The sequence below is a fragment of the Streptomyces sp. NPDC003635 genome, assembly GCF_053587635.1.
Window position 1 is genome coordinate 1 of sequence record NZ_JBSFOK010000036.1, and the last position, 57671, is coordinate 57671.

Genomic DNA, 57671 nt, shown 5'->3' on the forward strand with positions numbered 1-57671 from the left:
GGCCGGCCTACCAACACGCGCCCGTGAAAGCCGCACCCACCGCCCGGACCAGCCCACCGCGCGGCGGCCGTAAGAGCCGCAGCCACCACTCGGACCAGCCCACCGCGCGGCGGCCGTAAGAGCCGCAGCCACCGGCTCGGGCCGGCCTACCAACACACGCCCGTGAAAGCCTCAGCCACCGCCCGGACCGGCCCACCGCGCGGCGGTCGTGAAAGACGCACCCACCACTCGAACCGGCCCACCAACGCACGCCCGTGAAAGCCGCACCCACCTCTCGAACCGGCCTGCCAACACAGCGCCCGTGAAAGCCGCGGCCACCGCCCGGACCGGCCTGCCGCGCGGCGGTTGGCGGCGGCCTGTCAGACTGGGCCGTATGATCTCAATTCCAGCCGCGGGACCGGCAGTTGACGAGGTCGAGGAGTTGGCGGCGGACGCGCTGCGCTGGCTGCTCGCACAGGCGCGGGAGGTCGCGGACGGTGGACTCGGCTGGCCCGAGCGGCCGTCGGACCCGGAGCCCGAGGCGATGTTCTACAACGGCACCGCCGGGATCGTCCCGGCGCTGCTGGAGGCCTGGCGGCACTTCGGCGACGACCGCTACGCCGACACCGCGGTGCGCGCCGCCCGGGGCCTCGCCGCCGCCGTCGAGAACACCGAGGACAGCTCCCTGTACTTCGGCCTCACCGGCATGGCGCTCGCCCTGCGCGCGATCCACACCGACCTGGGCGACGAGGCCGCCGGCGCCGCCGCGGACCGGGCCATGGCGCTGGTGCGGGACCGCTTCGACGGGACGCGCTGGGGCGAGCTGTTCGAGCTGATGGGCGGCAACGCCGGGATCGGCCTCGGGGCGCTGGCGCTCGGGGACCCGGAGTTCGCCGTACGGGCCGTGGAGCCGTACCTCGACGCGGCGGAGCGGACCGGGGCCGGGGTGCGGTGGGCCCACAGGCCCGGTGTGTCGGGGCGGATGCACCACATCTCGCACGGCACCCTCGGGATCGTCCCGGCGCTGGCCGTGATCGGCTCCGCGGCCGGTCGCGCCGACCTGACCGAACTGGCGCTGGCGGGCGCCGCGGACGTCGTCTCCCGGGACGAGGCAGGCCCCGAGGGCTTCCTGGTCCCGCACTCCGACCCGCGGTACGGCGGCGAGCGCACCGCCCGCTACAACTACGGCTGGTGCCACGGCCCGGCCGGTGACGCGCAGGTCTTCCGGCTGCTGCGGGACGCCTGCGACGACTCCGCCTGGTCGGCACTGGCCGACCGCTGCTGGCACACCGTCACCGGTTCCGGGCTGCCCGCGCGGCTGGGCCCGGGGTTCTGGGACAACAACGGCCGCTGCTGCGGCACCGCGGGCGTCCTCGCGCTGGCCGGGGACCGGATGGCCGAACAGGAGGAGACCCCGGACTTCGCCGGGGTCCTGGTCGCCGACCTCGCCGCGCGCGCCGTCCGGGACGCGCGGGGCGCCCGCTGGTCGAACGTGGAGCACCGGGCCACGCCCGGCGACCTGGAGCCGGAGACCGGCTGGGCGATGGGCAACGCGGGCATCGCACGCGAACTGCTGCGTCACGTACGGCTGATCCGGGGCGGCGCCGTCGACTACGCCTTCGCCTGGCCGGACCAGCCCCCGGTGCGGCGGCCGGCCGGTCAGGCCACCGAGCCGATGCGCCCCGCCGGTGCCGAGGTGGCGTCGTGATGGATGGGCGTGTGGGCGCCGGTCAGTGAGACCCCGCTGCCGCCGCGCCGGTTCGCCACGATCTCGGAGGCGATCGACAGGGCCGTCTCCTCGGGCGTACGGGCGCCGAGGTCCAGGCCGATCGGGGAGCGCAGCCGGGCCAGTTCCAGCTCGGTGACGCCGACCTCGCGCAGCCGGTCGTTGCGCTCGAGGTGGGTGCGGCGCGAGCCCATCGCACCGATGTAGGCGACCGGAAGCCGCAGGGCGAGCCGCAGCAGGGGTACGTCGAACTTGGCGTCGTGGGTGAGGACGCAGAGGACCGTGCGCGCGTCGACCTGGGTGCGCTCCAGGTACTGGTGCGGCCACTCGACGACGATCTCGTCGGCCTCCGGGAAGCGGGCCTTGGTCGCGAAGACGGGGCGGGCGTCGCACACCGTCACCCGGTAGCCCAGGAACTTGCCGATCCGCACAAGTGCGGACGCGAAGTCGATGGCACCGAAGACGATCATCCGGGGCGGCGGCACCGAGGACTCCACCAGCACCGTGAGCGGTGCTCCGCAGCGAGAGCCCTGCTCTCCGATCTCCAGGGTGCCGGTGCGGCCGGCGTCGAGACAGGCACCGGCCTCGGCGGCGACCGTGCGGTCCAGCTCGGGATGGGCGCCGAAGCCCCCGTCGTGGGAACCGTCGGGCCGGACGAGCATGGCCCGGCCCAGCAGTTCCGCGGGCCCGGACACGATGCGTGCCACCGCCGCCGTCTCCCCGTTCGTGGCCGCCCGCAGCGCGGACGCGAGCAACGGGCGGACGGCGTCGGTGGACCGTACCGGCGTGACCAGGATGTCGATGATGCCGCCGCAGGTCAGTCCGACCGCGAAGGCGTCCTCGTCGCTGTAGCCGAAGCGCTCCAGGACGGTCTCGCCGTCCTCCAGCGCCTGCCGGCACAGGTCGTAGACCGCGCCCTCCACACAGCCGCCGGAGACCGAGCCGATCGCCGTGCCGTCGGCGTCCACCGCGAGCGCGGCGCCGGGCTGGCGAGGGGCGCTGCCGCCGACCGCGACCACGGTCGCCACGGCGAAGTCACGCCCCTGCTCGACCCACCGGTGCAGCTCTTCGGCGATGTCCAGCATCTCTCGGTCTCCTTACAGCGGTTGGGTGGAGGGCGCCCGGCGGGGTCCTAGTGGACGCCGAGCCAGCTCTCGATCGGGTTGAGGGCGAAGAACACCAGGAAGATCGCCGTCAGCGCCCACATGAACGCCCCGATCTCCCGGACCTTGCCCTGAGCGGTCTTGATGGCCACGTAGGAGATGACACCGGCGGCGACACCCGCGGTGATCTGGTACGTGAACGGCATGATCACGACGGTCAGGAAGACCGGGATCGCCGTGGCGCGGTCGGCCCAGTCCACGTGCCGGGCGTTCATCATCATCATGGCGCCGATGACCACCAGGGCCGCGGCCGCGACCTCGCCGGGCACGATCGCCGTGATCGGCGTGAAGAACAGACAGGCCGCGAAGAACAGGCCGGTGACGACGGAGGCGAGACCCGTACGGGCCCCCTCGCCGACGCCGGTGGCGGACTCGACGAAGACCGTCTGGCCCGAGGCGCCGGAGACGCCGCCGATCGCACCGCCCGCGCCGTCGATGAACAGCGCCTTGGACAGGCCCGGCATCCGGCCCTTGTCGTCGGCCAGTTTGGCCTCGGTGCCGACGCCGATGATGGTGGCCATCGCGTCGAAGAACCCGGCGAGCACCAGCGTGAACACGATCATGCCGACCGTCATCGCGCCGACCTCGCCCCAGCCGCCGAACTCGACGTTGCCGAAGATCGAGAAGTCGGGCATCGACACCGCGCTGCCGTGCAGCTCGGGGGCGCCGCTGGCCCACTGCTTGGGGTCGATGACCCCGGCGGCGTTGAGGATCACGGCGGCCAGCGTGCCGCCGACGATGCCGATCAGGATCGCGCCCGGGATGTTGCGCGCCTGGAGCATGAAGATCGCCAGCAGGGTCGCGGCGAACAACAGGACCGGCCAGCCGGCGAGTTCACCGGTGGGACCGAGGGTGAGCGGGGTGGCTTCGCCCTGCTGGACGAACCCGGCCTTGTTGAGGCCGATGATCGCGACGAACAGGCCGATGCCCATGGTGATCGCGTGCTTGAGCGCGAGCGGGATGGCGTTCATGATCATCTCGCGTAGGCCGGTGACGACCAGCAGCATGATGACGACGCCGTACATCACGCACATGCCCATGGCCTGCGGCCAGGTCATCTGCGGGGCGACCTGCGAGGCGAGGACGCCGGAGACGGAGAGGCCGGCGGCGAGGGCGAGCGGCACCTTGCCGAAGAAGCCCATCAGCAGCGTGGTGAAGGCCGCCGCGAACGCGGTCGCGGTGATCAGCGCCTTCTGGGCGAGCGCGTCCCCCGCCGCGTCCTTGCCGGACAGGATCAGGGGGTTGAGCAGAAGGATGTACGCCATCGCCATGAAGGTGGTGATGCCGCCGCGCACTTCGCGTGCGACGGTCGATCCTCTGTGGGATATGTGGAAGTAACGGTCGAGCCACGACCTGCCGGCGGGGAGGCGGGTGCCTTCGCCCGCGTCTTCGGCAGTGGTCGTCGGCTCCAGTGACTGCTGGGTCATGTGGGCCTGCTCCCAAGGTTCATAGGGACACCCGTATGGGGACCGCCGGTGCGGCTACGGGATTTGGGAAGGTGCTTCGGCCGCACGACCCGGGGGACGGCCCGAGACGAACGATCTGGGGTGATACTCCGGGCGGCGCGGCGAAGTGTGACGTTCCCGGCGCCGCCCGGAGGGACTTGCGGTTACTGACTCGCCGTACCGGTGAGGTGCTCCGGCCGTACCGGCGTCCTGTTGAGCTCCAGCCCGGTCGCGTTCCGGATCGCCGCGAGGACGGCCGGAGTCGAGGAGAGCGTCGGAGCCTCGCCGATGCCGCGCAGCCCGTACGGGGCGTGGTCGTCGGCGAGTTCGAGCACGTCGACCGGGATGATCGGCGTGTCGAGGATCGTGGGGAGGAGATAGTCCGTGAAGGACGGGTTGCGCACCTTCGCGGTCTTGGGATCGACGACGATCTCCTCCATGACCGCGATGCCCATGCCCTGCAGGGTGCCGCCCTGGATCTGCCCGAGGACGGACAGCGGGTTGAGCGCCTTGCCGACGTCCTGGGCGCAGGCCAGCTCGATGACCTTGACCAGGCCCAGCTCGGTGTCCACCTCGACGACCGCGCGGTGCGCGGCGAAGGAGTACTGGACATGGCCGTTGCCCTGGCCGGTGCGCAGGTCGAAGGCCTCGGTCGGCCGGTGCCGCCACTCGGCCTCGACCTCGACCGACTCGCCCTCCAGCACGTCCACCAGGTCACCGAGGACTTCGCCGCCGTCGGTGACGACCTTGCCGCCCTCCAGCAGGAGTTCGGCGGTCGCCCAGGCCGGGTGGTAGGAGCCGAACTTGCGGCGCCCGATCTCCAGGACCTTCTCGCGGACCAGCTCGCAGGAGTTCTTGACCGCGCCGCCGGTGACGTAGGTCTGCCGGGAGGCCGAGGTCGAACCCGCCGAGCCCACCTGGGTGTCGGCCGGGTGGATCGTCACCTGGGTGACGCCCAGCTCGGTGCGGGCGATCTGCGCGTGGACGGTGACACCGCCCTGGCCGACCTCCGCCATCGCGGTGTGCACGGTGGCGACGGGCTCGCCGTTGATGACCTCCATGCGCACCTTGGCGGTGGAGTAGTCGTCGAAGCCCTCGGAGAAGCCGACGTTCTTGATGCCGACCGCGTAGCCCACGCCCCGCACGACGCCTTCACCGTGCGTGGTGTTGGACAGACCGCCCGGCAGCTGCCGTACGTCGGCGCCCTCGCTGGACTCCCACTGCCGCTCCGGCGGCAGCGGCATCGCCTTGACGCGGCGCAGGAGTTCGGCGACCGGAGCCGGGGAGTCCACCGGCTGCCCGGTCGGCATGATGGTCCCCTGCTCCATGGCGTTCAGCTGCCGGAACTCCACCGGGTCCATGCCCAGCTTCTTCGCCAGCTTGTCCATCTGCGCCTCGTAGGCGAAGCACGCCTGGACCGCGCCGAAGCCGCGCATCGCGCCGCAGGGCGGGTTGTTGGTGTAGAGGGCGACGGCCTCGATGTCCACGTCGTCGATCACGTACGGACCGACCGACAGGGAGGAGGCGTTGCCGACGACCGCCGGGGAGGCCGACGCGTAGGCGCCGCCGTCGAGGACGATCCGGCACTTCATGTGGGTGAGCTTGCCGTCCTTGGTGGCGCCGTGCTCGTAGGAGAGCTTCGCCGGGTGGCGGTGGACGTGCCCGAAGAACGACTCGAAGCGGTTGTAGACGATCTTCACCGGCTTGCCGGTGCGCATCGCCAGCAGACAGGCGTGGATCTGCATCGACAGGTCCTCGCGACCGCCGAACGCGCCGCCGACACCGGCCAGCGTCATCCGCACCTTCTCCTCGGGCAGGCCGAGGACGGGCGCGATCTGACGGAGGTCGGAGTGGAGCCACTGGGTGGCGATGTACAGGTGGACGCCGCCGTCCTCCTCCGGCACGGCGAGGCCGGACTCCGGGCCGAGGAAGGCCTGGTCCTGCATGCCGAAGGTGTACTCGCCCTTGACGATGACGTCGGCGCGCTTCGCGGCCTCGTCGGCGTTGCCGCGGATGATCGGCTGGCGGTGCACGATGTTGGGGTGCGGGACGTGACCGGAGTGGTGGTCGTCGCGGCCCTCGTGGATCAGGAGCGCGCCCGGCGCGGTCGCGGAGGCCTCGTCGGTGATGACGGGCAGCTCGCGGTACTCGACCTTGATCTTGGCGGCGGCGCGGCGCGCGGTCTCCGGGTGGTCGGCGGCGACGATGGCCACCGGCTCACCGTGGTGCCGTACCTTGCCGTGCGCGAGGACCGGGGTGTCCTGGATCTCCAGACCGTAGTTCTTCACCTCGGTCGGCAGGTCGTCGTACGTCATGACCGCGTAGACGCCGGCCGTGGCGAGCGCCTCGCTCGTGTCGATGGACACGATCTCCGCGTGCGCGAGCGGGGAGCGGAGGATCTGGCCCCAGAGCATGTCCTCGTGCCACATGTCGGACGAGTACGCGAACTCGCCGGTGACCTTGAGGGTGCCGTCCGGGCGCAGGGTGGACTCACCGATGCCGCCCTTGGTCTGGGAACCCTGGGTGATCTTCGTGGGAGCGCCGTTGGTGGGCATCGTCAGACCGCCTCTCCCTGCCGGGCGGCCGCCAGGCGGACCGCGTCCATGATCTTCTCGTAGCCGGTGCAGCGGCACAGGTTGCCCGAGAGCGCCTCGCGGATGTCCGCGTCGCTCGGGTTGGGGTTGCGCTCCAGCATCTCGTCGGCGGCGACCAGCAGACCCGGGGTGCAGAAGCCGCACTGGACGGCGCCGGCGTCGATGAACGCCTGCTGGATCGGGGAGAGTTCGGTGCCCTCGCCGGTCTGCGAGTCCTGGCCCTTGGCCGTCCACGACTTGGCCTCGTCGACCGAGCCGCCGCCGCAGGCCCCGGTGGCGCAGCCGCCCTCGGCACGCTGCTTGGCGTAGTCGGCGAGCCCTTCGACGGTCACGACCTCGCGGCCCTCGACCTGGCCCGCGGCGACCAGACAGGAACACACCGGCACCCCGTCGAGCCGCACGGTGCAGGAGCCGCACTCGCCCTGCTCGCAGGCGTTCTTGGAGCCGGGCAGGCCCATCCGCTCACGCAGCACGTACAGAAGGCTCTCGCCCTCCCAGACGTCGTCGGCTTCCTGCGGACGTCCGTTGACAGTGAAGTTGACGCGCATCAGGCGACTCCCTCCGTGTGGGCGGCGGTGCCGCGGTAGGACTCCCAGGTCCAGGTCAGCGTGCGGCGGGCCATGATGCCGACCGCGTGTCGGCGGTAGCTCGCCGTGCCCCGGACGTCGTCGATCGGGTTGCAGGCGGCGGAGCACAGGTCCGCGAACTGCTTGGCGACCGACGGGGTGATGATCTTGCCGTTGTCCCAGAAGCCGCCCTCCTCGAGCGCCGCGTTCAGGAACTCCTCGGCGGCCTTGGCCCGCACGGGGGTGGGGGCGGCCGAGCCGATGCCGGTGCGCACGGTCCGCGTCTCGGGGTGCAGCGCGAGCCCGAAGGCGCACACCGCGATGACCATGGCGTTGCGGGTTCCCACCTTCGAGTACTGCTGGGGCCCGTCCGCCTTGGCGATGTGCACGGCGCGGATCAGCTCGTCGGGCGCCAGCGCGTTGCGCTTCACGCCGGTGTAGAACTCGTCGATGGGGATACGGCGGGACCCGCGCACCGACTCGACCTCGACCTCCGCGCCTGCCGCGAGGAGGGCGGGGTGGGCGTCGCCGGCCGGGGAGGCGGTGCCGAGGTTGCCGCCGACGCCGCCGCGGTTACGGATCTGCGGGGAGGCGACCGTGTGCGAGGCGAGGGCGAGACCCGGCAGCTCGGCGCGGAGGTTCTCCATGATGCTCGTGTAGGGGACGGAGGCGCCGAGCCGTACGCTCTCCTCGCCGACCTCCCACTCGTAGAGATCGCCGATGCGGTTGAGGTCGAGGAGGTACTCGGGCCGGCGGTGGTCGAAGTTGATCTCGACCATCACATCGGTGCCACCCGCAATCGGCACAGCGGTGGGGTGCTCTGCCTTCGCGGCGAGCGCCTCCTCCCAGCTGGCGGGGCGAAGGAAGTCCATGACCGGCTCTCTTCTTCGTCTCGTGAGTCGTACGGATTGAGCCAGGTCGTGTGCGGCGGGTCCGGCTCGTTCATGTGCTGTTAACGCGGAGTGAGGTCAGTACACAGCGCCGTACTCCACCGGGGTCAGTCACGGAAACCATGAAGGAGTTGGCTGGCCAGCCCGGTCATCTTGTAGATTCGTATGAACGGAGGTCATCAGTAACCTCTTGGTTTTCCTGTGGAAACGTGCGACGCACGCCACGTGACCTGGGACACAGCCGAAACGTGACCCCCACGGGCGGCGAGCGTCGCCCACCGGCCCGCCGGACGGGCCCGAGACCTCAACTTCCACCCGGATCCATCGTAGATTTCGAGACAAAGAACGGCGGCGACGAGAATGCGGCTGCGCGCACTGCTGGACACGGACGCGCTGGGCCTCAAGCTGCTCGGCGGCGAAGAGGAACTGGACCGCACGGTCCGTGGCGTCATGACCACGGACCTGAGGGACCCCAGCCGCTACCTGTCGGGCGGTGAGCTCGTCCTCACGGGCCTCGCCTGGCGCCGCGACTCCGCGGACGCCGAACCGTTCGTACGGATCCTGGCGCAGGCCGGGGTGGCCGCCCTCGCCGCCGGCGAGGCGGAGCTGGGCGACGTCCCCGAGGACCTGGTCACGGCCTGCGCCCGGCACCGTCTCCCGCTGTTCGCCGTGCACGAGTCGGTGGCCTTCGCGACGATCACCGAGCACGTGGTACGGCAGGTCTCGGGCGAGCGCGCCGGGGACCTCGCGGCGGTCGTGGACCGCCACCGCCGGATGATGACCTCAGGGCCGGCCGGGGGCGGCCCGGACGTCGTCCTGGACCTCCTGGGCACCGACCTGGACCTGCGGGCGTGGGTGCTCTCCCCCACCGGCCGGCTGATCGCCGGTTCGAAGGCCGACAAGCCGCTGCTGCCGGCCGACATGTGCGCCAAGCTCGCCGCCGAGCACCTGGCCGCCGCCCGCACCGGCCGACGCGGTCCGCACCGGATCACGCTCGGCTCGACGCCGTACTCGCTCTTCCCGATCCGCAGCACCGGCCGCTCCCCGCAGGCCTCCCGGGACGTCCGCGAGACGGTCCTGTCGGACTGGCTGCTCGCCGTGGAGGCGGACGCCGGGGACTGGCCGGAGGAGCGCCTCGACCTGCTCCAGGGCGTCACCCAGCTGATCGCGGTGGAACGGGACCGCAGGGACGCGGCCCGCACGGTCCGCCGCCGGCTCGCGCAGGAGGTGCTGGAGCTCGTCCAGACCGGAGCCGCGCCCGCCGAGATCGCCGCCCGACTGCGGGTGGCCGCCCCGGTCCTGCTCCCCGGCCTCGGCGCGGCCCCGCACTGGCAGGTCGTGGTGGCCCGCGTCGAGTGGGACGGCGGCGAGGTGGAAGGCGGCCCGGTGGCCCAGTCGCTGCTGGAGGAGATCCTGGTCGACCCGCTGGCCACCGGCCCGGAGCCCTCGGACCGGATCGCGGTGGCCCACACCGGCGACGAGGCGATCGCGCTGGTGCCGCTCCCCGCGGTCTCCGCCGAGCACGACGGCTCCGAGACGGGGATCATGGCGGACGCGCTGCTGGAGTCGGTCCGGGACCCGCTGTCAGCGGGCCTGGACGACGACGGCCGGGTCACGCTCGGCGTCAGCGCGGCGGTGCACTCGGCGGAGGGGTTGCGCGGGGCGCTGGAGGAGGCCCGGCACGCCCGGCGCGTGGCGGGGGCGCGCACCGGCCGCGTGTGCGCGGCGGGCCACCAGGAACTGGCCTCGCACGTACTGCTGCTCCCCTTCGTCCCGGACGACGTACGACGGGCCTTCACCGCCCGTCTGTTGGACCCGCTGCGTGACTACGACCGCCGCCACCGGGCCGAGTTGATCCCGACCCTGGAGGCGTTCCTGGACTGCGACGGCTCCTGGACGCGCTGTGCGACCCGGCTGCACCTGCACGTCAACACCCTGCGCTACCGGGTGGGGCGAATCGAGCAGTTGACGAGCAGGGACCTGTCCCGGCTCGAGGACAAGCTCGACTTCTTCCTCGCGTTGCGGATGAGCTGAGGCCGGACGGGCGGCTCGAGTCCGGCTCCGCTGTCCCACGACTTTGTGAAATCCTTCACCTACCCCCTTGGCCTGCGTGGGCCGCAGATGCTGAAATGCGCCCACCACTCAAAGCTCAAAGGCGTGCTCGGGGAGGGCAACGTGGCGCATACCGCCATGTCTGGTAACGGAACGACCGCCGGTGACGATCCACTCCAGACCGCGGTATGGCGGCTGCGCTCACGCGCGTGCTGGGCCGACGCGGCGGCCCTCCTACGCCCCGACACACCGGCCGCCTCGCTCCAGCGGGCAGCGCTGCTGGTGGAACGGTGTCTGTACACCGAGCAGGGCTGGCAGGACGCGGAGGACGCGCTGCGAACGGCGGAGGCGGCGGCGCACACCGACGAGGAGCGGGGGGCGGCCGCTTGTGAACGCGGGCAACTTGCCTACGCGGCCACGCTCCACGCGGTCCGGGACCGCGCGGACGAGGCGAGGGCGGCGCTGGGCAGGGCGGCGGCCCTGATCCCGCCGGGCGCGCCGGGCCGGGCTCTGCTGGACTTCCGGCGGGGCCTGCTGGCGGAGAACCTGGCGCGCTCCCCGCAGGCGGCGCGGGCGGCCTACCGCAGGGCCCACGCGGCGGCCACGGCGCACACGGACCCGCTGCTGCTGTCCTTCACCTGGCGCCACCTCGCGGGACTGGCCCTGCGGGACGGCGAGTTGGCGGAGGCCCGGCACGGCTTCGCGGAATCCCTGCGGATCCGGGAGGAGTTGGGCTACCTGGTGGGCACGGCACCCGCGCTGGCCTCCCTGGCGGACACGGAGACAGAACCCGAGGCCTCCCGGCTCCGAGAGGAGGCCCGCCGTCTGTTCCGCCTCCTGGGCGGCGTCCCGACCTGGCTCGCCACCCACCTTGCCCAAGGGCCGCCGACCCCGGGAGCGGCGACCGCGTGAGGCGGCCGCGTCGGACGAAGGGCGGCCGCGTCGGGCGTAGGGCGGCCGCCTTGGATCCAGGGCGGCTGTCCTACGACGCCCCCGCGAAGTGCTCCCCGACCAGGGCGCGCACCACATCCAGGTCCCGGGCGATCAGGGCGTCCAGGAGCGCCGTGTGCTCGGCCGCGTCGGCGAGCAGCTCGGCGCGACCCCGGGTGGGGTGCGGGCCCACCAGGGGCCACTGGGAGCGGCGGTGCAGGTCCTCGGCGATGTGGACCAGTTGCCCGTTGCCGGAGAGGGCGAGGATCGCGGTGTGGAAGGCCCGGTCCGATTCGGCGTACGTCGCCCGGCAGCCGCTCGCGGCCGCCCGTACCGTCGCCTCCGCGAGCGGGCGCAGGTCGGCCCAGCGCTCCGACGGGACCGTGCGCGCCAGGCGCAGCATCACCGGGACCTCGATCAGCGCCCGCACCTCGGCCAGTTCCGCCAGCTCGCGGACGCCGCGCTCGACCACCCGGAAGCCCCGGTTGGGCACGACCTCCACCGCGCCCTCGAGGGCCAGCTGCTGCATGGCCTCGCGGACCGGGGTCGCGGAGACACCGAAGCGCTCGCCGAGGGCGGGGGCCGAGTACACCTCGCCGGGCGTCAACTCACCGGCCACCAGCGCGGTGCGCAGCGCGGCCAGGATCTGGCCGCGCACCGAGGACCTCTGAACCGCCGCCCGGGGACGCGGAATCGGCGGCTCGCTGTGGGTGTGCTCGCCCCGGACCTCGTCCCGGTCCGCCGCCCCGGGCTGCACCGGCACCCTGGCCTCGCCCCGGACCTGCGGAACTCCCGCCCGCTCGGTGGCCCGCGCCTCGCTGGAGCCCTGCGCGCCCTGGTTCACGGGCTCCTCCTCCGGACGTATCGGTACTTGGGGTCATTACGGCGGGTTGTCACCCGCCCGTCAAGCACGATAAGCGCACCGGCCGTCAGTTCACATCTCCGCGATCTTGGGTAAGGTAAGCCTTACCTGAAATCGAACTCCATCGGGAGCCCCGGATGCCTGCACCCCGTTCGGCCACGACGGACGCGTACGCACGGCTCACCGAAGTCCTCCCGTCACTCGCGGTGACCGAACTGATCGCCGCGGACCCCACCCCCTCCACCCCCGGCTGGGTCAGCGCCGCCGAGCTCGCCGCGGGCGGCGCCGCCCTGGACGCCTTCCTGGCCTGGGACGACGCCCAGATCCTGCGTGACTACGAGCAGCCGGCCCGCCCGGACGTCACCGCCAGCTTCGGCCTGCACCGCTACGCCTGGCCCGCCGTCCTCCTGGTCACCGTTCCCTGGTTCCTGCACCGCCGCGTCCCGCGCCTGCCCGTGACGCATGTCTCCTACGACCGGCACGCCGAAGGCCTCCCCCTGGGTCGCATGGCGGTCCGCCCGACCGCAGGCTTCGCCTGCCTCCCCGGCGACCCGGCGGCGGACCTCCCCGGCGCCCGGGTGGTCCCCGACGAGGAGGCCCTGCGCGCCGCGGTCCGCGAGGCGGTCGCCGAGCACCTGGAGCCGGTGCTCGCCGCCTTCGGCCCCCGGATGCGCCGCCGTGGTCGCGCCCTGTGGGGCATGGCGACCGACGAGACCGTCGAGAGCCTGTGGTACATCGGCCAGCTCCTCGACGAGGAGGAGCGCGCGATGCGCGAGCTGGAGCTGCTGCTGCCGGGCTCCACCAAGCCCTACGCCGGCTCAGCGGCCTTCCGTGTACTGACCGGCCCGAACGGCGAGGCGCTGACCACCCGGGACCGGGTGAGCTGCTGCATGTACTACACCCTGCGCCCCGAGGACACCTGCGGCACCTGTCCGCGCACCCAGGACGCCGACCGCGTCACCAAGCTTCTGGCGGCGGCCGGTTGACGCCCTGTCGGGCACGAGTCCCCCGCGGACTCCCTTAAGATCAACTCCCGAGGACCGCCCGCATGGTTACCGGCGTTTCACAACTTCCTCACTCGTCGCAGGAACTTTCCGTGGAACCACCCGTACGGGTAGTCTTATTCGAACTCAACTCCCGCCCCTCACGCGGCAGTTCGAGCAGAACGCCGCCCTGGGCATCCCCTTGCACTTCCTTGGCGGCCTCTTGCCCCGAAACCCCCTGAGGGCCGGTGGGATTGGGCCACTATGGCGGGCGTTACGCCCTATCCCAATGCAAGGGACCCCAGATGAGACTGACCGACATATCGCTGAACTGGCTGCTTCCGGGCGCCGTACTGCTCCTGGGCACGCTGGCGGCGGTGGCGGTGCTCGCGCGCGGAAAGCGCTCCTCGGGGAAGGACACGGGTGCCGAGGACTCGTGGGAGCGCAGCGAGGAGCGCCGCAGGCGCAAGGAGGCCATATACGGCACCGTCTCCTATGTGCTCCTGTTCTGCTGTGCCGCGGTGGCGGCGGCGCTCTCCTTCCACGGACTGGTCGGATTCGGCGAGCAGAACCTCGGCCTCACCAACGGCTGGCAGTACCTGGTCCCGTTCGGCCTGGACGGGGCCGCGATGTTCTGCTCCGTCCTCGCGGTGCGCGAGGCGAGCCACGGTGACGCGGCTCTCGGCTCCCGGATACTCGTGTGGACGTTCGCCTTCGCCGCGGCCTGGTTCAACTGGGTGCACGCCCCGAGGGGCATGGGTCACGACGGTGCCCCCCACTTCTTCGCCGGCATGTCCCTGTCCGCGGCGGTGCTCTTCGACCGGGCGCTGAAGCAGACCCGCCGGGCCGCCCTGCGCGAGCAGGGTCTGGTGCCGAGGCCGCTGCCGCAGATCCGCATCGTCCGCTGGCTGCGGGCGCCCCGGGAGACCTACCGGGCCTGGTCCCTGATGCTCCTGGAGAACGTGCGCAGCCTGGACGAGGCCGTCGAGGAGGTGCGCGAGGACAAGCTCAAGAAGGACGAGCAGCGCATGCGGCGCCGCGAGGCGCAGCGCGTGGAGCGTGCCCAGCTGAAGGCCATCAGTCGCGGCCACCGCGGCTTCGTCGGCCGCGGCGGCGGTCGGCAGGTGGAGGTGCAGGCCGTGGAGCGGGGCTCCGAGCTGGTCACCGCGGAGCCTGCCATATCCGCGCCGGAACAGCTGCCCGTCCGTACGCGGCCCTCACTTCAGCCCGCCCGCAAAGGTTCTGAGGGGATGACCGTCGACCTCACCGCGGAGGACGACACCATGGCCCTGCCGCGCCTGGACTCGCTGGAGCGCAAACTCAAGGACCTGGAGCAGCAGTTCGGCTGAAAATCGCTCACCTCAGGTGAACCACGGGGAGGGGGTACGGTGAATTCGCCGTACCCCCTCCCCGTGCTTTTGCCTGCTTCCGGCCCGTCGCTCACGCGGCCTCCGCGCCGAGCTCGAACCACACCGCCTTGCCCACCCCGTGCGGCTGTACGCCCCACGCGTCCGCGAGGGACTGCACCAGCACCAGGCCCCTGCCGTGCGTACCGTCGTCGGCGTCCGGTACGCGCACCGTGGGCCTGCGGGCCACGAAGTCCCGCACCTCCACCCGGAGTCCCTCCGGCCCCACGGTGGCGGTCAGCACCGCGTCGTGGTCGGTGTGGACGATCGCGTTGGTGACGAGTTCGCTGGTCAGAAGCTCCGCTATCTCCGATCGTCCGGGCCGACCCCAGTGCCGCAGGAGCGCCCTCAGTTCCCGGCGTGCCTCGGGCACCGCCCTGAGATCCGCGCGTCCGAGTCTGCGCCTGAGCCGGCACGGCGGCGCCGGTTGTGCGCCCCCGTCCGCCGTGTCCTCCGCCGTGTCCGTCGAGAAGGCCCCGATCGCGATGGGACCGCCCCCTCGTGCCTGCCTCTTCATGACCCCCGCCCGCGTGCCGATGACGTTCCCCTCCTGCTCGAACACGTTCACGGGATCCATGCCCGTCAGAGCACGTGGCAGTCATGTCGAATCGTCAACGACCAGGCGTTCGGCCACGAGGAGACCGCGCCGGGGTCGACCCCAAGACGTCGGAAGGGGACGGCGGGGCGTCACGCACGGATCCACCCCGGAGAACACCCCTGGTGGGCGCACGGCGGCCGACCCGGATGCGGACGGGGTCCCCCCGGCAGGTGAGGAGGCGGCTGCCCGGGCTGACCAAGGGCCATCGGCCGAACTGCCCATCCCTGTCTGCCGATCCGGCCGTATCCGAGCGCTGGGACGGGGTGTGCGGGGGCCGCGCCGGACCGGATGGCGCGGGCCGCTGGGGGCGGGTGCGCGGAGCCGCCCTCCCGACCCCCGTGGCGAGAGGGCGGCCCCGGTGTCCCCCCAGCGGGCCGGCGGTCAGTACAGCTTGTTGACCGCCTTGGTGGTGGTCTTCTTGAAAGCGGTCACCGGTGCGTCCCCGAAGTCGCCCATCTGCGACCAGTCCACGACCGTCACGGTCCTGCCGTCCCGGCCGACGGAGAGCAGCCGGATGTCGTTGGCGCCCCAGGAGGTCTCGGTGTGCAGTCCGTGGACCCGGGCACCCTCCTCGACGGGCAGCGAGCCGTAGGACTTGTACACCGCCTCGACTTCCGGGTCCGCGGCCTCGATCCGCCCGGCGCAGGACTTGATCTCCTTGTTCAGGCTGCTCGCTAGCGCCTTGGCCTTGGCGGCGGTGCCGACGACGATGGTCAGCTGCCGGGCGCTGGTGTCCAGGTCGGTGTGGAACGGCCGGTACCGGGAGTCGTAGGCGAGCAGCGCCTCCTCCAGGCAGAACCGCATCTCGTCCGGGACGCCGTCGGTGACCCGTCCCGCGGTCCAGGTGTACGAGGGGTGCTGCGGGAGTTCGGAGGCGGACAGGAAGCGGGGCGCGCTCGCCGCTCCGGTCGCGGCGCCGGCCGGTACGGTGAGAGCGGCGCCGGCGAGACCTGCGACGGCGAGTGCGACGACCGCGGCCGCTCGGGTGTGCTTGGACATGGGTGATCCCCCGTGGTTCGAGTAAGAGTCAGTGGGTTGGGCGTGACTGGCTGTACGTCGTCGTCACCGCGCCGTCGGCTGGTCGGGCCGGCGGTCGTCGGTGCGACACCAAGAGCATCAGCGGTCACAGGACCAGGGCGCAACAGGGGACGCCGCATCGCTCGGGATGGAACCATCCCAGGCCGTCTGACGTGCAGGTACATGGGGTGCCTGGGATGCCGTCCCGGGCGGGAGAACACGGGGGAAGGGTGTCGGGACAGGACGAGGTCGAGGAGTTCGCCGCACTGCTCCGGCAGTTGAAGGAGCGGACCGATCGCAGTTACGGCTCACTGGCCCGTCGGCTGGGCATGAACACCTCCACGCTGCACCGCTACTGCGCCGGTGACGCGGTCCCCCAGGACTTCGCCCCGGTGGAACGCTTCGCCGCCCTGTGCGGAGCCTCGGCGGAGGAACGCATGGAGTTGCACCGCCGCTGGCTCCTGGCGGTGGCGGCCCGACAGCGGCCGCGAGGGGTGACGGCAGCGGAGTCGGAGGAGCGGCCGCGGGAACCCGACGACTCGACACCGGAAGCGGAGCGGGAACAGGAAGAACTGGAACAGGAAGAACAGGGACAGGAAGAGCAACCCACCCCACCCCACCCTCCCTGGTACCGCCGTCGGCGCGTCACGGTCGCCGCCGCCGTCGCCTCGGTGCTGCTCGCCACACTCGGCACCGTCACCGCCCTGGACACGGACCGGGGCGACAAGGCCGCCGACCGGACTCCGGGCGCGGGCCTCCCCCGTACGACCGCACCCGCCGCTCCTGGCACGACCGGCGGCCCCTCCGCCGCCTCCCCGTCCCCCACGCCCACCGGGCCGTCCCCGACGAAGAAGGCGAAGCCCTCCCAGCCCGCCCCCAAGGAGAGCACCCCGGCCACGACACCCGCGCCGGACCCCGCCGCAGTACCCCTCACCTGGAGCGCCGACTCGCACGTCTGGTCGCAGGGCTGCGGGCACGACTACGTCATCAACAGACCGCCCGCGCAGGTGCCGCCGCCTCCGCCCGCGCAGGACGCCCGGACCTGGGCCGGAGCCGAGGGCGCGGTGCACGGGCGGGAGACGATGGTGCGGATCTCGGTGCAGGGGCGGTCGTCCACGGCCGTCGTCCTGGAGGCCCTGCGGGTCCGGGTGGTCGGCCGAGCGGCGCCCGTCGAGGGCAGCGCCTACGCCATGGACCAGGGGTGCGGCGGAGCCGTGACCCCACGCCACTTCGACGTGGACCTGGACCAGGACCGCCCGATCGCCCGCCCGGTGGCCGGCAACGACTCGGGCACGGTGATCCCGGCCATGCGCCTGCCCTACCGGGTCTCCGCGGAGGACCCGGAGGTCCTGCTCGTCACGGCCCGCACCGGGGGCTGCGACTGCCGGTGGTGGCTCGAACTGGACTGGTCCTCGCAGGGCCGCGAGGGCACCGTCCGCATCGACGACGAGGGCCGCCCCCTGCGCACGACGAGCATCAAGGGCCTGCCCCGGTACGGCTACGACACCTCGACGCGCGCCTGGACGCCGTACTCCTAGGGCCTGGGGACGTTGCGGAGGTTGGAGCGGGCCATCTGGAGCATGCGGCCCACCCCGCCGTCGAGGACGATCTTCGAGGCGGAGAGGGCGAAGCCGGTGACCATCTCGGTGCTGATCTTCGGCGGGATGGACAGGGCGTTGGGGTCGGTGACGATGTCGACGAGCGCGGGGCCCTTGTGCCTGAAGGCGTCCTTCAGGGCTCCGGCTAGCTGCTTGGGCTTCTCCACGCGTACCCCGTAGGCACCGCAGGCCCGGGCCACGGCGGCGAAGTCGGGGTTCTTGTTGGAGGTGCCGTACGACGGCAGACCGGCGACCAGCATCTCCAACTCCACCATCCCGAGCGAGGAGTTGTTGAAGAGGACCACCTTCACCGGCAGGTCGTACTGCACCAGCGTGAGGAAGTCACCCATCAGCATGGCGAATCCGCCGTCCCCCGACATCGACACGACCTGGCGGCGGCGGTCGGTGAACTGGGCGCCGATCGCCATGGGCAGCGCGTTCGCCATCGAGCCGTGGGAGAAGGAGCCGATGACCCGGCGGCGGCCGTTGGGGGTGAGGTAACGGGCGGCCCAGACATTGCACATCCCGGTGTCGACCGTGAACACCGCGTTGTCGTCGGCGAGTTCGTCCAGGACCGCGGCGACGTACTCGGGATGGATCGGGACGTGCTTCTCGACCTTCCTGGTGTACGCCTTGACGACGCCCTCCAGCGAGTCCGCGTGCTTCTTCAGCATCTTGTCGAGGAAGCGCCGGTTCTCCTTGGTCCGCACCCGGGGGATCAGACAGCGCAGGGTCTCGCGTACGTCGCCCCACACGGCGAGGTCCAGCTTGGAACGGCGGCCGAGGACTTCGGGCCGGACGTCCACCTGGGCGATCTTGACGTCGTCGGGCAGGAAGGCGTTGTACGGGAAATCCGTGCCCAGCAGGATCAGCAGATCGCATTCGTGGGTGGCCTCGTAGGCGGCGCCGTAGCCGAGGAGGCCACTCATGCCGACGTCGTAGGGGTTGTCGTACTGGATCCATTCCTTCCCCCGCAGCGCGTGCCCGACCGGGGACTTCACCTTCTCCGCGAACCGCATGACCTCGGCGTGCGCGCCCGCCGTGCCGCTGCCGCAGAACAGCGTGACCTTGTCGGCCGCGTCGACCATCCGGACCAGCTTGTCGATCTCCTCGTCACCCGGGCGGACCGTGGGCCGGGTGGTGACCAGGGCGGTCTCGACCGGCTTGGCGGGGGCGGGCTGGTCGGCGATGTCGCCGGGGAGGGAGACCACACTGACGCCGGAGCGGCCGATCGCGTGCTGGATGGCGGTCTGCAGGAGGCGGGGCATCTGCTTCGGGCTGGAGATCAGCTCGCTGTAGTGACTGCACTCGCGGAACAGCCGGTCCGGGTGCGTCTCCTGGAAGTAGCCGAGGCCGATCTCACTGGAGGGGATGTGGGAGGCGAGGGCGAGCACGGGGGCCATGGAGCGGTGGGCGTCGTAGAGGCCGTTGACGAGGTGGAGGTTGCCGGGGCCGCAGGACCCCGCGCAGGCGGTCAACTTCCCGGTGATCTGCGCCTCGGCGCCGGCCGCGAAGGCGGCGGTCTCCTCGTGCCGGACGTGCACCCAGTCGATGCCGGAGTTGCGGCGCACGGCGTCCACGACGGGGTTCAGGCTGTCGCCGACGACGCCGTAGAGGCGCTCGACTCCGGCGCGGACGAGGATGTCGACGAACTGTTCCGCCACGTTCTGCTTGGCCATGGCCGCGGGTGCCCCTTCGGTCGCCTTCGCTGGGTTCCGTCCGGTTCCATTGGAGGCACAGGGGCACGTGGTCCGCTCGGTCAGGTCTCCCAGACGGCGGCGGCCGTACGGTCGTCGGCGTAGCCCTTGACCCTCACCTGGGTGTCGGCGAGGAAGGCGGCGAGGCCCGGCGGGGTGGGTCCTGACCACCGGTCGGTGAGGTGGCGGGCGAGATCGGCCTCGCCGCGCAGGGGTTCGGCGAGACCGCTGGTGCACATCAGGAGCGTGTCACCCGGACGGGCTACCGAGGCGCGGAAGCGGAAGGGTTCGCGCGTGGGCTCGGGGGCGGGTTCGTAGGGGCTCGGTGGCTTCGGGATGCCGAGGTCCATGGTGAGGCGGTCGCCCTCCGGGGTCTCGGACGGCGGGGAGCCGAACCCGACGACGGCCGCGCCGACCGCGTCCGTGACCCGGGGCTCGATGTCCTGCCACTGGCCGTCCCGGAGGCGGAACAGACCGCCGACGCCGACGCCGAAGAAGACGCGGGTACGGCAGTCGGGGTCGGCGGGCAGGAGCAGACAGCGCAGGGTGGCCGCGTACTCCTCCGGGTCCACTCCCTGTTCGGCGGCGCTGGCGCGGAGCTTGCCGAGGCTGCGGTCGGTGAGGCGGTGCAGGCCGGACTTGAGGTCGCCTCGGCGGGCGGCACGGATGTCCTCGGCCAGGCGGGCGTGGCTGCGGCCGACGGCCCTGCCGATCCAGCGGCAGGCCTCGGCGGCGGCGCGGTGGGCGCCGGGGGTGGCTCGGGCGCCGGTGGCCATGGCGACGAGGACGAGGGCGGCGTCACCGGTGCCGAAGCGGGCGGTGAGCAGGGAGTCCCTGCGGGGTTCGCCCCGGTAGCGGGCGGAGTCGCCTCGGACGGAGGCGGCGCGGAGGGTGCAGGCGCCGTAGTGGGCGCCGTCGAGGACCGTGTCGGCGACGAGGTCGTCCAGGTCGTCCGGGTCCGCGGGTGGGAGGGCGGTGGGTTCCGCTTCGTAGGTGGGTGGGCCTGAGCCCACGTACTCGACGGCGCGCGGTGGTTCCTCGGTGCGCGGGGGTGGAATCGGCGTGCGGGTGGGATCACTCGCCCGCGCCGGCGGGGCACCGCCCTCTTGGGTCGCGGGGGCCGCCCCGGCGGCACGACCGCCCGCGGGAACCGCGGGATCCGCGGCCCGACCGCCCGCCGACACAGCGGACTCCGCCGAGGCGAACCTGTCGTCCAGGGAGTCCGGGGCCGCTGTGGGCCCGGTGTCCTCCGTGGTGTTGTCGTACAGCTGTGCCCACCAGTCGTCCTGCCGACCGGTGGGCCTTCCCCCCTGCTGGCTCATGCCCCTAATTGTCCACCGCACGGGCCGTATGAAAACGGGGCATCCCGAAAAACGGGTGAGGGCTCGCACGGTGTTGCGAATCAGCGGGGAGGGGTCGCCGGACGGTCCCACCCCCCACGGGAGGACCGCCCGGCGACGCCCGGGTGACCGTCGGCGCACGTCGTACACCCCGATCACGGTCTGGCTGACCGAGTCGCCCTCGGCGTCGGTCGGCTCGGGGTGGGCTGATCTGCGGGGTCATCCGGGCTCCGGCACTCTGGCCCTATGGGAGTGTGGGATCTCCTGCTGGTCGGCATGGTCATCCTGCTCGGCCTGTGCGGAGTACTGGTGCCCGGTGTGCCGGGGTCGTGGCTGGTGTGGGCCGCGGTCATGTGGTGGGCACTGAAGGACCCCCGGGCGGAGGCGGGATTCCTGCTGGTGGGGGCGACGGTCGCGCTGTTCCTCTCCCAGGTGGTGCGCTGGGCCCTGCCACCCCGGCGGCTGCGCGCGTCCGGTGCGACCCGCCGGATGGCCGTGTACGCCGGAGCGGGTGCCTTCCTCGGCTTCTTCCTGATTCCCGTGCTGGGCACGATCCCCGGGTTCATGGCGGGCATCTACCTGGAGGAGCGCCGGCGCCTCGGCCGGCACGCGGAGGCGATGGCGGCCCTGCGCACCGCGATGCGCTCGGGCGGCTCCAGCGTGCTGGCGGAACTGTTCACCTGTCTGCTGATCGCCGGCGCGTGGCTGGGCGTGGTGCTCTGGGGGACGTAGGGCCCGAGGACTAGGGCGAGCATCCGATGTGGCGGGACGGGCGGGCGTGCTTGTGTGGCCGCATGACCGAATTCAGTGAGGCGGAGCGGGCGTATCTGGCATCGCAGCGGCTGGGCCGACTGGCCACCGTCGACCCGAAGGGGCAGCCGCAGGCGAACCCCGTCGGCTTCTTCCCCCAGGACGACGGCACGATCCTGATCGGCGGCCTCGCGATGGGCCGCACCAAGAAGTGGCGCAACCTGGGGTTGAACCCGAAGCTGTCCCTGGTCGTCGACGACGTGGTGAGCCTACGGCCGTGGAAGGTGCGCGGGGTCGAGATCCGGGGCGACGCTGAGCTGCTCACCGGCCCGCACGGGCTGGGTCCGCACTTCAGCGAGGAGGTGATCCGCGTCCGTCCGCGGTGGATCCACAGCTGGGGTCTGGAGGGCTAGACCGCGCCCTCCAGCGTGAGCAGGGTCGTCTTGCGCTCCAGGCCGCCCGCGTAGCCGGTCAGGGTGCCGTTCGCGCCGATCACCCGGTGGCAGGGGCGCAGGATCAGCAGCGGGTTGGCGCCGATCGCGCCGCCGACGGCCCGGACGGCCGCCCGGGAGGCGCCGACGCGCGCGGCGATCTCGCCGTAGGTGGTGGTCGCGCCGTAGGGCACGTCGTCCAGGGCGGCCCACACCTTCTCGCGGAACGCGGTGCCCTCGGCGCGCAGCGGCAGCCGGAACTCCTTCAGCTCGCCCGCGAAGTAGGCGGCGAGCTGCTGCTCGGCGTCCCGGAAGGCGCCGGGCTCGTGCCGCCAGCCCTCCTCGACCGCGCGTCCCCCCTTCTGACCGGGCACGGACAGCGAGGTCAGGACGCCGGTCTCCGGCTCGGCGGTGAGCAGCAGCGGGCCGACGGGGCTGTCGAGGGAAGTCCAGTGGACGGTCATGACGGGTTACTCCAACTCCCCTGCTGTGCGCAGGTGTCGCAGGGCGTACGAGCGCCAGGGGCGCCAGCTGTCGGGGACGTCGAGGCCGGGCGGGGCGACGTCGGGGTCGCCGAGAGCGCGGGTGCGGATCACGGCGACGGTGGAGGCGTCCAGGCCGGGCAGGGCGAGCAGGGCCTCCTGCGCGTCGTCCCGGTCGGCGCCCGCGTCGAGGCGTACGGCGCCGTCGGCGAGGGCGGCGGTCAGCGTACCCAGGGTGCCGTGCGGCTCGGCCTCGGCGAGGACGGCGGGTTCGGGGAAGAGGTGGGTGAGGCTGCCGCAGGGGGCGTCCAGCGCCTTGCCGTACCGCCGCACCAGCCGCTCGGCACCGGCGGTGCCCACCAGCGCCCGAACGGCCAGCTCGTCGGGGTCGGCGGCGCCGGGTGACCGGAGCCCTGGGCGGGCCGCGACCAGCGGGGCGAGCCGGGCGTCGGCGCCGAGCCGCTCGTCCACGGCGTAGGGGTCGGCGTCCAGGTCGAACAGGCGGCGCAGTCGCTGGACGGCGGTGGTGAGGTCGCGGGGGTCGGTGAGGTGGAGGTGGGCGTCGAGCCAGCCGCCGGGGTGCGTGCGGGTGTGTGCCATGCCCGGCCGCTCGTCGACGGCCACGATGCCGGTGCCGTGCGGGAGGCGGAGGGTACGGCGGTAGACACGGCGGCCGGGGCTGCCGTGGACGTCCTCCACGCCGGGTACGGCCTCGGCCTCCAGGAGGTCGAAGACCTCCCCGGACCGGTAGGGCCCGCGGTAGGCGAGGCGCAGCGGGATTCCGGCGGTCGGGGTGGCGGGGCGCCGGGCGGCTCGGGCGGCGGCCCGGCGCAGCTCGCTGGGCGTCCGCGCGTACACCGTCCGGATGGTGTCGTTGAACTGCCGCACGCTGGCGAATCCGGACGCGAAGGCGATCTCGGTGATCGGCAGGTCGGTGGTCTGGAGGAGAACGCGCGCGGTGTGGGCGCGCTGGGCGCGGGCGAGGGCGACGGGTCCGGCGCCGAGTTCTCCGGTCAGCTGCCGCTGGACCTGGCGGGGGCTGTAGCCGAGCCGCGTGGCGAGCCCGGCGACCCCTTCCCGGTCGACGACACCGTCCCCGATGAGCCGCATGGCACGCGCCACGACGTCCGCGCGTACGTTCCACTCGGCCGAGCCGGGCGCGGCGTCCGGGCGGCACCGCCGGCAGGCCCGGAATCCCGAGCCCTGCGCGGCGGCGGCGGTCGTGAAGAAGCGGACGTTGTGACGCTTCGGGGTGACGGCGGGGCAGCTGGGCCGGCAGTAGATACCGGTGGTCGCGACGGCGAAGAAGAACTCCCCGTCGAACCTCCCGTCCCTGCTCCGCACGGCCTCGTACCTGGTGTCTTCATCCATCACGCGTTCCAGTCTCGGCGATGCCGGGGACCGGTGCTGGCGGGTTTCGGACGCCGAGACGTCCGGCCCCCAGCACGCCCGCGCGGGGCGCACCCGGACGTGCCGACGGAACTCGGACGCCGAGGCCGTCGGCGCCCGGCCCGCCCACGCCAGCGTGTTCCCGGACGTGCTGGCAGGACTCGGACACCGAGCCCGCCGACGCCCCGCACGCCCACACGGGGCGGATTCGGACGTGCCGACGGAACTTGGACGCCGAGACGTCCGGCCCCCAGCACGCCCCCACGGGGATGCACCCGGACGCGGTGGTCGGCGGCGCCGCCCGGCCGATCGGCGCGGTCACGCTCGACCCCGCCGACCCCGCCGAGGCCGCCACTCCGCCTCGCCGACCCCGCCCCGGGGCCCGGGCGGCTAGCGCCAGCCGTTGCGCTTGGCCTGCATCGCCGCCCGTCCCTCGGCCCCCTTCCGCTTCCAGTCGCGACGGATCTCGGCGCGCAGGCGGGCGTCGGTCTTGGCGACGATCCGCTGGTTCTCCCGGATCAGCTTGCGATAGCTGTCGAGCCGTCGTTCCGGCAGCTCTCCGGAGTCGATCGCGGCGAGGACGGCGCAGCCGGGTTCGGCCTCGTGGGCGCAGTCGTGGAAGCGGCACCGCTCGGCCAGTTCCTCGATCTCGGCGAACACCTGCCCGACCCCGGTCCCCGCGTCCCAGAGCCCGACGCCTCGCAGTCCCGGTGTGTCGATCAGGACCCCGCCGCCCGGCAGGGCGAGCAGGTTGCGGGTGGTCGTGGTGTGCCGCCCCTTTCCGTCCACGTCCCGGGTCTCCTGTACGTCCATGACGTCGGCCCCGAGCAGCGCGTTCGCGAGCGTCGACTTGCCGGCCCCGGACTGCCCGAGCAGCACGGACGTACCGCCGCCGAGGACCGCGGTGAGGACGTCGAGCCCTTCCTCGAGATGCGCGCTGACGGTCAGTACCGGCACTCCGGGCGCGGTCGTCTCGACGTCCTCGACCAGATGGCCGAGCGTCGCCGCGTCCGGCACGAGGTCGGCCTTCGTCAGCACGACCACGGGCTGTGCCCCGGATTCCCAGGCCAGCGCCAGGAACCGTTCGATGCGGCCGAGATCGAGTTCGACGGCCAGGGACACGGCGACGACCGCGTGGTCGACGTTGGCCGCGAGGATCTGCCCCTCGGACCGCTCGGAGGAGGTGGAGCGCACGAAGGCGGTACGGCGCGGCAGATACGTCCGTACGTAGCGCGGGTTGCCCCCGGGTTCGACGGCGACCCAGTCACCGGTGCACACCACCCGCAGCGGATCGCGCGGGGTGACGAAGGCGGTGTCGGCGCGCAGCACACCGTCGGCGGTGACGACGTCGCACTGCCCGCGGTCGACTCGGATGACGCGTCCGGGCAGCAGCCCTTCGGCGTCGTAGGGGAGGAACTCCTCCGCCCAGGCGTCGTCCCAGCCGTAGGGAGCGAGGGCGGAGGACACAGAAGTGGAAGTCAAGGGTGACCCTTCGAAGGGCGGCCCCGGCGACGGAAGTCGGGTTCAGCCGGCGGCCACGGAGGTGGACTTGATGGATTCCTGCTTGCGGGCAGCGCTCATCGCAATGACAGCCATCGGTCGACACCTCCTCCACAGCACGCTCGGAACGAACGACCACACGGTATCCGGGACCCCCTCGGGCCCGTCAACCGAATTAAATGTCAGCTCGCGCCGCACTCCCGCCCGTTCAGCTCGAAGTCGTGCGCGGGCGAGTTCCTGCCCTGCCAGGACGCGATGAACCCGAAGGTCAGGGTGCCGTCGGCGGGGACGGTCCTGTTGTAGTCGGCGGCGGTGGCCGTGACCCGGGAGCCGTCCTGGGTGAAGCTCGCGTCCCACATCTGCCCGACGTGCTGGCCGTCCCGGAAGGACCAGGCCACGCGCCAGGTGTCCAGGGGCCGTTCGGTGGTGACGGTGACGGTGGCCTGGAAGCCGTCGGGCCACTGGTTGACCAGGTCGTAGCGGACCCGGCAGGAGGCGGCGGACGGGGCACTGGACTCGGGGCCCGCGGTGGTGGTCGACGTGCCCTGGGGTCCCGGATCGGGCCGCTTGCTCTCCGGGGTGCGCTCACCGGCGTCCGAGGACGGCCGCGTGGTGGCGCTCACGGTGGAGTCCCGCGCCGAGGGTGCGAAGGACGGGCCGGGGTTGTCTGCCACCGGCTGCCGGTCACCGGGATCACCGGCCGCCCCGTCGCCGGCACCGGAGCCCGAGCCGCCGGTCTGCATCAGCGTCACGGCGAGCGCGAGCAGCGACACCAGCGCGGCCGCGACGAGCAGCCCGCCGCGCACCGCCTTGGCCCGCTGCGCGGCGGGGTCGGGGTCGCCGTGGTCCGGGGCCACGGTGGCGGGGCGCCCGGCGCCGAGGCGGACCTCGGCTGCGCGGCGGCGGCGCTCCAGGTAGGCGAGTCCGCCCCAGCCGATGACCCCGCCGGCCAGGGCGGCGGGCAGTCCGACGCCGTGCAGTCGCAGACATGCGGCGGCCTCGGCGCAGTCGACGCAGGTGGCGAGGTGGCGGGAGAGGTCGTCCGGGGTGTCGGCGATCGGTGAGCGGGTGACGGCGTCGAGGAGGCGGACGTAGCCCCGGCACTCGGATGCCTTCGGCGCGTCGAGGTGGTTGCGGTGGCAGCGGTCCCGGAACAGGCCGCGCACCTGCGTGAGTTCGTCGGAGACGGTGGCCGGGTCCAGGCCGAGGCGACGGGCCACCACGGCGGGCGGCAGCGCCTCCACCTCGGCCAGCCACAGCAGTTCGGCGTCCGGCTGCTGCATGTCGCGCAGCCCGCGCAGGGCGAGCGGGCGGCCCTGGGGCGGTCCGGCGTAGCGGGCGGCCTTGTCGGAGTTGAGCCACAGCCGTAGATCGGGGTCGAGGCGGTTGCCGCGTCCGGCGACCTCCCAGTCGGCGGCCGTGGTGCGCACGGCCGTCAACAGCAGGGGTATCCGGGGCAGTCGGGGTGAGCGGCGGCCGGCGTAGCGCGTGCCGTGCGACTCGGCGGCGCGGACCTCGCGCATGCCGGCCGTGAACGCCTCCGTGGCCAGTTCGGTGGCCGCGGTGGAGCCGGCCGTGCACAGGTCGGCGTACGAGAGCACGGCGTCCCAGCACTCGGAGAACAGCGCGGCCTCGGTGGCGTCCTGGGGGGTCGGCAGGTCGGGCATGGGTCTCCTGCATCCACGAGCGAGGTCAACTCGCCATATTGGCAAAGGAGTTGGGGGGAACCTCGCGGCAGGACAGGAGCCTTTCACGTTTTCGACACAACTGACAAGCGCGCTATTCAAATGTCCGGGCGCCCGGTCCGCCCCCCTCGACTCCACCGAGGGGTACGGATCCCGGGCACGCTCCGCTCAACTCCCGTCACACCGCGCTGGGCTCCTCCGCGGGCAGGCTGTCCATGAAGGAACTGACGGAGAATACGGCACGACCGGGGCCGGGGGGGCCGTAACCGGGGGGCGAGGAGAGACCGAAGTCCTCCATCGTCTGGCGATAGGCCTGGAGCAGCCGGATGTGGTACTCCAGCGGCGCGCCCTGCGGGTTGGCCTTTCCGAGCGGGGTCGTGGGCTCCGGGCACCAGGTGGTGAAGCGGGGCGTGATGCCGTGCGACATGAAGAACCGCAGGCCCTCGGTGGTGGAGGCGATGGCCTCGTCGACGGTCTTGAAGCCGAAGGGCTCGGCCATCTCCACGCCCGCGACGAAGTTGGGGATCACATTGCGCGCCCCGAACACCTCGGCCGAGTCCAGGATCCGCTTGTGCCACACGTCCCGGCCGACGTAACGCTCCTTGCCCGGGCAGTACATCTTGAACAGGTACTCGTCCCACACCTCGTAGTTGGGGTGGTAGATCTGCACGCCGTAGTCCTTGAACCGCTGCACGTCGTCACGCGGCAGCGCCTGGGCGACGACCTTGCCGATCCAGCGGCCCGGGAAGCGCTCCTCGATGGCCTTGGCGTAGTGGCCGTAGAAGTCGGCCTCGTCCCGCCCGGAGACCGTCTTGGTGATCGCGCCGCCGGTGAGGGTGTAGGCGGTGGAGGCCTTGGCGGTGTCGTACCGGTCGATGATCTCCAGCGCCTCCAGCACCTCCTCCACGTCCTTGACGCCGGTGTAGGGCCGTCCGGCCGCCTTGTGCTGGCGCCAGTTGTGGTTGATGTCGCAGTACTGGCACTCCTCCTTGGCGCCGAAGTACTGGCAGACCCGGAAGACCGTGAGGTAGATCAGATAGCCCCACTGGATGGTCGGGGCGACCTCCATCACGGACTTCCCGCTGGCCAGGGTGTGCCGGTAGTACTCGGGCATGGGCGGCACGCCGACGTCGGCGATGCGCTTGCCGTCGAGGTAGAGCCCGAGCATGCCGTCCTCGTCGGCGGCCACGCGATAGGGCGAGGCGGGATTGACCCGCACGGAGACGACGGTGCGCCGCAGGTCGTAGGGCCCACCGGTGAGGATGATCTCCTCGGGCGGCCTTCTGAGGGCGGCCTCGCCCAGCTCGGGCAGGGTGCCGTGGTCGAAGGAGAAGATGAAGTACGACTTCGGCTTCACCTCGCCGGACTCGTTGTCGCTCAGCGCGGACGGGTCGAAGGCGACACCGCCGCGGAGCAGGTCCTCCTTGAAGACGGCCTCCCGCGGCACGTGCGGAAAGCGCTCCATCAGATCCTCGACCAGCGCGGTACGGCTGCCCATCCCGAATCTCCTCCCGGCTCAGGCGTTCGACTCCTCACGGTATGCCCCCGCCTGCCCGAGGCTGGTACCGGGTCCCTCGTCGGCCCGTCGCCGGGGCCCGGGGTGTTTCGGCGTTCCCACGCAAACGCGTCACCTCATCTGATAAGCATCGCTACACGACGTGGCATGGCAGCACCGCGGGGGGACGGGTGACGGCTTCGGGCAGCGCTCAACTGCTCTTCGTGCACGGAATCGGCGGCTCGCGGGACGCTGTACGGGAACGGCGGGCGTGGCTGGAGTCCCTCGCCGACGGTGCGCGCAGAGCCGGGCACAGCGACGCCGTCTCGGGTCTCACCCAGGGGTGGCTAGCCGATGTGCGCTTCGCCGACTACAGCGACCTGTTCCTGGACCAAGGCGCGCAAGGGGACGCCTTCGGGCCCTCGTCCGGCAAGGACGAGGCATTCTTGTCCCGCCTCGTCGCCGAGCTGACCGAGGAGCTCGCGCACCAAGCCCAGGAGCGCCGGGACCCGGACCTGAGAAGGGTCGTGGAGGACGCCCGGCAGCGACTGTCGGACGAGCAGACACAGGGCTTCGGCGAGTCGGTGCGGGTCCTGGCCGGCGTTCTGACCACGCTGCTCCAGATCCCGGGGCTGCGCCGGGCCGCCCAGTGGGCAAGCGGGCGCTCCCTGCTGGGGCAGCTCTCCCAGGTGGGCCGCTACCTCGGGCGGGGAGAGCCGGACGGCGACGGCCGGTGCCTCGACGCCCGCGTGCGGGAACGGGTGCTGACGGGCCTGGATCCCGGGCGACCGCTCGTGGTCGTCGCCCATTCGCTGGGCACCGTAGTGGCCTTCGAGGCCCTGCACCGCTATTCCGGACCGGTCCGGCTGCTGATCACGCTCGGCTCTCCGCTCGCCACGGCCACGGCAGTGCTGCACAGGATTCACCCACGGCCCCCGCGCACCCCCGAGTCCATCGAGCGGTGGCTCAACTTCTGGGACCGGGACGACATCGTGGTCTGCCGCCCCCGGATCCAGAACTGGATGCTGCCGAACCGGGCAGGCGTGCTGCCGCTCAGCGACCGGGTCGACTCCGACGGGATCTGGGTGCACACAGCAACGAAATACCTGCGGCAGACCTCCGTCGCCGGACTCGTGGTCGAGGCGCTGAAGCGATGACGGCGCCTGGAACGCGGCATGTGCTGGTCGTCGCGGCCCAGTGCCGTTCCATGGTCCGGCTGACCCGGCTCGGACGGGCGGCGCGTGATCTGCACGCCGCCCTGACCGATCCGTCCCTCGGTGGCTGCACCCGGCGCATCGGTGACCACCGGTCCCTGCTGATCGGAGACGACCTCACACCGGAGGACATCCGCACGGCCATGACCGAGGCCCGCACGCGGGCACGCGCCGACGCGGCAGTACTGGTGGTGGCCCTGCTCGGGCACGGGTTCACCCCGCCGCAGGCAACGGACCTGTACTACATGGTCGGCGACTCCACGACCGAGGACACCGGTTCCGCGGTACACGTCGGCCAGTTACTGTCCGATGCCGCCGACACAGCGGGCGTGGACGGCGTCATCGCCCTCGTCGACACCTGCTACGCGGGCGGCGCGATGCCGGACGCGCGTCGGCTGGCGGGCGGGGTGCGGGCGGGCCGGGCACGGCTGGCCGTGCTGGCCGCCGCGCTCGCCGGAGAGGCCGCCCGCGACCTGAAGCTGACCTTCGCCGTGACCGAGGTACTGCGTGAAGGGCTCGCCGACGCCGGGCGCGCACTGTACGTGGACCGCACCCTCACCGAGACCCTGCGCCGACGGGTCGGCGGCCAGACCGTGGGACGCGCCGAATACGACAACGACCCCTACGCCCTGCAAGGGTTGTGGCTGTCCCACAACGCACAGCACACCGCGGTGGCCCCCGATGAGAGCGTCGGGCCCCTCGGGCGCCGCGTGCTGCGGGAGGCGGTGGAGATGTGGCGCACCCCGGCCGCCCTCCCCGAACGGCTGACCCCCACCGTGCTGGAGGAGCTGCACGACTTCGCCGTCGCGGGCCGGGCCGGAGAGGAGGCCGACCCCGTGTGGCGGGAACGGGTGGTCGAGGTCACCACGGCGCTGCGGGAGTGCGCGCGGCTGTCGGACCTCGTTGAGGACGTGCTGGACAACACCCTCACCAGTGACCTGCTCCGGACCGCCGGGCGCCTCGCCGGTTTCCCGCCCCCGCCGGAGGGCGGCAGCCTGCTGTCCGGCCTGCTGGAGTACGCCGCCCTCAGGGCCCAGCCGACCGACGGCGAGCCCGGAGCGGGACTGGCCCGGTTTCTCGCGGCGGTCGCGGACCTCGCCGGGCTCGGCGGCGAGCACAGCCCGCTGCGCGCCTGGGCCCGCAAGAACGGGCTGACCACCTGGTTCAACGACGCGCTCAAGGACTTCGCGGCGGACCGCGAACAGCAGCGGCTGCGGCTGGTCATCAGTCTGGCCGGGTCGCTGACGGGCTGGCCGGAGCAGGTGGACGCCTACCTGGTGCGCGGTGGCGCCGACCGCCCCGCGCAGTGGACCGCTCCGCATGTGTCCCCCGACCGCACCGGCGCGGTCGGCGCCATCGAGCAGGCGCTGTCCTGGGCACGCCGCCAACTGCCCGCCCCGGATCTGCTGGTGAACGTGGACGTGGCCGCGCCCGCCCATCTCGTGGCCGAGTGGTGGCCCGAGGAAGAGACCGTCGGTCACCATTTCCTGGGTGCCCATCACACCGTCGTGGTCCGCTGGAGCGGCCGGCTCGACCCTGCCAAGGGCAACGCGGAGAGCAATGACGCCGCACGCAAGTCCCTCCAGGCCATGGCCTCCTGCCGGCAGGTCCCCGTGGAGTGGTTCGACGCGGGCGTCCTGCACGACCGCGGCGGGTTGCAGTTCGCGCTGCGCGCCGGGCAGTACGCCACGGCGGTGGGCGTGGACCACCACCCCGAGGATCTGAAAGGCCTGCTGGACCTGCTGCTGCCGTACACGCCCATCGTGCTGTGGCCCCGCCCCGACGTCCCCGCGGTGGACGACCGCCTGCGAAGCGTGGTGAGACAGCGCTGGCACACCCTGCCGGGAGGCTTCGCCGATGCCTACCGCGACCGCTGGAAGGCCCACCAGGACTGTCCGACGTGTCTGGGAGACGTCCGGGCCGTCTGGCACGACGAGAACTGGCTGGAGTTCTGCCGCCCGTTCGAACGACGTGTCGTCACCGCGCTGGAGGAGGAGTCGTGACTTGGAAGCCCTACTACCAGGGGGACGGGGTACAGCGGCGGGCGGCGCTGGCCCCGCCACCGCCGTGGCGGACGTTCCCGCGCGCCTCTCAGCATCGCGAGTACCAGCCACCGGAAGGGCTGACCGACGCCGTCAACGCGGCCCTGCACTTGCGCCGCCCGCTGCTGGTGACCGGGCCGGCCGGCTCCGGCAAGTCCACGGTCATCGAGCAGGTCGCGCACGAGCTGGCCCTCGGACCGGTACTCCGCTGGCACATCACTTCGCGCAGCACCCTCGCCGAGGCGCTCTACCGCTACGACGCCCTGGGCCGCATCCACGCCCAGAGCCTGCGCGGTGCCACCGGCCGGACCGCCCGCCAGCACCGCCTCGCGGGCCGGCACGGCGACGACATCGCCCCCTTCCTTCAGCTCGGTCCGCTGGGCACTGCCCTGCTCCCGGCGGAGCACCCCCGTGCCCTGCTCATCGACGAGATCGACAAGAGCGACCTGGACCTGCCGGGCGATCTGCTCGACGTACTGGAGCGCGGCGAGTACGAGATCCCGGAGCTCGTCCGCCACCGGCGGCACAAAGTCGCCGTCCGGCTCTGGGACAGCCGGGACACGGCGACCGTGGAGCGCGGGCAAATCCGTTGCACGGAGTTCCCGTTCATCGTGCTGACCAGCAACGGCGAGCGGGACTTCGCACCGGCCTTCCTACGTCGCTGCGTCCGCTACACGATGCCGCCACTGACAGTGGACCTGTTGCGGAACATCCTGCACGCGCACTTCGGCGAACTGCCGGACGACGACGCTCTGGAGCTGATCCGGGAGTTCGTCGCCCGTGTCAAGAGCGGCCACCATCTCTCCGTCGACCAACTGCTGAACGTGATGGCCCTGCTGACCGGGGACTCGGCGCCCGAGGGCAAGCAACGGCAGGACCTGCACGACCTGTTGCTCAGCGAGCTGTCCCGTGCCTGACGGCGACCTCGACCGGCTGCTCGCCGCGCTGGCGGCGCACGCTCCGGCCGACGCGGACGCGCGCACCCTGGCGGACGCCGTCTGGCTGGCCGCGGCCCGCTCGGCCGCCGACCGCCACGGCGTCGCCGCCCTCGCCGAGTCCCCCTCCGAGCGGACGGCCAGGGACCCGGATCCGGGACCAGTTGGAGCGCCGCGTGAGTCGCCCCCGCCGCAGCCCGCGCCTCCGAACGGCCCTGACGTCTCCGCGCACACCCCTGGCGGCGGTGCCCGGGTGCGCGGCACCCCGCTGTCGGTGGGCCGCGCGGAAGCACTGCCCGAGACACTCGCCCTCGGCCGCGCGCTCCAGCCGTTCCGCAGGTCCTGGCGCGGCGGCAGCCGGTCCCGGCTGGACATCGACGCCACCGTCGACCACTACGCGCGCGGCGGCCCGCTCGTCCCGCTCTTCTCGCCCCGCCCGGAGCGGTGGTTCGAGGTCGTCGCCCTCGTGGACACCTCCCTGTCCATGAGCATCTGGGAGGAGACCGCGCGGGCCCTCACCCGGCTCCTCGGCGGCCTCGGCGTCTTCCGGAGGGTGTCCACCTGGAAGTGGACCTGGGAGGACGGCCGGCCGGGGGTACGTGACCACGGGGGCGCGTCGGTTCCCCCGGACCGCGTACCCCACCACGGCAGCGGAGCCCACGGTCGACGACTGCTGTTGGTGTTCACCGACTGCGCGGCCCGCGGCTGGCACGGCCCGGCACCCTGGCAGTTGCTCAGCGCCTGGGGGCAGCGCGTCCCCGTGCTCCTTGTCGATCCGCTCCCGCCCCGCCTGTGGCGGCGCTCCGCCCTTGATCTGCCGGCGGTACGCACCACCGCCGGCCACCCCGGCGGCCGCAACAGCACCCTGCGCCACCGGCTCCCTCTGCGCTGGCGGCCGCACTCCGGCGCCTCGGCGGAATCCGGACCCTGGCAAGCGCTGCCGGTCGCCGCCTGCACCCCGCACTCCCTGGGTCGCTGGGCCAAGACCGTGATGGGCACCGACCCAGCGGGCTGCGACGCGGTCCTGGTCCCGGCCGCCGGGCGCCTCCCGCAGGCCACATCCGTCGACGCCGGCTCCCCCGTCGCCCCAGAAGCCCTCGCGGACGCCTACCTCCGTACGGCCTCGGCGCCCGCCGTACGACTCGCGGTCCTCTGCGCCCATCTGCCCGAACTCACCCTGCCGTTACTGCACGCACTGCGCGAACAAGCCGTGCCCGAGGCCCGGTTGGCCGATCTCGCCGAGTTCCTCACCAGCGGACTGCTCACCGTGACCCGCGTCCCGGGGCACGATCCGGTACTGACCTTCCGTGAGCCGGCCCGCGCCCGCTTGGGCGCACAGCTGACGACGCACGACGCCTGGGAGGTCCTGCGCGCCCTCACCCGGCATCTGGAAGCCCATCCGCACGCTCCGCACGGGATCGCCGCGGTACTCCATCTGCCGGAAGCGGTCGCTCAACTGCCGGCTCAGCTGCAGCCCTTCGCCCGGGCCTCGTTGGCGACGCGGCGGCGGCTCGGGGTGGGCGGGGGTGCGCGGGTCGCAGGTCAGGGGCCGAATGAGAAACTCCCGGCGACTGTGCTCATCGGCAGGATCGGGCGGACTACCGAGCTGAGCGGGGGCACTCACCTTGAGCATGTCGGCACGGGTGTTCTGGTGGGGCCGCGGCTGATTCTGGCCATGGCACCACGGAATGGCCGACTGATGGCGATCAGGGCCCGTGGGCGCCGGGTGGAGGAGTTCGAGGCGCGGTGCCAACCCATTTGGTACAGCGAGGACATCAGGGCTGGTGTCTTCCGCGCCGATTCCGACCTCGCCGACCCCGACAGCTTCACCCCGCCCAGCTGGACCGAGCCCCTGGGGGCACCCTCGGCCGTGCCGTGCCACCTCATCGTGCCCGCACCTCCTGAAGAAGCGCCTGACGTCGTGCTCGGCGTCCTGCGCCGCTTCTCCTCGGCCGACCTTGTCTTCGAGTCCGCGGATGGGCAGCGGCTGTCCGCACCTATGGGGGCTCCCGTGCTTCAGATGGGCAAGTTGGTGGGGCTTGCCAGGACACCCCTCCCACCGGACAGGGTCACCGTGGTCGGCATCGGTGAACTCCAGCGTCTTCCGGGCTTCCTGGACGCCGTGCGCTCGTACCTTCCCCTCGACGGCGCCCCGAGGCGCCCCTCCCGCTTCCTGATCGGGGACCTCCCGCGCGCACTGCGGGGAGGTGCCGCTGCCCTCGCCCAGGCACTGGACGACCGAGACTGGTCCGAACCGATCGTGCTGGGCGGCGAGTCGGCGGATCAGCGACGGTACGCCGCCTCGGGCCTGCTGCGCCGTGAATGGGACGAGCGCACTGTGGACTTGGCCGTCTGGGTCACCGGCAGCACCGTGGCCGAGATCCGTACCCGGTATGCGGAGGCGGAGGCGGTGATCGCGGGGACCGCCACGGCCGACGCGGACGCTGGCGTCCGGGCCTTCTTCGACCGGCTGCGCGCTCTGCGCCGACCTTGGATCGTCGTCGTGGACGGACTGGACGAGCCGGTGCTCCCCGAGGACGTACGGCCGCCGCTGACAACGCTCGGACGAGTCCTGGTCACGGGGACAGGGCCGCGCCTGCGCGCCTTCACCCCAGGGCTGAGCCGCCCCTCGCGGGTCCGCACTCCGGGGGCAGTCCGGTCCATGGACTCCCCGTACTTCTTCCTCAGCTGGGCGCGGACCGGCGGCGAAAACCCTTACGTTAGTCGCTTCTACAACGACCTGATGACCGAGCTGTCCGCCCGGGACGCGGACCTCTTCGAGCAGCCGCCCTTCGAGGCACTCTCGCGGCTGAGCCATGCCGTCGGGTCCTGCAGGACCTTCGTGGCGCTGTACTCGCCGGCGTACTTCAACAACCCTGACTGCGGGAGGGAGTTCGCGGCCTTCACGGAGAGACTCGTGCGGTATCAACGGTACAGCGGTGTCGACGCCCGCGCGCTCGTCCCCGTCATGTGGGCGCCCCAGCCCGTGTCCGTCCCCGACAGCGCGGCGAGGTACCAGTGGATGGAGTTCGGCGTGGGAGACGGGTACGCCCAGCACGGGCTGCTGCACCTGCTGCGTACCGAGCCGAACGGCGAACCGTATCGCCGGGTCGTCGCGGCCATCGCCAGGGCCGTCCGCAGCGCTGCGGAACACTATCGCCTGCCCACCACTCCCGACCTCGACCTGGCCTCCGTCCCGTCGGCCTTCCGTGACGAGCCGGTGCTCGAACAATCCACCCACATCCATCTGTTCTTCACGCTCGGCGCCACACGACTCGCCGAGCGCGCGACGCGGGTCGTCCTGGAGGAAGGGCTGACCCTTTCCGTCGGCCGCGTCGACCGCTCGCTGGCGGCCCGCCTGGACGAAGCGGAGCGCCGGTCGCAGATCAGCATTTTGATCATCGACCTACCCAGCCTTCGCGACGCCCAACTACAGGAGGTCCTAGCCGACTTCGATCGAGTGAACCGTCCACTCACCGGGATGATCGTCCTCGAGGAGGGCGATGGGGTCGACAACTCGGACGAGGCGAGTCGGCTCTTCTTGCGACACTGGACAGGCCGTAGCCGGCCGTACGACCCGCTCTTCCGCATCGGCGTGCCCAGCGAAAGGTTCGACGATCAGCTCGGCGTGATGGTCACCGTCGCCATCAACCGGCTGATGGAAACGGCGCCCCCGCGTCGGCTGCCCAGCGGTCCTCCGGCCCCGCCCCTGCTGGGCGCGGCCGAGTGGCTGGCGCCCCCACCGAGAGATCGCGAAGCCCATGACGAATGAGACCGGCGCCGAGGGCAGAATCGTCACCTTCTACTCGTACAAAGGCGGAGTGGGCCGCACCATGGCGCTGGCCAACGTCGGCTGGATCCTCGCCTCGGGCGGACACCGGGTCCTCGTCGTGGACTTCGACCTGGAGGCCCCCGGCCTGCACCGCTACCTTCAGCCGCTGCTCATCGACGCGGACCTGCGGTCGACCGACGGCATCCTGGAGCTGGTCCAGGGCTATGTCCGGGAGGTGCTCAGACCGCCGTCCGAGGACGAACCGGACGACGCGGACTGGCTCCGCACCTGGCTCCGACCCACCCGGTATGTCACCGGGACCGGCCTGCGCCTGCCCTCCGGTGGCCGCCTGGACCTCATGCCCGCCGGACGGCAGGAACGCAGATACTCGGCGGCCGTCGCCAGCTTCAACTGGTCCCGCTTCTACGACGTACTCGGCGGCGGCATCCTCCTCCAGACCCTGCGCGAGCGGTTGACTGCGGCCTACGACTACGTCCTCATCGACAGCCGGACCGGCGTCACGGACACCACGACCATCTGCACGGTCGTGCTGCCGGACATCCTCGTCGCCTGCTTCGCCCCTTCCCTGCAGAGCGTCGAGGCCACGGCCACGACCGCCCTGGCCGCCCAGCGGTCGGCCCCGCGGCCGATTCGCGTTCTGCCGACGCCCATGCGGGTCGAGGACGGCGAACTGGAGCGGCTCGAGCGAGTGCGCGACGTCGCCCGAGAGCGCTTCGCTCCCGGTCTGTCCTGGCTGGACGAGAACGACCGTGAACGGTACTGGGGCGATGCCGAGATCCCCTACCGCCCCTTCTACGCCTACCAGGAGATTCCCGCACCGGTGGCGGATCGCCCGCGCGACGCCCACACCTTGCTCGCCGCCTATGAACGGCTCACCTCCTGGATCAGCGACGGCGCCGTCACCTCGTTGGTTCCGCTCCCGCCTGAGGAGCGCCAGCGGCTGATGGCGGCCTACCGCACTCGGGCCCCGTACCCGGACTACCCGTCGAGGTAGGTTCCAGGCAGCGTGACCACCGGATCTTCGCACCTCGGGAGGGCCGCATGACCGGGACCGTGACCAACTGGGCCGGCAACATCACCTACGCCGCCAAGGAGCTGCACCGCCCCCACTCGCTCGACGCGCTCCGGGCCCTGGTGGCGGGGAGTGAGCGGGTGCGGGTGCTGGGGAGCGGGCACTCGTTCAACGAGATCGCCGAACCGGGGGCGGCGGGTGTGCTGCTGTCCCTGGCGGGGATGCCGGGGGAGATCGAGGTCGACACCGCGGCCCGGACCGTGCGGGTCGGCGGCGGGGTGCGGTACGCCGAACTGGCCCGGGTCGTGCACGGGCACGGTCTGGCGCTGCCCAACATGGCGTCGCTGCCGCACATCTCGGTCGCCGGGTCCGTGGCCACCGGCACGCACGGCTCGGGGGTGACCAACGGCTCGCTCGCCACGCCCGTGCGGGAGGTGGAGCTGGTCACCGCCGACGGAGCGACCCTGCGCATCGGGCGCGACGACCCCCGGTTCGGCGGTGCCGTCACCTCGCTCGGGGCGCTCGGAGTTGTCACCGCGCTCACCTTGGACCTGGAGCCCGCCTTCGAGGTCGAGCAGTATGTGTTCACCGAACTGCCGCTGGAGCGGCTGGAGTTCGAGACGGTGGCCAGGGCGGCGTACAGCGTCAGCCTGTTCACCGACTGGGCCGCGCCGGGCTTCCGGCAGGTGTGGCTGAAGCGGCGCACCGATCAGCCGCTGCCCGGCTTCCCGTGGGCCGCGCCCGGGACCGAGAAGATGCACCCGGTGCCGGGCATGCCCGCGGTCAACTGCACCGAGCAGTTCGGGGTGCCGGGGCCCTGGCACGAGCGACTGCCGCACTTCCGCGCCGAGTTCACCCCGAGCAGCGGCGCCGAGCTGCAGTCCGAGTACCTGCTGCCGAGGCCGTACGCCATGGACGCCCTGCGCGCACTGGATTCGATCCGTACGACCGTGGCGCCGGTGCTGCAGATCTGCGAGGTGCGGACGGTGGCCGCCGACGAGCAGTGGCTGAGTCCGTCGTACGGCCGGGAGACCGCGGCCCTGCACTTCACCTGGGTCGAGGACACCGCGGCGGTGCTGCCGGTCGTACGGCGGGTGGAGGAGGCCCTGGACGGGCTCGAGGCGCGGCCGCACTGGGGGAAGGTGTTCACCGTGCCCGGCGAGGTGCTGCGGGGGCGGTATCCGCGCTGGGCCGACTTCCGCGAGCTGGTCACGTCCCTCGACCCGGGCGGCAAGTTCACGAACGCCTTCGTACGGGACTTTCTCCACCCCCTTTCCTAACCCCTTGTCGAAAGCACCGCGCAGCCCATAACCTTGCGCCGCGCCGGTGCCGACGACGACCCGCCCGGCGGGAAGGGACGGGGGGCACCTCCGATGAAGCGCACATCACGTGACATCCGCACCGCGAACCGCTACGAGGTGCTGCGCCAGATCATCGCCGCGTCGCCCACCTCCCGGCAGGAACTGGCGGCCGCCACGGGGCTGAGCCTCGCCACGGTCGCCACGCTCGTCGGGGAGCTGCTCGACCTCCGCATGATCACCGAGGTCGGCTTCGAGGACTCGGCGGGCGGCCGGCCCCGTGGCCTGGTCGCGGTCAACGCGTCGGGGGGCGCGTTGATCGGCGTCGACATCGCGGAGACGTACGTCCATGTCGAGCTGTTCGACCTCGCGCTGAACGTCCTGGCCCGTGCCGAGGAGGACGTCAGGCCGGGCGAGAGCCTCCCCGAGCAGGTGGTCGGCCATGTCGCCTCCGCCGTCGGCTCGGTGGTGACGCAGGCCGGGGTCGAGGGCGCCCGGGTGCTCGGCGTCGGCGTGAGCGTGCCGGGACAGGTGGACCGCGCCACCGGCGTCTCCGAGTACGCGCCCAACTGGGACTGGCACGACGTGCCCCTGCTCGATCTGCTCACCGAGCACATCGCCTACCCGCTGCACCTGGACAACCCGCTGCGCGCCTCCGCGGTGGCCGAGCTGTGGTTCGGCGCCGCGCGCGGCCGGGAGGACGCCGTGGTGGTCAATCTCGGAACCGGCGTGGGCGCCGGGCTGGTCCTCGGCGGAGCGCTGCACCGGGGTGTCAGCAACAGCGCCGGCGAGTGGGGCCACACCACGATCGTGCTGGACGGACGGCTGTGCCGCTGCGGCAAGCACGGTTGTGTGGAGGCGTACGTCGGGGCCTCCGGAATCATGCTCACGCTGCGGGAGTTGAGCGCCGACAGCACCCTGCTGCACCCGGAGGACCAGACGGCCACCATCGCCGCGCTGGCCCGGGGCGTCGAGGCGGGCGACCCCGTGGCGCTGAAGGTGGTCCGCGACACCGTCCGCTACCTGGGCACCGGCATCGCCGACCTGGTCAACCTGTTCAATCCCGAAGTCGTCGTGCTCAGCAGCTGGGTCGCGACCGCTCTCGGCGAGCCGCTGGTCGCCGAGGTGCGCGAGGCCGTGGCCCGGCACGCCCTGCCGCGGCCCATGGCCGCCACCGAGATCGTCCTCTCCCCGATCCCCAGCGACCCGGTGTGCCTGGGCGCGGCCACGTTCGCGCTGGAAGGGGCACTCCAGGCCGTCGGGCAGAGGCAGCACAGAAGGAGCCGTACCGCACCGCCTTCATGACGACGGAAGGGATGCACGTGACTCACCCCCGCAGACCGGCGCTGGTCACGGCCGCGGCCGCACTGGCCGTCGCCGGTCCACTGCTCTGGGCTCCGCCCGCCTGGGCCGTGACCCCCATGACGGCCGAGGCGACTGGACCAAGGACAGGACGGCTGTCTGACGGCCGGGAGTCCGGGTCTGACCACGACCGCCGGCTTCACCGGTGACGCCACCCGGCGCTGGCTGCTGAAGACCACCGGGCAGATCGTCAGCGAGGCCACGGGACAGTGTCTGGACGTCGCCGGACAAGCGACCGCTGACGGCAGCAGGGTCGGCCTAGCCGCGGGGACGGCGGCCCGGGCTCCGTCACGTCCGGAATCCCGAACGCCGAGCAACGCTTCGAACAGACTTCGTCCAACCCCTTGCCGAAGCCTTAGCCGAAGGTTAACGTCCCGCACCGCAACCGCATGTGAGCCACCTGGCGCAGCCGTGGAGCCGCGGCCGTACGAGAGACAAGGACGTCAGCATGTCGGCATCGAGCAACCGCAATTGGGACCGTCGTACCGTTCTGCGCGCCGCCATGGGCCTTGCCGCCGCCAGCGGACTGGCCGCGTGCGGCGACAACAACGGCCGTGGCGCAGGGGCGGGTTCGGGCAAGAACCTGGTGCAGTACTTCCACGCCTACGGCGAGGCCGGCACCGAGCAGGCCGTCAAGCGGTACGCGAAGGCGTACAAGGACGCGAACGTCACCACGCAGTGGATCACCGGTGACAACTTCGAGAGCAAGCTGTTCTCGGCGCTGCTCACGGACAAGGCCCCGGACCTGTTCGAGTTCCACCCGCAGATCCAGCTCATCCGCAGCGGCCAGGTGGCCGATCTGACCGACATCATCGACCCGGTCAAGGACGACTTCAACCAGGCCGACATCGCCTCGCACACGGTCGACGGGAAGATATACGGCGTCCGGATGATCGACGACCCGCAGTTCTTCTTCTACCGCAAGTCGCTGCTGGAGAAGGCGGGCGTCGGGGTGCCGCGGACGCTGGAGGAGCTGATCGAGGCCGCCGCCGAGCTGACCACGGACAAGGTCAAGGGCCTCTTCCTCGGCAATGAACTCGACCCCATCATGCGGCCGTTGATCTGGGCGGCCGGCGCCGACACTCTGGACGAGAACAACGAGATCGCCTACCACACCGACGCGGTCAAGGACGGCCTCACCCAGCTGCGCTCCCTGTTCAAGAGCGGCGATCTGCTGCTCGGCGCCCCGACCGACTTCTGGGACCCCTCCCCGCTCAACCAGGGCCTGACCGCCATCCAGTGGTGCGGTATGTGGGCGATGCCGCAGATGCAGGAGGCGCTCGGCGACGACCTCGGGATCTTCCCCTTCCCCGCGGTCGGCGACGCGGGCAAGCCCTCCGTCTACAACGGCGGCTGGTCGATGTTCGTCAACGCCAAGGGCAAGAACGTCGAGGCGGCCAAGGAGTACGTGAAGTGGCTGTGGATCGACCAGAAGGAGTACCAGGAGGACTGGTCGCTCTCCTACGGCTTCCACATCCCGCCGCGCGCCTCGATCGCCGAGTCCGCCGACAAACTCAAGTCGGGCCTGCCCGCCGAGGGCGTGAAGCTCTTCAACGAGTACGGCCACTTCGACAACATCGGCTTCACCCAGGCGATGCTCGACGCCATCGAGGACGTCCTCGCCGACTGCGTCCGCCAGGACGGCGACCCGGAGAAGGCGCTCGACAAGGCCGACGGAAAGGTCGACCGCGAGCTGAAGAAGCTGTTCGGATAGGCCGCCGGACGGATCACCACGCCATGTCGACCATCACCGAGAACGGCCGCCCGACGAGCCCCGCCCAGGCCGAGGCCCCCCGTGCCCGGCCCCGGCGCGGACTGCGCGGCAACCCCACCGCCAACTTCTGGCTCTTCACCGGCCCCTTCCTGATCGGTCTCGGGCTCTTCGTCTACGTCCCGATCGGCTGGAGCCTGTGGCTGTCCTTCTTCGACGCCCGCTTCACGGTCACCCCGAGCGAGTTCATCGGTCTCGACAACTACAGCTACATGCTGTCGAACGACGACTTCACCGGCTCACTCGTCGTCTTCACCGTCTTCGCCGCCTTCATCGTGCCCACCACCTGGGCGTTCTCGCTCGGCCTCGCCCTGCTGGTGAACCGCCTCAGGTTCATGCGGGCCTTCTTCCGCTCGGTGTTCTTCCTGCCGACGGCGGTCAGCTATGTCGCCGCCTCGCTGATCTGGAAGATGTCCATCTTCAGCGGGGTCCGCTTCGGCCTCATGAACACCGTGCTCGGCTGGTTCGGCATCGACGGCATCGCCTGGCTGGCCAGCCCCGACCCGCCCTGGTACTGGCTGGTCATCATCACCGTACGGCTCTGGCTCCAGGCCGGGTTCTTCATGATCCTGTTCCTGGCGGCCCTGCAGAACATCCCGCAGGAGCTGTACGAGGCCGCCTCGATCGACGGCGCCAAGCCGGGCCGGCAGACCTTCTGGTACATCACCCTGCCCCAGCTCAGGGCCACCTCCACGGCGGTGATCCTGCTGCTGCTCGTGCAGGCGTACCAGGCCTTCGACGAGTTCTTCAACCTGCTGTCCAACTCCACCTGGGGCCGCCCGCCGCTGGTCGAGCTGTACTACATCGCCCTCGGCGAGAACCAGGACTACGGCGCCGGCAGCGCGGGCGCGATGATCCTGACGCTGCTGATCTGCCTCGTCACCCTGCTCCAGGGCAGGTTCCTGGGCTTCGGACGGGGGGAGGAGTCCAAGTGAGCAGGATCAGACGCGGGGGCGTACTCGGCTCCACCGGCCTCTACGTGGCCACCGGGATCGCCGCCTTCCTCTTCCTCGTGCCCTTCTATCTGATCGTCCGCAACGCCCTGATGACGGACCCGGAGATCACCGGCGAGGAGTGGAAGTTCTTCCCCACGGACCTCCAGTGGGGCAACTTCACCGAACCGTTCGACGACCCGACCGTCGACTTCGCCCGCTCCCTGTGGAACTCGGCGGTCATCGGCGTCCTGCACACGATCGGCACCCTGCTGGTCTGCTCGCTCGCCGGGTACGGCCTGGCCCGTATCCCCTACCGGCACGCGAACAAGGTCTTCTACGCCGTTCTGGTGACCCTGATGGTGCCGACCGCCGTCACCTTCGTCCCCAGCTTCGTGCTGGTCTCCTCGCTGGGCTGGGTGGACACCTACCGGGGCCTGATCATCCCCGGCCTGTTCAGTGGTTTCACCTGCTTCCTGTTCCGGCAGTACTTCCTGGGATTCCCCAAGGAGCTGGAGGAGGCGGCACGGGTGGACGGGCTCGGCTACTGGGGCGCGTACTGGCGGGTCGTCGTGCCGAACTCGCTGAACTTCTTCGCGGCCATGGCCACGATCACGTTCATCAGCGGCTGGAACTCCTTCCTGTGGCCTCTGGTCATCGGCCAGGACCCCAGCGCCTGGACGGTCCAGGTCGCGCTCTCCTCGTACATGACCAACCAGACCGTCAACTTCCATCTGATCTTCATGGCCACCGCCATCTCCATCCTGCCCCTGGTGTTCGTGTTCCTCTTCCTCCAGCGCTGGCTGGTGCAGGGGATCGCGCAGACCGGCATCAAGGGCTGACCCTTCTTCCCGAGACCTGGAGACCGATGACTTCCCGCACCACCGTCGACTACGTCGAGGACGTCTCCCCCGGCCGCGGGGCCCTGCCGCCCCGCGCCCGGTACGCCGCCTCCGACGCGAAGTCCCTGTCCCTGAACGGAAGGTGGCGCTTCCGGCTGTCCGCCACCGCCGACGCCGAGGACGACTCCTTCGCCGCGCGGGGCCACGACGCCGGCAACTGGGCCGAGGTCACCGTCCCCGGTCACTGGGTCCTCCAGGGTCACGGCTCCCCCGTCTACACCAATCACCTCTACCCCTTCCCGGTGGATCCACCGCACGTCCCGACCGAGAACCCGACCGGCGACCACCTGCGCGTCTTCGACCTGCCCGAGGACTGGCCCGGCACCGGTGACGCCGTGCTGCGCTTCGACGGCGTCGAGTCCTGCGCCCGGGTCTGGCTGAACGGCACCGAGCTGGGCGAGTTCAAGGGCTCGCGGCTGCCGCACGAGTTCGCGGTCGGGGAACTGCTGGAGCCGAGCGGCAATGTGCTGGCGGTCCGCGTCCACCAGTGGTCCGCCGGCTCGTACCTGGAGGACCAGGACCAGTGGTGGCTGCCGGGCATCTTCCGTGACGTCACGCTGCTGCACCGACCGGTCGGCGCCGTCGGCGACTTCTTCGTGCACGCCTCCTACGACCACCGAACCGGCGAGGGCAGGCTGCGGGTGGACTCCGAGGTCGCGGGCCGGGTCACGGTGCCCGCGCTCGGGATCGAGGTGGCCACGGGCGAGCCGGTGACGGTGACGGTCGAGCCCTGGACGGCCGAGACGCCTCGGCTCTACGACGGCGTGCTGGCGACCGAGGGCGAGCGGGTGCCGCTCAGGATCGGCTTCCGTACCGTCGTGCTGGAGGACGGCCTGATCAAGGTCAACGGCAGGGCGGTCCTCTTCAAGGGCGTCAACCGGCACGAGTGGCACCCGCGGACGGGCCGGGCGCTGGACCTGGCGACCATGCGCGAGGACGTGCTGCTGATGAAGCGGCACAACCTCAACGCCGTGCGCACCTCCCACTACCCGCCGCACCCGGCCTTCCTGGACCTGTGCGACGAGTACGGCCTGTGGGTCATCGACGAGTGCGACCTGGAGACCCACGGCTTCACCGAGCAGGGCTGGCGGGACAACCCCGTCGACGACGACCGCTGGACCCCGGCCCTGCTGGACCGCGTGGCCCGGATGGTCGAGCGGGACAAGAACCATCCCTCCGTCGTGTTCTGGTCGCTCGGCAACGAGGCCGGCACCGGGCGGGGCCTGACCGCGATGGCCGAGTGGATCCGCGGCCGCGACCCCGAGCGCCTGGTGCACTACGAGGGTGACCGGGACTGCCGGGACACGGACGTGTACTCGCGGATGTACGCCTTCCACGACGAGGTCGAACGCATCGGTGCCGGCCTCGACGGCGGTACCCGCAAACGGCGCGCACTCCCGTTCATCCAGTGCGAGTACGCCCACGCCATGGGCAACGGGCCGGGCGGACTCGCCGAGTACCAGGAGCTTTTCGAGCGGTACGAGCGGCTCCAGGGCGCCTTCGTCTGGGAGTGGATCGACCACGGGATCGAGCACCCCGAGCTGGGCTACGCGTACGGCGGCGACTTCGGCGAGGAACTGCACGACGGAAACTTCGTCTGCGACGGTCTGCTCTTCCCGGACCGGACGCCGTCGCCGGGGCTCGTGGAGTACAAGAAGGTCATCGAGCCGGTCCGGTTCGAGGGCGACGGCGCCGACGGCACCGTACGCGTGGTGAACCGGTACGACTTCGCCGACCTGTCGGGGCTCGCGCTGGAGTGGTCCTACGAGGTGGACGGCGCGGTCGTGGACGTGGGCGAACTGTCCCTGCCCCGGCTGGCGCCGGGCGCCTCGGCCGATGTGAAGCTGCCCGAGCCGCCTGCGGACGCCCGGGCCGGCGAGGCGCGCTGGACCCTGCGGGCGGTGCTGGCCGAGGACACGGCGTGGGCGCCGAAGGGCCACGAGGTGGCGTGGGCCCAGCTCGCCCTGACCGAGCCGCTGCGGCCGTCCTTCGTGGCGAGTGCGAGCCCCACCGCCGCCGAGGGTCTGATCCACCTCGGTCCGGCGTCCTTCGACGCCCGCACCGGCACGCTGCTGCGGATCGGCGGGGTCGAGGTGAGCGCGCCGCGTCTCGACGTGTGGCGGGCGCCCACCGACAACGACGACGGCGCCGAATGGCAGTCGGACCTCCGGTACGGGCTGCTGTGGCGGAAGTTCGGCCTGCACCGGATGCGGCACCGGCTGGACGGCGTCGAGTCGGGGCCCGACGCGCTGACGGTACGGACCCGGGTGGCGCCCGCCGCCCGGGAGATCGGCCTGGACACGGTGTACCGCTGGAGCGCCGACGGCGAACGGCTGCGGCTGACGGTGTCGGTGACCCCGGAGGGCGACTGGACGGTCCCGCTGCCCCGGCTCGGGATCCGGTGGGGGCTCGCCGGGGCGGACGCGGTGAGCTGGTTCGGGGGCGGTCCGGGTGAGGCGTACCCGGACTCCAGGTCGGCGTCCAGGGTGGGCCGCTGGCACTCCACGGTGGACGGGCTCCAGACGCCGTACGTCCGCCCGCAGGAGAACGGCGCCCGGGCCGACGTCCGCTGGGTGGAACTCGGCGGGCTGCGCGTCGAGGGCGACCCGGAGTTCTGGTTCAGCGCGCGCCGCTGGACGAACGAGCACCTGGACGCGGCCCGGCACCTGACCGACCTGACCCCGGAGAGCAGGGTCTGGGTCAACCTCGACCACCGCCTGCACGGCATCGGCTCCCAGTCCTGCGGTCCGGGCCCGCTCCCCCGGTACTTCCTGCGGGCGGAGCCGGCCGAGTTCACGTTCGTGTTCTCCGCGGCTCGTTGACGGCCACCGGGGTCGTCCTGGTGACCGACAGGTCGCCTCCGGTGGTGGGCGGGGGCGCGGTGCCGCCGAGGAAGCGGACCAGGGCGCGGTCGTCGCCGCTGCTGCCGAAGGTGACGATGTTCCCGTCCGGCTGGAGGGCGAGGGCGTGGGCCTCGTCGTAGAAGGTGAAGTCGGCGCTCGCGCGGCCGCCGGTGCCGAAGCCGGCGTCGAGGCCGCCGTCGGGGTGGTGGCGGACGGCGGTGAAGTCGGTGCCGCGCACCCCGCCCGTGACGATCTTCCCGTCCGGCTGGAGCACGAGGTCGTGGGCGGCCTCCAGGGTGCCGCCGAAGTCGGTGACGACCCGGCCGTCGCTGCCGAAGCCGGCATCGAGGCCGCCGTCGGTGTCGTAGCGGGCGAGCGCCATGTCGAAGCCGCTGCGTCCGGCGGCGACGACCCGGCCGTCGGGCTGCACGCGCACGCCGAAGGCCAGGTCGTCGCCGGCGAACGCGGTGGTGACCCGGCCGTCGCCGCCGAACCCGGTGTCCGGGCTGCCGTCGGGGTGATAGCGGGCGAGCGCGAAGTCGGCGCCGCCGGAGCCCGCGCCGCCGGCGACGACGATACGGCCGTCGGGCTGGAGGGCGAGATCGTTGCCGTTGGCCGGGCCCGTCGCGAACGAGGTCGTCACGCGTCCCGCGTCCCCGAAGGCGGGGTCGGGGGTGCCGTCGGAGAGGAGGCGGGCGACCGCGAACCGCCCGTCGGCCCCTCCGGCCGCGACGATCTTCCCGTCGTCCTGCACCGCTACGGCCTGGGCGTCGGCGCCGCCGCCGAACCCGGGGCGGACCCGGCCGCCGTCGCCGAAGCCGGTGTCGAGGGTGCCGTCGGGGTGGTAGCGGGCGAGGGTGAAGTACCAGCCCTGGCCGGGCACTTCGGTGCGGCCCGCCACGACGATCCGCCCGTCCTGCTGGAGCGCGACGGCGTGCGCGTGGTCCTCGGCGCCGTCGAAGTCGGTGAGCGCTTCGCCGCCGTTGCCGAAGGAGGTGTCGATGCCGCCGTCGGCGTGGTGCCGCATGAGGGAGAAGTCGGTGGACAGCCAGCCGGCGTCCTGGCTGGAGCCGACGGTGACGACTTTGCCGTCGGGCTGGAGGGCGAGGTCGTACCCCGCCGAGACGAGGCCGTTGTGGACGTGGACCTTGCCGCCGCCGTCGAGGGCGGGGTCGAGGTCACCGGGCGCGGCGAGCGCGGGCCCGGGTGCGGCGACCACCAGCGCACAGGCACCCACGGCCGCACGGCGCAGCCGGGTCAGGAGGGAGGACATGCGCCCAGCTTCCGGATCCGGGTCCCGGCAGGGCGCTGACCGGCCACGCGATGGGCCCGGTTGGGGTGCGGACTCCACCCGCCGGGGTGACCGGGCTCAGGTCGTCACCAGGTCGGCCCAGTGGTCGGCGAGGGCCGTGGCGGGCTGATGAACGGGGCCGAGTTCACCGTCGTAGGGGGCCTCCAGCTCGTCGACGGCGTGCCGGACGGCGTGTTCGGAGACGTCGGGGGGCGGTGCGGGCAGGGTGTAGTGGACGGTGGGGCCGCCGTCGGTGACCGCGTGGTGCGGGACGGGGGTGTATCCGTTCCAGTCGATGCCGTTGAGACGGTGGATCTGGTCGGCCCAGTGCTGGGCGTCGCGCAGTTCGCCGTGGCGCAGGTGGAGCAGGTACAGACAGAGCGCGGCGGTGACACTGCCCGCCCCGGCGGCGTACTGCCACCAGAACCGGGCGCCCTCCTCCTGGCCGGCGAGATGGAGCAGACAGCCGAAGGGCAGCGCGCCGTCGGGGTCACGGCCGGCCTCGAAGGCGGTGATGCGGTGGGCGGCACCGTCGTGGTGGACGGTGCCGCGGCACAGCAGGCGCAGGTCGTGCGCCGCCTGTTCGTGCAGCGCGGCGGGCGCGGGGTGGGCCCGCCCGGCGCCGTGGGGCAGAGCGGAGAAGAACCGCACCCAGCGCAGCTCGTGCAGTTGCCGGGCGAGGCCGTGCCGGGCGGACTCCAGGTCGGCTTCGGTGTACTCGTCCTGGAAGACACGCGCGCGGCGCAAGGCCTCCTCGACGCTGCGCGGGGTGCGGTTCATGCGTGGATCACTCCTTGTCGTCGTCGACGGTGGCCTCGGTCCGGTAGCCCATGGCGGCGGCCAGCCGGTGTTTGGCGGTACGGCGGGTGGAGCGGACGGTGGCCTCGCTGATCCCCATGATCAGCGCGGTCTCATGGGTGTCGAAGCCGAGCGCGTCCCGCAGGACGAGCACGTCGAACTGCCGCTCACTGAGCCGGGTCATCCCCCGGTACAGGCCCATGCCCTCCTCCAGCTCGGCGATCTCCCTGCCGTACTCGGCGTGGAAGGTCGAGCGGAAGGCGCCGAGCAGGGGTGCGCTGGCGGCGCTGATGGCGCGGGCGAAGGCCAGGGTCTCGGTGGTGGCGGGGCTGCGGCCCTGCGCGGCGAGTTCACCGTGCACCCGCTGCTTGAACAGGGCCCAGGCGTACCCTCCCGGGTTGTCCATGGTCTCCAGGCGCCCCCAGAGGGTGGCCAGATGGACGAAGGTGCTGTCCACCAGGCGGCGGGCCGCCGTGGCGTTGCCGAGGTGGATCCGGCCGTACTCCAGACAGGCCCGGTCGTAGCGGGCCTGGAAGGCCCAGAACTCGGGGGGCATGCCGGAGCGATGGGTACGGATCACGGGCCCCGCGGGGTCGGGGGTGGGACTGGTCATCGGCGGCCTCCCAGGGTGCGGGTGGCCGTGGGGGCGGATGGGGCGGGGGACTGGGGCTCGTCGCCGAGGGCGGCGGCCCCGATGCGTACTCCGGCGCCGAGGAGGCGCCGCACTAAGAACCACACGTCGGGCGCGTAGGACCGCGCCGCGGCGGCGATGGCCAGCACGAGGCCGGCTACGTCGTAGTTCACAGTGGCTGTTTTCCTTCTCTTTCCGACGGTGCCGTACCGCTCCGTCCCCCGTGTCGTCGCGGGCCGGACACCTGGAGCCTCGTTGCTCTGGAAAACAGATAAGCGGATCCCACCCGCCGAACGTGCAGCCCCGCGAACAGATCTTGCTGACGGAAGGTAGCCCTCCGCCTACCCATCGGTAGCCACAGCTTTGCTCCCGCTCACCCCGGCACCCCGCCGAGCTGGGCTTCCACCGCGGCCGAATAACCCGGAACGCCGTTTGCGCGAACGTGACATCAGGGCCATGACTTTGACGGTGTGTCACAGATCACGTTCACCCCCGCCGCCGAGAACACCGCCGCCCCTGACGGCAACGCGTGTCAGGGGCGGTGGTCGAACCGGCTCAGTGATCCGCACAGCACGGTGTCGGGTCCGGTACCTCGAAGGGGACCAGGACGCCGCCCACCGCGGGCATCGCGGAGAGGACGAGTTCGCCGGACCGGAAGTGCGGGCGAACGTGGGACCGCGTCATGAGACGGGAGGCCGGGGACGGTGGATCCGGGGTGCCGAGGACCGCCACCCGGTCGATCGCGGAGCCGGCGAGCAGCTCCGCGATCGTCAGGGTGCCGGTGAGCGCCGCGGAACCGGGGTACGCCACCGCTCGGCCGACGGCGTCCGGCAGGCCGGGCGCCACCTCGTGCCCCCGGCCGACGAGCGCCTCCCGGGCGGTGCGCAGGAGGGGCTCGTCCGGCAGGCTGAGGGAGAGCGCCACCCGGGGCCGGTCGCCGCGCAGCAGGTGCGTGCAGGCGAACACGTCCTCGGGGAGCGCGAGTTCGGCCATCAGCCCCAGCAGCAGGTGATCGGCCGCGCGCAGATCCCGCAGATCCGGGTCCACCGTGAGGGCGTACCCCGGGGTCACGACGGCAGGATCCACACCGGGTTGGAGTAGAACCACAGGTCCACCCACGGGTCGGCGTCGCCGACGACGTCGAGGGCCGGGCCCGCCGGGTCGACCGCCGCGCCCATCGCGCCCACGGCGGACCGGTTGCCGTCGGTGCCACGCAGACGGACGTACAACGGCCGGTCCACCCGGCCGAGTTCGTAGGTCAGACGTACGGTGCCGGACGCCCTGTCCACCTCGTACGACTTGACGACCTTGGCCGTCGGCGCGGTGAAGGTGTCCTTGTCGGACGGCGTTCCCGTGACATCGCCCTGGATGACGTCGACGCGCGCCAGCTTGGGCAGGAAGCCCGCCCAGTTGGGGCCGCCGGCCAGCGCGATGTCCACGCTCAGCGTGACCTTCGTGCCCTTCCTCACGTGCAGGGCGCCGCCCAGCGTGGCCCAGCGGCTGCCGCCGGAGACCCGGACGTCGAGGCCGCTGATCAGCTGGCCGTGGTCGACCCAGATCCGGCCGGCCCGGATGCCGTCCATGACGGCGGCGTAGGAGAAGCCGTCGGCGCCGACGTGCGTACGGCTGTACTGGCCGGGCCAGTAGTCGCCCTGGGTGACGTCGATCCTGCCGGCGTACACGGGGTCGTCGTACCGGCCGGCCGCGTTGAAGTCCCCGCCGCCGCGCGCCGCCGTGTCGCCGTACACCTGGTGCGAGTCGGAGTTGGCGGTGATCCACCAGGGCTTGCCCTCGGCGAGGAGGCTGTCCCACAGGCCGCCGACCGTCGCGGTCATCCAGTCGAAGCCGCCCCAGGTGCGGTAGCTCTCCGGCGGGTACCCGGCGAAGGAGTTGGCGCTGGGGTTGTTGTCGTAGATGCCGCGGGCGCGGGCCATGCCGAGCGGCGCCGGGAGACCCGCGGCCTGGTGGCCCGGGGCGCCCTCGAAGCCGACGGCGATCTGCCGGTTCGCGCCGGTCGCGTCGCGCCAGCCGCGGATCTCGTGCGGGGAGTCGACACCGCGTCGCGCCGGGTGGTTGGCGAGCATCAGCGCGTCCCTGACCTTGCGGCGCTGCACCTGCTCGGCGAGGAAGTTCAGGCCCGCGACGGCCAGGGCCTCGTTGGCGGGCGTGGAGTCCGAGGCACCCTTGACGCTGCCGTCGTAGTCGGTCTCGAACTGCTTGAGGACGGAGACCTCGTTCTTGCCGGGGTGCACGAAGACCGTGCCGTGCTCGGCGCCCGGGATGTTCCACTCGAGCCCCTGGAAGACCAGGGTGTCCTCGTAGGCGTCACGGGCGTCGACGATGTCCGGGTTGACCTTGTCCACGCCGATCTTGGCGTGGGTGACGCTGCCGTGGTCGGTGATGACCAGCCAGTCCATGCCGTGCTTGGCGCCCTGGCGGACCTGGTCGACGACCCGGTACTTGCCGTCGCTGCTGTACTGGGTGTGGATGTGGTGGTCACCGGCCAGCCACAGGAAGCCGTTCGTCCTGCGGCCCGCGGGGGCGGCAGCGGCGGCGGCCGGCGTCGCCGGGGAGGCGAGCACGCTGCCGGCGGCCAGGCCCGCGCCCAGCAGACCCGCGCGGCGCAGCAGCGAGCGGCGCGAGCGCTGCTCGGGGGTGAGCGCCTCGTCGGGGACGTTCACGTCGAAGGCGGCGGGCAGCGCCGGCCCCGACTCGTGGGTGTGCCCGTGCTCATGTCCGTGATGGTGGTGGTGATGCCCGTGTCCCATGACGCCTCCCGGATGCCGCTGCCTTCCGCGGCTGCCTTCCGCGGCGCGCGATCACGCCGCGTGTGGAGGATCGAGGCGACACATGAACGTTGAACGAGCGATGCGTGGACGGCGAGTGCCCCGCACACGTCGGATCGCCACGCCGCTCACAGTTTCCCCAACCGCCCTTGCGGGGCACACCAGTTGACACGGAACCTGAGCACTGTTCGCCTTTCGGTCCGGCAGGTGGACCCACCTGCCGACCCGCCCCGCCGGCCCCACCCGGCTGCCCCGACCTGATGCCTTTCCCGCCGACCCCACCGGATGAGAGACGCCCCCACCATGAGACGAGTCCTCGGTACTCTCGCGGCCGCCGCGCTGGCCCTCACCGGCCTCGCCACCACCGGCGCCGGGCCCACCACGGCCGCCACGGCCGCCACCACCGGCTCCTTCAACGTGCTGACCTACAACATCGCGGGCCTCCCCCTCGGCCTCGGCGACAGCGACCCGGAGACGAACACCCCGCTGATCGGTCAGCGCCTCGGCCCGTACGACATCGTCCATGTCCAGGAGGACTTCAACTACCACGCCTCCCTGTACGCAACCGACACCCACCCGTACCGCACGGCGACCAGCGGCGGCGCGGGCATCGGCGACGGCCTCAACACCCTCTCCGACTACGGCTTCGAGGACTTCGAGCGGGTGAAGTGGAAGGACTGCACCGGCACCAACTGCCTCACCCCCAAGGGCTTCACGCTGGCCCGCGTCCGTCTGACCGAGGGCGCCTTCGTCGACCTCTACAACGTGCACACCAACGCGGACTCCGACGACGACGCCCTCGCCGCCCGCCGCGCCAACATCGAGCAGCTGTCGGACTTCATCCAGGCCAACTCCTCCGGCAACGCCGTGATCGTGATGGGCGACACCAACACCCGGTACACGCGCGCGGGCGACAACATCCGCACCCTGCTGGCGGAGAACGGCCTGAAGGACCCGTGGGTCGACCTGGTCAGGGGCGGCAGCGCGCCCGCGCCGGGCAGTGACGCGCTGGTCTGCGACGCGGCCGCGCCGACGAACGACTGCGAGGTCGTCGACAAGGTCCTCTACCGGGGCAGCGACCTGCTGTCGCTGAACGCCACCCGCTACCACAACGAGTGGGCGTCGTTCCTGCGCGAGGACGGCGAGCACCTCTCCGACCACTTCCCGCACACCGTCGGCTTCTCCTACGCCCTCGACCCGTCCCTGCGGGCGAGCGACTTCTTCGGCGGCCCGCACGGCACGGCCTTCAACGACGCCGGCGCCCTCCCGGCCACCGTCTCCCCCCGCACGCTCACCCTGCGCGGCGGCTCCCGCCTGGACGCCGTGGCCCTCACGCACGACGGCGGGACGACGCTGAGCCACGGCGGGTCCGGCGGTACGGCCGCCTCGCTGACCCTCGCCGCCGGTGAGCACCTCACGTCGGTGAAGCTGACGAAGGGTCAGAAGGACGGTCGTACCCGGATCTTCTCCGCGGCCTTCACGACGGACCGGGGCCGCGGTCTGTCCGCCGGTGCGGCGACCTCCGACGCGGTCACCTTCACCGCGCCGTCCGGCTGGCGGATCGTCGGCTTCACCGGCCGGTCGGGGGACGAGATCGACAAGCTGGGTGTGCTGTACGCCCCGATCGGCTGATCACTCGTTGCGCAGCACTTCCGCGATCGTCAGGCGCCCGGCGCGGCGGGCCGGCACCACCGCGCCCAGGACCGCGATGGCGACCCCGGCGAGGGCCAGTCCGGCCAGCGCCGGGGCCTGCCACACGTCCGTCATGTAGGCGGGCAGGCTGATGTCGACCGCGTCCGCCATCCTCGGCACCACCCAGTGGTGGCCCGCGATGCCCAACGGCACTCCGAGCAGCGAGCCGAGCGCCCCGAGCACCGCCATCGAGGTCACCGTCATCAGCGTGACCTGGGCCGGGGTCATCCCGATGGACTTCAGCATCCCCAGGTCCCGCCGCCGGTCTCGGGTGTTGAGGACGACCGTGTTGAAAACACCGAGTGCGGCGACCAGGGCGAGCATCAGGGTGAGCGCGGCGGCGGAGCCGACGATGGTCTGCGTGACGGAGTTGCTGCCGCCCGGCGACGGGGACAGGCCCGGGTCGGCGTTCCGCGCCGCGCGCGCGTAGGCCTGTTCGTCGGCGCCCTCGTGCAGCCTGACGTGATAGGCGATGGGCTCCGCGTCGGGCGCCACGGCCTTCAGCGTCGGCCAGTCGCCGATGATCAGCCGGGCGTTGCTCTCCATCGCCTCCCCGACGATCAGCACCCGCTCGCCACGGCCCCCGCGCTCCAGCCGGATGTGGTCGCCGACGCGCAGTCCGTGCTGGCGCAGGAAGGCGGACCCGGCGACGATCTCGCCCGTGGTCCGGTTCCAGCGGCCGTCGGTCAGCACGCTCTGGAGCCGCGGCCGGTCGCCCCGGCGCCCCTCGAGGATCACCTCGTGCGAGGACCCCGCCATCCGCACGTCCACGTCGGCCCGCGCGGTGACCTCCCGCGCCCCGGCCAACCGGCCGAGCAGCGCGTGCAGTTCACGGTCGTCGTGCGCGGGCCGGACCTCACGGCCGTTTTTGAAGTTCCCGACGTACACGGTGACCTGGTAGGCGTCCCGCCCCGCGTTGCCGAACCGGTCCATTGTCGTGGCGAGGCCGGTCGCGAAGGTCACGGTCGCCGCCCCGAGGACCACGGCGGCCAGGGTGAGCGCGCTGCGCCCGGGCCGCGCGAACGGCAGCCCCATCCCCAGGCTCACCGCACGGGGCAACCCGCTGCCCGCGAGCCGCCGCTGGACGCCGAGCGCCCGGCCGGCGCGCGGCGCGCTGCCCGCGCTGATGGCCCGTGCCGCCGACATCCGGTGGGCGCGCAGGGCCGGGGCGAACGCGGCCAGCAGACACACGGCGGGCATGCCGAGCAGGGCGACGAGGTTCACCCAGCCGGCGATGGACACGCTGCCGTGGAACACCCCGGCGTCGGGCCCGGAGAACACGAACTCGAAGAAGGGCCGCGCCAGCAGATTCCCGACCGCGCAGCCCAGCGCGCAGCCCAGGACCGCCGGGACGGAGATCATCACGAGGTAGACGGCGACCACCTGACCCGGCGTGAACCCGATCGCCTTGAGCACCCCGATGTGCCGGAACCCGGAGATCACGGCGCCGCTGACGACGTTGCCGATGATGAGCACGGCGACCGCGATACCAAGGATCCCGAAGGCCATCAGATACGGGGTGTACGCCCGGGCCGCGGCGCTGACCTGGTCCTTGAGGGTGAGATGGGACCGGGAGGCGGTCAACGCGCCGGCGGGCAGCGTCTCGGTCACCGCCGCGAGCCGGTCGCGCAGTCCCTCCTCCGAGGAGGCGTCGGTGAAGCGGAACAGCATCTGGGTGGTGGTGGGACGCAGTTCGCGGGCCTGTTCGGGGGCGACCCAGGCCTCGGCGGTGCGGCTGAGGTCGAAGGCGAATCCGACGATGGTGAGGGAGGGGCCGGACGGAACCTGGATCTTCTTGCCGAGGTCGTCCGGGGTCCAGTCCGGGTCCCGGTTGAGGACGATCTCGCCGGGCCCGGTCGCCCAGCGTCCCGCCCACACGTCCAGGCGGTCCACCGGGCCACCGGGGTCGGCCCGTCCCACGACCGTGATCTCACCCCAGACCCCGAACTTCATGGAGCTCTCCGGCAGTTCGACGGTCGCCTGCGGGAACGGACCGGCGACGGCCTCGACCCCGCTCTGCCGCCGTACCGCGCGCGCCAGTTCGGCGTCCGACACCGCCCCGGGGTCGAAGGCGGCCACGACATGCGGGCCGCGCTGCTCGCCGAAGGCCTTGTCGAACGGCCGCGACGCGGCGTCGACCAGACCGAGCGCCACCACCAGCGCCGCCGTCGAGGTCAGCGTCACCAGGGCGATGACGACCGTCTGGAGCCTGCGCCGTCGCACCGCCGCGCGGGCGGTCCGCCACACCGCCCTCATGCGGACGGCTCCAGGGTGTGCTCGCCGGTGACCCGGCCGTCGGCCAGCTCGACGATCCGGCTCGCGCAGCGCCGGGCGAGATGGTCGTCGTGGGTGACCAGGATCAGGGTCTGGCCGATCTGGTTGAGGTCGATGAGCAGGTCCATCACCTGCTCCCCGGAGCGGCTGTCGAGGGCACCGGTCGGCTCGTCGGCCAGCAGCAGGGCGGGTCGGTTCATCAACGCCCGCGCCACGGCGACGCGTTGCCGCTCGCCGCCGCTGAGCACCGCCGGGTAGGCGTTGCGGCGGTCGGCGATGCCGAGTTCGTCGAAGAGCTCCAGTGCCCGGCGGCGGGCCTGCCGGGCCGGGGTGCCGGTCAGCTGGGCGGCCAGGGCCACGTTGTCCAACGCGGAGAGGTCGTCGATGAGGTTGAAGAACTGGAACACCATGCCGATCCGGCGCCGCCGGTACAGGGCGAGGCCCTTCTCGGACAGCTCGCCCACGTTCTCGCCGTGCACCAGGACCGTCCCCTCCGACGGCCGGTCGAGCCCCGCGATCATGTTCAGCAGGGTCGACTTGCCGCAGCCCGAGGGCCCCATCACCGCCACCGCCTCCCCCGCCCCGATCCGCAGCGACACCCCGTCCAGCGCCGTGGTCTCGCCGTACTCCTTGCGCACACCGTCGAGCCGTACGACGGCCCCGCTCTCCTCTGTGACCATGGCCAGGACGCTACGGGGACCGCCGCGCGCGGACATCCCTCCGGGGATGGCACCCCGCGCGGCGGTCTCATCCCGGGGATGCAGGCGCTGCACCTCCCGGCCGATGCGCGCGGGTCGACGGTCTGCCAAGGTGAACCCGTGTGGGAGTCGGTGATGTTGGCGGGGGCGGGCGTGGCCGTGGTGTGTCTGACGGTGGCGCTGATACGGACGCGGAGGCGATGGCAGGCGGCCGTGGGAAAGCAGGGCTGGCTGCTGGAGCGGGAGCGGGAGAACGCGGCGCAGGCCGCGGTCGCGGCCGAACGGGAGCGCATCGCGCGCGAGTTGCACGACATCGTGAGCCACACCGTGAGCCTCATGGTGGTGCAGGCGGGGGCGGCCCGGGAGGTGCTGGGCACCATGCCGGACGAGGCGGCGACGGCACTGCGCGCGGTGGAGGACGCGGGACGGGGGGCGATGACGGATCTACGGCATCTGCTCGGCGTACTGGCACCGTCACCGGACGGCGAGGACGACACCGCGGCCCTCGCCCCCCAGCCCGGCCTGGACCGCCTGGGCACCCTCGTCGACCGCATCTCCTTCGCCGGGCTGCCGGTCGAGGTGCGGATCTCCGGCGAGCCGCGCCCGCTGCCGCAGGGGGTGGGGGTGACGGCGTACCGGATCGTCCAGGAGGCCCTGACCAACGCGCTGCGGCACGGCGAGGGCGGCAAGGCCGAGGTCACCGTGCGGTACGCGGAACACGCGCTGCGCGTCGAGGTGTTGAGCACCGGCCCGAGCGTCCTGACCGGCGGCACCCCGCCGCGCGCGGCCGGGCAGGGGACGGGGCGCGGGCTGCTGGGG

The 57671-nt window shown here is 72.1% G+C and carries 44 protein-coding genes (1 of these 44 running past the window's edge); 21 read left to right on the top strand and 23 right to left on the bottom strand.

Going from position 1 to position 57671, the window contains the following annotated elements:
- Positions 1 to 373 precede the first annotated feature (373 nt).
- Entirely contained in the window at positions 374 to 1687 is a 1314-nt protein-coding gene (locus ACWDRW_RS28265) for a lanthionine synthetase LanC family protein (protein WP_451727328.1), read from the top strand.
- On the opposite strand, the gene ACWDRW_RS28270 is transcribed toward ACWDRW_RS28265, so the two are convergent.
- The 5 genes from ACWDRW_RS28270 to ACWDRW_RS28290 all read right to left on the bottom strand — a co-directional run bounded on the left by ACWDRW_RS28270 (position 1639) and on the right by ACWDRW_RS28290 (position 8345).
- The gene (locus ACWDRW_RS28270; RefSeq protein ID WP_451727330.1) at positions 1639 to 2790 is read right to left on the bottom strand and encodes an XdhC family protein; all 1152 of its coding nucleotides are present in this window, start codon (positions 2788 to 2790) and stop codon (positions 1639 to 1641) included. The genes ACWDRW_RS28265 and ACWDRW_RS28270 overlap by 49 nt on opposite strands.
- Before the next feature lie 47 nt (positions 2791 to 2837).
- A complete protein-coding gene (locus ACWDRW_RS28275) occupies positions 2838 to 4295 on the bottom strand; it encodes an NCS2 family permease (RefSeq protein ID WP_451727333.1) in 1458 nt (485 codons plus the stop codon).
- Between the two features lie 182 nt (positions 4296 to 4477).
- A complete protein-coding gene (locus ACWDRW_RS28280; protein WP_451727336.1) occupies positions 4478 to 6868 on the bottom strand; it encodes a xanthine dehydrogenase family protein molybdopterin-binding subunit in 2391 nt (796 codons plus the stop codon).
- A gap of 2 nt (positions 6869 to 6870) precedes the next feature.
- Positions 6871 to 7455 carry a (2Fe-2S)-binding protein gene (locus ACWDRW_RS28285; RefSeq protein ID WP_451727339.1) on the bottom strand — a complete coding sequence of 195 codons (585 nt, stop codon included), beginning with the start codon at positions 7453 to 7455 and terminating at the stop codon, positions 6871 to 6873.
- Positions 7455 to 8345 (bottom strand): FAD binding domain-containing protein, encoded by an 891-nt coding sequence (locus ACWDRW_RS28290; protein WP_451727342.1) that lies wholly within the window; start codon positions 8343 to 8345, stop codon positions 7455 to 7457. The genes ACWDRW_RS28285 and ACWDRW_RS28290 overlap by 1 nt, the downstream gene beginning before the upstream one ends.
- A 378-nt stretch (positions 8346 to 8723) precedes the next feature.
- Between ACWDRW_RS28290 and ACWDRW_RS28295 the strand changes: the two genes are divergently transcribed.
- Positions 8724 to 10397, top strand: a complete 1674-nt coding sequence (locus ACWDRW_RS28295; protein ID WP_451727345.1) for a PucR family transcriptional regulator — start codon at positions 8724 to 8726, stop codon at positions 10395 to 10397.
- A gap of 156 nt (positions 10398 to 10553) precedes the next feature.
- Positions 10554 to 11327, top strand: coding sequence for a hypothetical protein (locus ACWDRW_RS28300; RefSeq protein ID WP_451727348.1), 774 nt, complete (start codon positions 10554 to 10556; stop codon positions 11325 to 11327).
- 70 nt (positions 11328 to 11397) lie between these two features.
- Here the strand turns inward: ACWDRW_RS28300 and ACWDRW_RS28305 are convergent, their stop codons facing one another.
- A complete protein-coding gene (locus ACWDRW_RS28305; protein WP_451727350.1) occupies positions 11398 to 12189 on the bottom strand; it encodes a GntR family transcriptional regulator in 792 nt (263 codons plus the stop codon).
- 155 nt (positions 12190 to 12344) lie between these two features.
- Here ACWDRW_RS28305 and ACWDRW_RS28310 point away from each other — a divergent pair, with 155 nt between their 5' ends.
- Entirely contained in the window at positions 12345 to 13193 is an 849-nt protein-coding gene (locus ACWDRW_RS28310; protein ID WP_451727353.1) for a (2Fe-2S)-binding protein, read from the top strand.
- 302 nt (positions 13194 to 13495) lie between these two features.
- Complete coding sequence (locus ACWDRW_RS28315; RefSeq protein WP_451727355.1) at positions 13496 to 14539, top strand: DUF2637 domain-containing protein; 1044 nt, start codon at positions 13496 to 13498, stop codon at positions 14537 to 14539.
- Positions 14540 to 14630: 91 nt separating this feature from the next.
- Here ACWDRW_RS28315 and ACWDRW_RS28320 read toward each other — a convergent pair whose 3' ends face one another.
- Both ACWDRW_RS28320 and ACWDRW_RS28325 read right to left on the bottom strand, forming a co-directional pair.
- Complete coding sequence (locus tag ACWDRW_RS28320) at positions 14631 to 15083, bottom strand: ATP-binding protein (RefSeq protein WP_451727529.1); 453 nt, start codon at positions 15081 to 15083, stop codon at positions 14631 to 14633.
- Between the two features lie 492 nt (positions 15084 to 15575).
- Positions 15576 to 16193, bottom strand: a complete 618-nt coding sequence (locus ACWDRW_RS28325) for a hypothetical protein (protein ID WP_451727358.1) — start codon at positions 16191 to 16193, stop codon at positions 15576 to 15578.
- Positions 16194 to 16408: 215 nt separating this feature from the next.
- On the opposite strand from ACWDRW_RS28325, the gene ACWDRW_RS28330 reads away from it, so the two are divergent.
- Positions 16409 to 17749, top strand: a complete 1341-nt coding sequence (locus ACWDRW_RS28330; protein ID WP_451727361.1) for a helix-turn-helix domain-containing protein — start codon at positions 16409 to 16411, stop codon at positions 17747 to 17749.
- Here ACWDRW_RS28330 and ACWDRW_RS28335 read toward each other — a convergent pair.
- Together ACWDRW_RS28335 and ACWDRW_RS28340 are read right to left on the bottom strand one after the other, a co-directional pair.
- On the bottom strand, positions 17746 to 19488 hold the full coding sequence (locus ACWDRW_RS28335) for a pyruvate dehydrogenase (protein WP_451727364.1): 1743 nt from the start codon (positions 19486 to 19488) through the stop codon (positions 17746 to 17748). The genes ACWDRW_RS28330 and ACWDRW_RS28335 overlap by 4 nt on opposite strands.
- An 80-nt stretch (positions 19489 to 19568) precedes the next feature.
- On the bottom strand, positions 19569 to 20828 hold the full coding sequence (locus ACWDRW_RS28340; protein WP_451727367.1) for a protein phosphatase 2C domain-containing protein: 1260 nt from the start codon (positions 20826 to 20828) through the stop codon (positions 19569 to 19571).
- A 264-nt stretch (positions 20829 to 21092) separates the two neighbouring features.
- Between ACWDRW_RS28340 and ACWDRW_RS28345 the strand changes: the two genes are divergently transcribed.
- Together ACWDRW_RS28345 and ACWDRW_RS28350 are read left to right on the top strand one after the other, a co-directional pair.
- Positions 21093 to 21578: a DUF456 domain-containing protein gene (locus ACWDRW_RS28345; protein ID WP_451727370.1), complete on the top strand. Its 486-nt coding sequence runs from the start codon at positions 21093 to 21095 to the stop codon at positions 21576 to 21578.
- A 62-nt stretch (positions 21579 to 21640) separates the two neighbouring features.
- On the top strand, positions 21641 to 22009 hold the full coding sequence (locus ACWDRW_RS28350; protein WP_451727372.1) for a PPOX class F420-dependent oxidoreductase: 369 nt from the start codon (positions 21641 to 21643) through the stop codon (positions 22007 to 22009).
- Here ACWDRW_RS28350 and ACWDRW_RS28355 read toward each other — a convergent pair.
- The 5 genes from ACWDRW_RS28355 to ACWDRW_RS28375 all read right to left on the bottom strand — a co-directional run bounded on the left by ACWDRW_RS28355 (position 22006) and on the right by ACWDRW_RS28375 (position 28581).
- Positions 22006 to 22491: a methylated-DNA--[protein]-cysteine S-methyltransferase gene (locus ACWDRW_RS28355; protein ID WP_451727374.1), complete on the bottom strand. Its 486-nt coding sequence runs from the start codon at positions 22489 to 22491 to the stop codon at positions 22006 to 22008. The genes ACWDRW_RS28350 and ACWDRW_RS28355 overlap by 4 nt on opposite strands.
- A gap of 6 nt (positions 22492 to 22497) precedes the next feature.
- Positions 22498 to 23880, bottom strand: a complete 1383-nt coding sequence (locus tag ACWDRW_RS28360; protein ID WP_451727376.1) for a bifunctional transcriptional activator/DNA repair enzyme AdaA — start codon at positions 23878 to 23880, stop codon at positions 22498 to 22500.
- Positions 23881 to 24288: 408 nt separating this feature from the next.
- Positions 24289 to 25380 (bottom strand): ribosome small subunit-dependent GTPase A, encoded by a 1092-nt coding sequence (gene rsgA / locus ACWDRW_RS28365; RefSeq protein ID WP_451727378.1) that lies wholly within the window; start codon positions 25378 to 25380, stop codon positions 24289 to 24291.
- A gap of 200 nt (positions 25381 to 25580) precedes the next feature.
- The gene (locus tag ACWDRW_RS28370) at positions 25581 to 27065 is read right to left on the bottom strand and encodes a cellulose binding domain-containing protein (RefSeq protein ID WP_451727381.1); all 1485 of its coding nucleotides are present in this window, start codon (positions 27063 to 27065) and stop codon (positions 25581 to 25583) included.
- A gap of 196 nt (positions 27066 to 27261) precedes the next feature.
- On the bottom strand, positions 27262 to 28581 hold the full coding sequence (locus tag ACWDRW_RS28375) for a radical SAM protein (protein WP_451727383.1): 1320 nt from the start codon (positions 28579 to 28581) through the stop codon (positions 27262 to 27264).
- A gap of 188 nt (positions 28582 to 28769) precedes the next feature.
- Here ACWDRW_RS28375 and ACWDRW_RS28380 point away from each other — a divergent pair, with 188 nt between their 5' ends.
- The 11 genes from ACWDRW_RS28380 to ACWDRW_RS28430 all read left to right on the top strand — a co-directional run bounded on the left by ACWDRW_RS28380 (position 28770) and on the right by ACWDRW_RS28430 (position 46661).
- Positions 28770 to 29735 (top strand): hypothetical protein, encoded by a 966-nt coding sequence (locus ACWDRW_RS28380; RefSeq protein ID WP_451727386.1) that lies wholly within the window; start codon positions 28770 to 28772, stop codon positions 29733 to 29735.
- A complete protein-coding gene (locus ACWDRW_RS28385) occupies positions 29732 to 31795 on the top strand; it encodes a vWA-MoxR associated conflict system protein (protein ID WP_451727389.1) in 2064 nt (687 codons plus the stop codon). The genes ACWDRW_RS28380 and ACWDRW_RS28385 overlap by 4 nt, the downstream gene beginning before the upstream one ends.
- A complete protein-coding gene (locus ACWDRW_RS28390) occupies positions 31792 to 32751 on the top strand; it encodes an AAA family ATPase (protein ID WP_451727391.1) in 960 nt (319 codons plus the stop codon). Before ACWDRW_RS28385 ends, ACWDRW_RS28390 begins: the two co-directional genes overlap by 4 nt.
- The gene (locus ACWDRW_RS28395) at positions 32744 to 36541 is read left to right on the top strand and encodes a TIR-like protein FxsC (RefSeq protein ID WP_451727394.1); all 3798 of its coding nucleotides are present in this window, start codon (positions 32744 to 32746) and stop codon (positions 36539 to 36541) included. Before ACWDRW_RS28390 ends, ACWDRW_RS28395 begins: the two co-directional genes overlap by 8 nt.
- Positions 36531 to 37556, top strand: a complete 1026-nt coding sequence (locus ACWDRW_RS28400) for a tyrosine-protein kinase family protein (protein WP_451727396.1) — start codon at positions 36531 to 36533, stop codon at positions 37554 to 37556. Before ACWDRW_RS28395 ends, ACWDRW_RS28400 begins: the two co-directional genes overlap by 11 nt.
- A gap of 47 nt (positions 37557 to 37603) precedes the next feature.
- Complete coding sequence (locus tag ACWDRW_RS28405; protein WP_451727398.1) at positions 37604 to 38854, top strand: D-arabinono-1,4-lactone oxidase; 1251 nt, start codon at positions 37604 to 37606, stop codon at positions 38852 to 38854.
- A 93-nt stretch (positions 38855 to 38947) separates the two neighbouring features.
- Positions 38948 to 40177: an ROK family transcriptional regulator gene (locus ACWDRW_RS28410; protein WP_451727401.1), complete on the top strand. Its 1230-nt coding sequence runs from the start codon at positions 38948 to 38950 to the stop codon at positions 40175 to 40177.
- 505 nt (positions 40178 to 40682) lie between these two features.
- Entirely contained in the window at positions 40683 to 41948 is a 1266-nt protein-coding gene (locus ACWDRW_RS28415) for an ABC transporter substrate-binding protein (RefSeq protein WP_451727404.1), read from the top strand.
- A gap of 23 nt (positions 41949 to 41971) precedes the next feature.
- On the top strand, positions 41972 to 42940 hold the full coding sequence (locus tag ACWDRW_RS28420) for a carbohydrate ABC transporter permease (protein ID WP_451727406.1): 969 nt from the start codon (positions 41972 to 41974) through the stop codon (positions 42938 to 42940).
- Positions 42937 to 43779, top strand: coding sequence for a carbohydrate ABC transporter permease (locus tag ACWDRW_RS28425; RefSeq protein WP_451727409.1), 843 nt, complete (start codon positions 42937 to 42939; stop codon positions 43777 to 43779). The genes ACWDRW_RS28420 and ACWDRW_RS28425 overlap by 4 nt, the downstream gene beginning before the upstream one ends.
- Positions 43780 to 43805: 26 nt before the next feature.
- Positions 43806 to 46661, top strand: coding sequence for a glycoside hydrolase family 2 TIM barrel-domain containing protein (locus tag ACWDRW_RS28430; protein ID WP_451727412.1), 2856 nt, complete (start codon positions 43806 to 43808; stop codon positions 46659 to 46661).
- Here ACWDRW_RS28430 and ACWDRW_RS28435 read toward each other — a convergent pair.
- The 6 genes from ACWDRW_RS28435 to ACWDRW_RS28460 form a co-directional block, all read right to left on the bottom strand.
- A complete protein-coding gene (locus tag ACWDRW_RS28435) occupies positions 46633 to 47955 on the bottom strand; it encodes a delta-60 repeat domain-containing protein (protein ID WP_451727415.1) in 1323 nt (440 codons plus the stop codon). The two genes, ACWDRW_RS28430 and ACWDRW_RS28435, sit on opposite strands and share 29 nt — an antisense overlap.
- Positions 47956 to 48051: 96 nt before the next feature.
- Positions 48052 to 48753 (bottom strand): hypothetical protein, encoded by a 702-nt coding sequence (locus ACWDRW_RS28440; protein WP_451727418.1) that lies wholly within the window; start codon positions 48751 to 48753, stop codon positions 48052 to 48054.
- 7 nt (positions 48754 to 48760) lie between these two features.
- Complete coding sequence (locus tag ACWDRW_RS28445; protein ID WP_451727421.1) at positions 48761 to 49384, bottom strand: sigma-70 family RNA polymerase sigma factor; 624 nt, start codon at positions 49382 to 49384, stop codon at positions 48761 to 48763.
- On the bottom strand, positions 49381 to 49575 hold the full coding sequence (locus tag ACWDRW_RS28450; RefSeq protein ID WP_451727424.1) for a hypothetical protein: 195 nt from the start codon (positions 49573 to 49575) through the stop codon (positions 49381 to 49383). The genes ACWDRW_RS28445 and ACWDRW_RS28450 overlap by 4 nt, the downstream gene beginning before the upstream one ends.
- Before the next feature lie 382 nt (positions 49576 to 49957).
- Positions 49958 to 50473: a hypothetical protein gene (locus ACWDRW_RS28455; protein WP_451727426.1), complete on the bottom strand. Its 516-nt coding sequence runs from the start codon at positions 50471 to 50473 to the stop codon at positions 49958 to 49960.
- Positions 50470 to 52170 carry a PHP domain-containing protein gene (locus tag ACWDRW_RS28460; RefSeq protein ID WP_451727429.1) on the bottom strand — a complete coding sequence of 567 codons (1701 nt, stop codon included), beginning with the start codon at positions 52168 to 52170 and terminating at the stop codon, positions 50470 to 50472. Before ACWDRW_RS28460 ends, ACWDRW_RS28455 begins: the two co-directional genes overlap by 4 nt.
- A gap of 321 nt (positions 52171 to 52491) precedes the next feature.
- On the opposite strand from ACWDRW_RS28460, the gene ACWDRW_RS28465 reads away from it, so the two are divergent.
- Positions 52492 to 53820 (top strand): jacalin-like lectin, encoded by a 1329-nt coding sequence (locus ACWDRW_RS28465; RefSeq protein WP_451727432.1) that lies wholly within the window; start codon positions 52492 to 52494, stop codon positions 53818 to 53820.
- Here the strand turns inward: ACWDRW_RS28465 and ACWDRW_RS28470 are convergent, their stop codons facing one another.
- Positions 53821 to 56136 (bottom strand): ABC transporter permease, encoded by a 2316-nt coding sequence (locus ACWDRW_RS28470; RefSeq protein WP_451727435.1) that lies wholly within the window; start codon positions 56134 to 56136, stop codon positions 53821 to 53823.
- Entirely contained in the window at positions 56133 to 56834 is a 702-nt protein-coding gene (locus ACWDRW_RS28475; RefSeq protein ID WP_451727438.1) for an ABC transporter ATP-binding protein, read from the bottom strand. The genes ACWDRW_RS28470 and ACWDRW_RS28475 overlap by 4 nt, the downstream gene beginning before the upstream one ends.
- 138 nt (positions 56835 to 56972) lie before the next feature.
- Here ACWDRW_RS28475 and ACWDRW_RS28480 point away from each other — a divergent pair, with 138 nt between their 5' ends.
- Positions 56973 to 57671 carry the 5' portion of a sensor histidine kinase gene (locus tag ACWDRW_RS28480; protein ID WP_451727441.1) on the top strand. 102 nt of this gene lie beyond the right edge of the window, so 699 of the gene's 801 nt are visible here — the first part of the coding sequence; it begins with the start codon at positions 56973 to 56975; its stop codon lies off the right edge, out of view.

Coding starts and splice junctions, on each gene's coding strand:
- ACWDRW_RS28265 (WP_451727328.1), top strand. CDS start 374: ATGATCTCAATTCCAGCCGCGGGACCGGCAGTTGACGAGGTCGAGGAG.
- ACWDRW_RS28270 (WP_451727330.1), bottom strand. CDS start 2,790: ATGCTGGACATCGCCGAAGAGCTGCACCGGTGGGTCGAGCAGGGGCGT.
- ACWDRW_RS28275 (WP_451727333.1), bottom strand. CDS start 4,295: ATGACCCAGCAGTCACTGGAGCCGACGACCACTGCCGAAGACGCGGGC.
- ACWDRW_RS28280 (WP_451727336.1), bottom strand. CDS start 6,868: ATGCCCACCAACGGCGCTCCCACGAAGATCACCCAGGGTTCCCAGACC.
- ACWDRW_RS28285 (WP_451727339.1), bottom strand. CDS start 7,455: ATGCGCGTCAACTTCACTGTCAACGGACGTCCGCAGGAAGCCGACGAC.
- ACWDRW_RS28290 (WP_451727342.1), bottom strand. CDS start 8,345: ATGGACTTCCTTCGCCCCGCCAGCTGGGAGGAGGCGCTCGCCGCGAAG.
- ACWDRW_RS28295 (WP_451727345.1), top strand. CDS start 8,724: ATGCGGCTGCGCGCACTGCTGGACACGGACGCGCTGGGCCTCAAGCTG.
- ACWDRW_RS28300 (WP_451727348.1), top strand. CDS start 10,554: ATGTCTGGTAACGGAACGACCGCCGGTGACGATCCACTCCAGACCGCG.
- ACWDRW_RS28310 (WP_451727353.1), top strand. CDS start 12,345: ATGCCTGCACCCCGTTCGGCCACGACGGACGCGTACGCACGGCTCACC.
- ACWDRW_RS28315 (WP_451727355.1), top strand. CDS start 13,496: ATGAGACTGACCGACATATCGCTGAACTGGCTGCTTCCGGGCGCCGTA.
- ACWDRW_RS28325 (WP_451727358.1), bottom strand. CDS start 16,193: ATGTCCAAGCACACCCGAGCGGCCGCGGTCGTCGCACTCGCCGTCGCA.
- ACWDRW_RS28330 (WP_451727361.1), top strand. CDS start 16,409: ATGCCGTCCCGGGCGGGAGAACACGGGGGAAGGGTGTCGGGACAGGAC.
- ACWDRW_RS28335 (WP_451727364.1), bottom strand. CDS start 19,488: ATGGCCAAGCAGAACGTGGCGGAACAGTTCGTCGACATCCTCGTCCGC.
- ACWDRW_RS28340 (WP_451727367.1), bottom strand. CDS start 20,828: ATGAGCCAGCAGGGGGGAAGGCCCACCGGTCGGCAGGACGACTGGTGG.
- ACWDRW_RS28345 (WP_451727370.1), top strand. CDS start 21,093: ATGGGAGTGTGGGATCTCCTGCTGGTCGGCATGGTCATCCTGCTCGGC.
- ACWDRW_RS28350 (WP_451727372.1), top strand. CDS start 21,641: ATGACCGAATTCAGTGAGGCGGAGCGGGCGTATCTGGCATCGCAGCGG.
- ACWDRW_RS28355 (WP_451727374.1), bottom strand. CDS start 22,491: ATGACCGTCCACTGGACTTCCCTCGACAGCCCCGTCGGCCCGCTGCTG.
- ACWDRW_RS28360 (WP_451727376.1), bottom strand. CDS start 23,880: ATGGATGAAGACACCAGGTACGAGGCCGTGCGGAGCAGGGACGGGAGG.
- ACWDRW_RS28370 (WP_451727381.1), bottom strand. CDS start 27,065: ATGCCCGACCTGCCGACCCCCCAGGACGCCACCGAGGCCGCGCTGTTC.
- ACWDRW_RS28375 (WP_451727383.1), bottom strand. CDS start 28,581: ATGGGCAGCCGTACCGCGCTGGTCGAGGATCTGATGGAGCGCTTTCCG.
- ACWDRW_RS28385 (WP_451727389.1), top strand. CDS start 29,732: ATGACGGCGCCTGGAACGCGGCATGTGCTGGTCGTCGCGGCCCAGTGC.
- ACWDRW_RS28400 (WP_451727396.1), top strand. CDS start 36,531: ATGACGAATGAGACCGGCGCCGAGGGCAGAATCGTCACCTTCTACTCG.
- ACWDRW_RS28405 (WP_451727398.1), top strand. CDS start 37,604: ATGACCGGGACCGTGACCAACTGGGCCGGCAACATCACCTACGCCGCC.
- ACWDRW_RS28410 (WP_451727401.1), top strand. CDS start 38,948: ATGAAGCGCACATCACGTGACATCCGCACCGCGAACCGCTACGAGGTG.
- ACWDRW_RS28415 (WP_451727404.1), top strand. CDS start 40,683: ATGTCGGCATCGAGCAACCGCAATTGGGACCGTCGTACCGTTCTGCGC.
- ACWDRW_RS28420 (WP_451727406.1), top strand. CDS start 41,972: ATGTCGACCATCACCGAGAACGGCCGCCCGACGAGCCCCGCCCAGGCC.
- ACWDRW_RS28430 (WP_451727412.1), top strand. CDS start 43,806: ATGACTTCCCGCACCACCGTCGACTACGTCGAGGACGTCTCCCCCGGC.
- ACWDRW_RS28435 (WP_451727415.1), bottom strand. CDS start 47,955: ATGTCCTCCCTCCTGACCCGGCTGCGCCGTGCGGCCGTGGGTGCCTGT.
- ACWDRW_RS28440 (WP_451727418.1), bottom strand. CDS start 48,753: ATGAACCGCACCCCGCGCAGCGTCGAGGAGGCCTTGCGCCGCGCGCGT.
- ACWDRW_RS28445 (WP_451727421.1), bottom strand. CDS start 49,384: ATGACCAGTCCCACCCCCGACCCCGCGGGGCCCGTGATCCGTACCCAT.
- ACWDRW_RS28460 (WP_451727429.1), bottom strand. CDS start 52,170: ATGGGACACGGGCATCACCACCACCATCACGGACATGAGCACGGGCAC.
- ACWDRW_RS28465 (WP_451727432.1), top strand. CDS start 52,492: ATGAGACGAGTCCTCGGTACTCTCGCGGCCGCCGCGCTGGCCCTCACC.
- ACWDRW_RS28470 (WP_451727435.1), bottom strand. CDS start 56,136: ATGAGGGCGGTGTGGCGGACCGCCCGCGCGGCGGTGCGACGGCGCAGG.
- ACWDRW_RS28475 (WP_451727438.1), bottom strand. CDS start 56,834: ATGGTCACAGAGGAGAGCGGGGCCGTCGTACGGCTCGACGGTGTGCGC.